A 45,875-nucleotide genomic window follows, 5' to 3' on the forward strand; every position below is an offset into this window, starting at 1 on the left:
CAACGATTTACCCGTGCTTTTCTAAAGACTAAACTTTTATCAAACTCACGTTAAAAATTGTTTTTGTTCCCTGTTTTTGCTGGGGGCATTGACAATCAGCACATTGCCAGCTTGCTCGTGTGCCAGAATGAAGTAATAGAGTTTTTCTTTTTCTATGTTGTGTAGGTAAGCGATAAAACGCTGCTCTAATTCTGCGGACTGTTCCGTTGCCGATTTTCTCTTGAAGACATTGGATCTTTTTAGATTTTTAACCCCTGTACTTTGATTAAAGTCCCGTTTGTAGTCCTGGAAAATATCGTATTTCAATAACTCCCTAAGGTTACTCAAGGTTGGTTGGGCAAAGAGTTTGATGTATTCTTCATAAAAGACTCCGATATGGTTACAATAGGCTTCTATCAGGTGGTGATCTTGATATTCTTCACTTTCGTGATCACCTTCAAAAAAATCATCTACTCGATTGTGGTAATGTTCGGAGACTTCGGGTCTTTGTGTTTTCCTTCTTAAAAAGAGGACCACCGTATTGGTGCCTGTCTTACCAAAGGTGCCACTCCCCAGTTCAGCAATACTCACTATATCGAAAAATTGCAACAGAATCTCACGGGTGCTGGTAAAAACCGCATCAGTGTTAGACAAAATACTGGATGGGACAATTATACCGACTATCCCGCCGGGAGCCATTAAGTAATAAAGCCGTTCTAAAAAGAAGCATTCAATGGTATCGGTATTGCTGTTTTCACCTGTGGCTTTGATGAGCTGATACTCTTTCTTATCTTCCTCGTTCAAGGTTTGTAAAAAACCTTCCACTGCAAACGGAGGATTCGCGATCAGGACATCGAAATTTTCCTGCTGAATTTCCGGGTGAGCGGCAAGAGCGTCTGCATCCAGTATCTTAATCTGTTCTTGACCGTGCATATATGCTGCAACCTTGGCAACCTTTGCCAAACGATCTTCCTTTTCAATACCGGTAATTTGGCTGTAGTAATCGCTGATGTCTCTATAATGTGTTTCAACCAAGGGCTTTATTTGATAGGCGTATTCATTCAGGAAATGCCCGGAACCGCAGGCGTAATCAATCGCCTTAATCGGCTCTGCGTTAGATTCAATTTTTTGGGCGAGTGGTAGGGAGGCGACAATAAATTTGCAAATCGGTAGAGGCGTGAAGAATTGACCCTCCGACTGTTTAATACCGTTGTCGAGAAAGAACTCAAACATATCCCCCAAAAACTGATTTTGGTTATCTGTCTTGAGTCGTAATTTTTCCCACATCTGCACAATCTCTGATAAGACTTTGGTGTTTCTTTTAAACAATTCCTCATTGTGGGTATCCAGAAGCGAGAAGGCGGAGTTGGTAAAAAACTTAAGTTCTCTAAAATAGCGTTGAATCTGTTGCTTGGTAGCGTTGCGTTTGTTTTTAACCGTCCAAAATGCGTTATCAATTTGCTCATTGCTGATATAGCTGATCTCTTCATTTAGGAATTTATGCATCCCTTTCCGATAGAGATCTTGCAGTCTATCAACAAAATCGAAGTAATTGTCGTAGGTTATACCTTTCCAATAAAATTTGAGATCGGTCGTATTGTCTTCTTCATCAACAAGTTTACAGAGAAACAGATTGACTAAAACCTCAAAGGCGTTTTCCCGTCTTGCGATATTGTGCTTCCTTAGGATTGTTCGGAATTCGTGATATTTTCCCTCTTTATCGGAAGCATCAATCGGTTTAGTATCCTCGGCAAGGGTGTACTTATTTTTTCCGATCTGGTAAGCCTGGATATTGTCCTCAAAAATACCATTTTCGGCATATTCTAAATGGTAGGTCTCACGCCATACGGCATAGCGATCTTCAATGTCGGTTGCTTCAGCAAACGACCTCGATGTTTCATCTTGTGATAAAATTCTCTCATTGTCCCTGTGAGCAATCACTTTGTGGTCAATACGGATCTTATTTTCTACAAAGTCAGAGGCATAAAGACACAGATATTGTGTTGATTGGATCTGTTGGGCATAACTCAATAACTGGTCACCATCTTGACGGGTTTTCTGCCATGCCCTTTCAAAATCATCACCCGCTGTTTTACATTCAATAATCAGCAAAGGATTCTTCTCTTGATCTCTAACCAATATATCCGCACGTCCACCACTCGCACCGCGTCCAACCCTCCATCTGGGTTCAAGTTCCAAATGTTCAGGCTTATAGCCCTTTTCCAGTAGCCGATGCACACACTCAAACACCACAAAATTCTCGTTCTGTGAGAAATTACAGGTTTGCCGTTCGTTGACTTTTAACCCTCTATTCTCGGGATAAATTATGCTTTGTTTGCTAAAGTCAACTTTTAAGTCGGCTTCACCGATGGATTTTTGGAAGGTATTCCTTTCCTCCCTGAAGCCTAAGGTTTTGAGTAAGTCTTTAAAGTTGGTTTCCGTTATCATAGTGATGTTTTCGTTGATTAGAGGTATTTTCAGGACTTATGCAATTTTGACGATATGACGCTCCGTTAGAGAGTAAACTCTAAAAAAACACAGGCGTTCTCATGGCACAACCTAACAGGTTATGCTACAAAAAAGCAACCTGCCTAAGTCCTAAAATAGTTACTCAAAGGGTTGCAATACCCCGTCTTTGACTATCAGTGCTTTCTGGTCATAAACGCCATCCCCGTTGGCATTAAAAGAGAACTTACCCAAAATTGTGTCGAAGTCTCTGATATCCGCCAAGGCATCTCGAATCGCAGTTGAATCCGTGGAGTGGGCATTCGTAATTGCCGCCGCCAAGATATAGACGGACGCATAAGAAACTGCGGCAAAGCCATTTGGCTCCTCGCCAAACATTTCGCTATAATTCTGAACGAAGGCGTGGTTTCCGGGAGTATCGTCTGTCGTGAGCCAACTTATGAAAGTGATCGCACCTTCGGCGGCGGGGCCCGCAGCTTCTATCTCAAGATCGGTTAACGAAGAAATAATAATAGGCACGGTGATACCGAGTCGGTGTGCCTGAATCAATATCCCCGGTTTTTCGGGTGGCAACGCCGAGACGAAGATAGCATCCGGGTTCAACGCCTTTATCCGAGTGAGCTGCGATAAGAAGTCAGTATCACCCGTTTGGAAGGTTTCCGGAGTGAACGCCTCAATACCATTTGCAGCGAATACTGCCCGTAATGTCCTGTCTTGATCCGTAGAGAAAAGATCGGCATCGTCGTAGAGCGTAGCGACCTGTTGATAGCCGAGTTTTGCCTGCGTCGCCTTGATGCCTGTAGCAATGGCGACCTGGGTCGTGCCCGGAAGACGGAAGACAAAGTCACCGATTTCGGTAAGGCCGCTTGCCCCTGCTGTTGGGCTAAGTGCTACGATCTCATTCTCTTGTGCTATCGGAAATGCTGCCTGAGTTGCGCTGGAAGTCGAGGGACCGAGAATAGCAGTCACCTTCTCCGTATGAATAAGTTTGTTGAATGCCTTAACCGCTCCTTCTGGGGTGCCCATGCCATCCTCGAAGATAAACTTGAGTCCGACCTTACTGACATCTGCTGTGTTAATTTCATCAATAGCAAGCGCAAAACCCCGCTTCATGAGTTGTCCGGTAGGAGCCACGTGTCCTGTCAAAGGTAAAACGATTCCGACAGAAATTTCTTGACGCTTATCTTGTGTATCGGGAGTGGTAGGTTGAACAATTGGGGACACCCGCTCACAGGCAGAAACGCCCACTATCAAGGTGGCAATTGCCACGATAAATACAAATGACTTCAATTTAATTTATTCCCTTCTTTTAACTGAAAATCGAAAACTGATTCCTATTATCAAACCCGCATAACGACGGGAAAGATGAGGGGTGTCCGTTGCATCTGTTTCGAGAAGAACCGGCGGAGCGAGCCCCGGATCTCGTCTTGGACTGCCTCTGTTTCCTCCTTCTGTTCATCGCTTAGGTTTTCAATGATGCTCTGGGTAATTTCTTTCACTTCCTCTATCAGTTCTTCAGACTTATCCATATAGACAAACCCTCGCGAGATGATTTCTATCTGTGTTCTAATTTTACCTTGCGGTTCGGTTAGGTGGGTTGAAATGTGAGAGTCGTTCTCCGTAGATCCGCCCTCCAACTGCTGCTCGCTCTCTTCCTGACTCTTAGCTGTTAGCTCCTGCTTGTCCTCACCCGCATCGCTGTGCAGCACAACTATCGGAACGACAATACCATCTTCGGAGAGTTGGATACGATCGCGTAGGACGATATCCTCAAGTTCAAATTCTGGCTTGCCATCGACAAAGACGCGTCCGGAGCGTCCCTCGCGTCCAAAAACCTCACACGTCTCTGGGGTCAGTAGAATGAGTTCGCCATCTTCAGCGACTTTAATGTTGTCGCTCGGTATACCCATAGACTCAGCGAGTTCAGCATGCCGCATTAGGTTTTGATATTCACCGTGCATCGGCATGAAAAACTTAGGCTGTAAAAGATTGAGCATTAACTTCAGATCCTCGCTTGAGCCATGACCTGATACATGAACGTCTGCATTGCGTTCATGGTATATCTTGGCACCGCGTCTGAGCAGATGATTGACGACGTTCCCGATAGCCTTTTCATTACCGGGGATGATCCTGGCAGACATGACGACCGTATCCCCTTGTTCCACTTTTAAAAACGGGTGGTTGTCAAGTGCCATCAATGATAGAGCAGATCGGTGTTCGCCTTGGCTGCCGGTGCTTAAAATCACGAGCTCGTGCGGTTTAAACATGGACGTATCGCGAGCGTCAATGAGATAATCCGGATTCACGTTGAGATAGCCCAGTTCAGTGGCGGTGCGGATATTGTTGAGCAAGGAGCGTCCAGTGACAGCCACAAGCCTCCGATGTATACCTGCCAAGTCGATGAATTGCTGGATGCGGTGCAGACTCGAAGAAAAGGTACAGAGAAACAACTTCTGCTCAGCCTTCTGAAAGATGTTGTCTATCGTTCCATAGATGCTCCGCTCAGAAGGGGTTTGCCCGGGTCGCTCTGCGTTCGTGCTATCGGAAGCGAGCAGCAGGACACCCTCTGCTCCGAGACGCGCCAGCGTCTGAATGTCGCTCAACCTACCATCGACAGGGGTCATGTCAAACTTGAAATCGCCTGTATGAACGATGACACCGACGGGTGTGCGTAGTGCAATTGCTACGGTATCTGGAATACTGTGTGTAACATGGATGAATTCGGCTGAAAAATCACCTAACTCGACTGTATCGCCAGGGGCAATCGTATTGAGTTGTGCCTTGCTGAGAACATTGTATTCACGTAATCTGCCGCTTGCAATCGCCAGGGTCAGCTGCGTGCCATAGACCGGCACATCTAACTGTCGTAGAACGTAAAATAAGGCACCGATATGATCTTCATGTCCGTGCGTGAGAAGGATCCCGCGAATCTTTTCCTGTCGTTCAACGAGATAGTGGATATCTGGTAATATCAGATCGACACCGGGCATGTCTGCATTCGGTAGCATGAAACCTGTGTCAACGACGATAATGTCATTTTCAGTCTCATACACCATCATGTTAAGCCCAAATTCGCCTAAACCTCCCAATGGAATGATTGAAACGTTTCCCTCGATCCTTTCAAATTCAAAATCTTCTGTCATATTTATGCTCTTTTAGGTGCTTCTTGTGAAAGGTTGGGTTCGCTTGCGGCTCAACCCAACCTACGTCCTATCTCTTTCGGTTTAAACAACAATGTTGATAAGGTTGCGGTTCGACACGACGATAACCTTCCGAATCGGTTTCCCTTCAATGAACCGTTGAATCCGTTCATCTGCGAGTGCAGCCGCCTCAATCTCTTTGTCGGTTGCATCGGCAGGAAGTTCAAGCCGGTTGCGAAGTTTTCCATTGACTTGCGCAATGATCGTCACCGTAGCAGTCGTGAGCACGCCTTCATCGTGTGTGGGCCACTGTGAATGCGCAATAAATCCGGTTTCACCGAGACGATGCCACAACTCCTGCGTAATATGCGGGGCATAAGGTGCTAGCAGATGCAGGAACACCTTCAATATCTCCGTAGGTAGTGTTTTCGTCTGTGTAGCAGCGTTAACGAAAATCATCATCTGGCTAATCGCCGTATTCATCTTGTCAATGGACTCCGTGTCTTCGGTTACCTGTTTGATGGTTTTATGGAGTTCCCGCCAGAGTTCCGGTTCCGTTGTGCCAGCAGCGTCGGTTAACTTATCGCTGAGTTCGCCGTTCTCCTCATCAATAACGAGTCTCCAGACACGTTGCAAAAACCGGTAAACCCCTTCAACACCGGCATCTTGCCACGGGGTGCTCGCTGTGACGGGTCCGATAAACAGGAGGTAGAGACGTATCGCATCCGCGCCGTAATTGTCAATGACATCATCCGAATTAATGACATTAAAACGAGATTTAGACATTTTCTCCACTTGCACATTGAGCGACACACCAGAAGTTTTCGCTACAGATTCTCCATTGTTCTGCTCAACTTCATACGGATAGTAATACTTGCCTGCATCGTCCTGATACGACTGCGCAAGAATCGTCCCTTGATTCACCAAACCTTGGAACGGTTCTTTCGTGGAGACCAATCCACAATCGTAAAGGACCTTATGCCAGAAACGTGCATAGAGTAGATGTAACACAGCGTGTTCTGCACCGCCCAAGTAAAGATCAACAGGCATCCAGTAGCGTTCAAGTTCAGTATCAAAAGGTACCTCAGCGTTGTGTGCATCGAGGAACCGTAGGTAATACCAGCAAGAACCTGCCCATTGCGGCATGATGTTCGTTTCACGTATCGCGGTTTGTCCGTCAAGGAGTGTCACATTCAACCATTCGGATCCCGCGCGAGCCAGTGGCGGTTTGCCATCCTCTGTCGGCTTATACGCATCAATAGGCGGAAGTTCTAAAGGCAGTTCCTCATCGGGCAGTTGCACAATGGTCCCGTCCTCAAGATGCGCGAGTGGAAACGGTTCACCCCAATAGCGTTGCCGTGAGAAGAGCCAATCTCGTAAACGGTATTGAACTTGGCGCGCCCCTCTATTCTCACTTTCAAGCCACGCAATCATCTTCTCTTTCGCCTCAGTAACCTGTACCCCGTTTAGGAAACCGGAATTGACGCAAACACCATCCCCCTCAAAAGCCTCCTCTTCAATCGGTTTTTCACCGCCCTTGATGACCTCGACGATGGGAATACCGAAAGTTGTGGCGAATTCATGGTCGCGTTCATCGTGTCCGGGAACAGCCATGATGGCACCCGTGCCATAAGTCATCAGAACGTAATCCGCAACCCAGATCGGAACAGGCGCGTTGTTACAAGGGTTGATCGCATAGGCACCCGTAAAGACCCCTGTCTTCTCCGTGGCGAGGTCTGTCCGTTGAAGATCGGATTTGTTAACCGCTTCCTTAACATAAGCGTTAACTGCTGAAGTGGCATCGGGGTGCGTGATCTCGGAGACGAGCGGATGTTCGGGGGCAAGGACACAGTAGGTCGCCCCAAAGAGCGTATCCGGGCGCGTCGTGAAAACAGTGAACGTGTGATCGCTGTCTTTAATGTCAAAGGTGATATCTGCCCCTTCTGACTTACCGATCCAGTGTCGTTGCATTTCCTTGAGACCCTCGGGCCAATCCAATAAGTCGAGGTCGTCCAACAACCGATCCGCGTAGGCAGTAATTCTGAGCATCCATTGTCGCATGAGGCGGCGCTCAACAGGATCTCCCGTCTCGACATATTTTCCATCTTTTACCTCTTCATTTGAGAGAACAGTGCCTAACGCCGGGCACCAATTGACGGGGACGTTGGCGAGATACGCCAACCCTTTTTCATAGAGACGGAGGAAAATCCATTGCGTCCATTTATAATATTCGGGGACAGAGGTGTCAATTTCGCGTGACCAGTCGTAAGAGAAACCGAACCTCTGCATCTGATGGCGAAAAGTGGCGGTATTGCGTTGTGTGATGTGTGCTGGATGTTCGTTTTCACGGACGGCTGTGCGTTCTGTCGGAAGTCCGAAGGCATCCCAGCCCATTGGGTGCATCACGTGATAGCCTTGCATTCGCCGGAAATTTGCAAACACATCGGTAGGTAGGTAGTTTTTTGAGTGTCCCACGTGAAGTCCAGCACCTGAGGTATAAGGGAACATGCCAAGCACATAGAACTTCGGTTTCTTTGACAATGTCTCAATATCGTTTGGAATTTTGAATGCTTCTTTTTCTCGCCACACGGCTTGCCAATAGGGTTCTATTTCCGCCGGGGCGTAAGGATGGTTCTCCATTTCGCGTTCGTCTCCTTTTTCATCCTGTTCATAGGGGCTTTATGACAATAAATTCTAACATATCCTCGCCGTATTGTCAAGCAGGCTTTTCTCAGACCCAGAACCCTTCAACAGAAAAAATTGTTTGACAACAGAGAACGCTCTTTGTTAAAATATGCTCAATTCAAATTTTGTAGAGGTGAAGTGCAACATGGCGGACCAAAACAACAACGAGAGTGCTGTCGAAGCCCAAGAACAAACACAGGCAACAAGCGGTGTAATCATCAACGCTGCGCAGATGCAGTCCCTCGATATTAGTGATCGGTTCACTCGGGCGAAAACGGCAACCGGTTGGCAAATTAAGTTGGAGGCATCAGCGCGCGTCACCATTAACTTCATAACCAGCATGCGAAAGTTTGAAATCACATTAATGCAGAACGATATTATTGAACGTGACGGGGACGATCTCATCCTGATCCGGAACCAGCCAGCGGATGCTTACCGTTCCCAAAGGGGTGTATCCTCTTCACCGCTCGCGCGCGGTAATGAACGCACATTAGCTTCTGAATCCACCGAAGGTAGGACAGTATAGTTCTTTTTTGTTATAAAGGTATAGGAGGTGGCAGCCCATTTTAGAACGCATCTATCAACTGCTCTCCAGCTTAAAAGGCGGAACGATGATTCCGACAGAAGTGGTACTCAGCCCACAAAGTTACGCGAAACTCGTTTCCGAACTCGCCAAAAAACTTGGGTCTCAAGGTATATCGCATTTGCAACTCGCACATCATCTCGCCTTGCCGGTCTCCATCCAACAAGAAAATACAGACTTGGTCGTCCTGAAGGAATTGACCCCTAACCCTTGTCCGATCTGCCACCGTCGGTTGACGTTCCTTCGAGAAACAATAGAACGTTTTGAGAATGATAATTCCGATATGATCCGCTGTCCGATGGGACACCGTTATCCGGGTGTGCTAAAGGTGTATTATCTGAACATTCTCCAACATGCTGAGAAGGATGAAACCGAAAAACCGGTAAAAATATGCCCAGTGTGTAGTGGTAAGAACATCCAGTACTTAGGACCGAAGGTGATGTTTTGTCTCGACTGCGATTGGGATAGCGGGCTGGAGGCACGGTATTAGGTATTTCTAATTTTCCTTGCGGATAAGTGCCGGGATTTGGAACATTGACGGTTTTTGCTTTGAGGTAGGCGCGCTTTGGAAGCGCGCCTAACGATGAATGCGTCTAATGGAAATGTCCAGCGTGCGGATCGGCTGCGGCTGCGGCTGCACCCGGTGGCTCTTCAATCTCTGTAATGAGCGTTTCCGTCGTCAACAGCAAGCCTGCGATACTGGAAGCGTTCTGCAGCGCGGATCGGACGACTTTTGTCGGGTCAACAACGCCTTCTTCAAGCATGTCCCCATACTCAGATGTTGCGGCATTGAAACCGTAATTCCCTTCACCTTCCTGTAGCTTGGCAACAACGACCGAACCTTCCATACCTGCATTCTCAGCGATAGCACGCACAGGCGATAGCAAACTGCGGCGGATGATATTGAGCCCTGTTTCTTGATCTCCGTCAAGCTTCACCCCACTCAGGGACGCTGCGGCTCGTAAAAGTGACGTGCCACCCCCAGGGACGATGCCTTCTTCAACTGCGGCACGCGTTGCGGCAAGGGCATCTTCAAATCGAGCCTTCTTCTCTTTCATCTCGACTTCCGTCGCAGCACCAACATTGACAACAGCAACGCCGCCTGCGAGTTTCGCAAGCCGTTCTTCCAACTTCTCTTGGTCATACTCAGAAGTCGTTTCTTCGATTTGCGTCCGAATCTGTGCGACTCTTCCTTCAACGGCTTCTTTGACACCACTACCGCCAACGATTGTGGTGTTATCCTTGTCAACGACGACGCGTCGAGCCGTTCCTAACATGCCCACAACAATATTTTCTAAACGGATACCCGTCTCTTCAGAGATAACTTGACCCCCCGTCAGGATAGCGATGTCTTCTAACATCTCTTTACGTCGATCACCAAAACCGGGGGCTTTAACGGCGGCAACTTGAAGATTCGCCCGGAGTTTATTCACCACCAATGTAGAGAGGGCTTCGCCTTCAACATCCTCAGCGATAATGAACAAGGGTCTGCCGAGTTGCATCGTCTTTTCCATAATCGGCACAAGATCCGCCACCGTGGAAATTTTCTCGGTATTGATGAGAATAAAAGGATTCTCAAATTCGACCACCTGTGCCTCCAAGTCGGTCACAAAATTGGGTGAGAGGAAACCGCGATCAAACTGCATACCTTCAACAATATCAACAGTCGTCTCTGACGTTTTGCCTTCCTCAATCGTGATCGCACCGTCGTTTCCAACCCTCTCAAGTGCTTCAGCGACGGTAGCACCGATATTACTGTCGTTTGCGGGATCATTGGCTGCGATTGAGGCTACCTGTAAAATCTCTGCGTGTGTATTCACAGCACGACTTTGTGCGGTAATTGCATCAACAGCAGCGACGACGGCTTTGTCTATACCGATCTTCAACTGCATCGGGTCGGCACCCGCAGTGACGTTCTTGAGCCCTTCATGAAGAATTTCCTGACCCAGCAGGGTAGCAGTGGTGGTTCCGTCGCCCGCGACATCGTTTGTTTTGGTTGCAATGGATTGGAGTAACTGGGCACCCATATTTTCATACGGGTCCGGGAGTTCAATTTCTTTTGCGACGGTGACACCATCGCATGTTACCAGCGGTGCCCCGAAAGATTTTTGAATGACAACATTTCTGCCACGGGGCCCAAGGGTAACCTTCACAGCATCGGCGAGTGTATCCGCGCCGCGCTTGAGTGCCACCCTCGCTTCTTCATCAAAGATAATTTGCTTTGCTGGCATTGAATTCCTCCTATATCAATTTTAGTGTTGTAATATTACACGATCAAAAGTGTTGCGATTACGAATCGCTGATATAATTATAGCATACACGAGGCATAAAGTCAATTTTATTATAGGAGCACACGCAGATATAAAAATAGGCGAGGTATCAGAAACCTCACCTACGCGTCAAGTGATTTTAACGTCCACGCGAATTTTTCAGGCTCCCCCACGTGATAGCCAATTTCTCCATTGGATCGACTGCAAGTGTCGCTTCGCCTAACGTAATCGCTGGAATCACAGGCACTGAACCTAATTCCAAAGAGATGGCATCTATGGTCTCAATCCAATCATCGGGTCGCGGGTTTTCCCATTTTGTGGTAACCAACCCTGCGTGTCCGCAAGGTCCACCTTCTTTCTTTACCCATCCCCAGACAGAGTTATCGTCTTGGAGCGCGGCATCGTCGTGGCACCAATCATCGGAGTTAAAACCAGAAATCATTTCAAGTTCCTCCTTCTTCCCTGTCCGATAGTGCATCACGAACTTGTAGCTTGGCACGCCGTTCTGTTCCCATCCGGTCGCGTGGAAGAAATAGACAAATTTTGCCTTGCCGCCAACGATAATGTCGTTCACCGCCTTGGGCCATATCGCGGCATTCGTGCCGAAGAGCACAATCGCACCGTCTATGATTTGGAACTCTACCTTTCCGTCGGGTCCCTCAAACTCATCAACCTCACCGATAGGCAAGCGAGAAAGGGTGCTATCTCCAGGTTGTTTCGTCCACCACTGGTGTTTAACGAGTTTTGAGTTGGCGAAGGGTTCCAGGTCAACATGGACCCATTCGTCTAATGCTGTAGCGATTCCTGTCGTAAAAAGACTGACAACACAAAGGAGTGCAATCAGTATGAACCACTTAACCAGTTTCATAAGAATTTCTCCTATGTTAATTTTGGGGGATAGTATAACAGGGTTACGAATTGATGTCCATACATTTTGGTAGGTTGGTAGGGCTATTCATACCATTTCTGAATGACTACTCCTCATTAACGCAACCTACGCGTAGGGGCGAGGTCCCCTCGCCCGTTATATGTTTCAAAATCTCTGAAATGCGGAGTTATTTTTTAGAGTTGGTATTAGTTTTCCATTCTTTAGGAGAATTTTTGAGGAACCAGGCCTGGTAGGTGCGGTTTCTAACCAGGGTTCCCACCCGTTACTGGGAAGGGACACCGGATCCTGAAAAAAGCGGGAAATCCGACAATTTCTTAAAACTGAATGCTACTGGTAGGTTGATAGGAAAGCGTTTACGGTGGGCACCCATCGGAATTAATGCCTGCGATGTTTGTTGTAGGTAAACTCAAGCACGGGGCGCAGTTCTGTTATGTCATCAGGGATATCGTAGAAAAAGGTCAATTTCTGGATCAAAATCAACAGCACCGATATAACCTTTATATGTAATCATAGCATAACCCCGACAAACAAGAAAAATTTTCTATTCTTTCCGCTTGGGCACCGCCGGTTCAACAAATAACGTCTTCTCACGCGTGTAATGCACATACCCAGCGACGTTTCCTTTGCGTTTCACGACATATCGCGCCCATGTATAATCGACTGGCACATTGCTGGCATGATGTGCCTTGCTGTAGTAAGCCGCAAGTTGGGCGGCTTGTAACAACGTCGGCATCGGAATGTCCTGACGATTCTCTGGATTGCGGATGATGACATGCGACCCGTGAATTTGCTTGGCGTGAAGCCACATATCGCGCGGCTTGGCAATCTGACGCAAGAGCAGGTCATTCGATTGGCTGTTCCGTCCGACATACATCTGGAAGCCGTTGACAGAGGTATACCTTCGGAAAGGACCGGCACCTACCTCCTGTTTCTGCTTACCCCGCTGTGGTGCCTTGAGATATCCGTTCGCGACGAACTCCGCACGTAGACGCTGCAGCGCATCTAAAGTATCAGCAGTTTCTAATTTGGAGGCGTAGAGTCGAAGTGTTTCCTGATCCGCCTCTATGTCGGAAATGAGTTGCTGGATACGTGAATGTCCCCGTTTCGCTTTTGTGTATTTCTTGAAATAGGTCTGTGCGTTATCGGACGGACTTTGCTCCGGATTCAGCGGAATCGACAGCATTTCGAGATCCTGACTGTAATAGTTCTGCAATTCTACCTGTTTCTGTCCGCGGGTGATCGCGTGCAGGTTCGCGAGCAGTAATTCCCCCTGAATGCGATACGTCTCCGCTTTCTCTGCGCGTCCCAGATCGGCGTGCAGCCCTGCTGCTTTTCGTAGAAGAAGTTTCTCCTGTTTCGTCAACGCTTGCGTGAGGGTCCGGTGTTCCGAGGCGATAGCCTCCTTCAGGGTGACTGCCGCGTAGTATGCTGCGAACGCATCGCTCATTGTGTCAAACGTTTGAGAGGCAGCACTCGGGAACTGATGCAGCCTCATAGCTGATGCTGCTATCGGACCCTCTTCATCCACGAGAAGTTGCGGTGAGGCATGCGCGGCATCAAAACAGTCGATAACCTGCTGATAGCCCTCCCAAAGCCCAGTTTCTGCTGCGCGAGCGACCACCTCTTTTGCGAGTGTCGGACTAAAACCGTCAATTTTGTTAAAGAGCTGCCGCCAACTGACTTCTTTCCGCCCCCCAAAAAGTTCAGTAAACGTTGCTTCATCGAGTGTCAGTGGGTCTACCTTCTCCTGCTGCGGTGGCAACGTATAGGTTTCACCCGGCAATATCTCTCGATGCCGACTCATTGTCTCGTCAATACGTTTGAGACTTTCCAAAATCCTGTCGTCGGTTGCGTCAATCAGGATAATATTGCTGTGCTTCCCCATAAATTCGGCGATAACGGCTTTAGGGGACGGCTGTATCGGTTCATCGGAAACGGGTTGAACGGTTATCTTGAGTATCCGATCCCAACCGAGTTGCTCAATCGCAGTAACAGTGCCGCGCCTGAGATGCGTTGTGAGAAAATCCGCCAGATAGGATTGTTTTTGTCCGGATGGCGGTTTCTGGATGAGGTGGGCGCGAGCATGCAACGAATGTGCGGATAACGTCAGCCAATGCGTCTGAGCACCGCGCCCGATTTTAAATGAAAAGGTGTGAGGATTCGCCTGTTCAATGTGTCGAATTGTGCCATTCAAAAGGGTTTCATGCAATTCCTGCGCGACCAGACGAAGTGCTAAACTATCATAAGACATCTTCAGTTCTTCTCGTTGCTGTTGACGGAACTTACGGGTTCGGTTGGTCTCCGTTTTGCGTCGGAGGAGGTTCCTCAAAAGGGACACCCTTCGCTGCCGCCTCAAGTCGTCGAGTGTTCCACTCGGCTACCTGTTGATAGGCTTCGGCTTTTCCTTGTTCTATGCCCTCGGCTTTTCCTTGTTCTATAAGTTTCGCGTCATGTTTATTCAACTCGCGTTTCATCAGATTCCAAAATAACATGAGTAAGGACCCTCCTACATCAATCGCAAATGTGACAAAAAATGCTGCTGGGATCACAGCACCTATATCGGCAACTATCAATCGAAGTCGTTCGGAGAAACCGCTGACCGAAACAGGTGGTGCCGTGAAGAGATAACCCACAACTACCACGATAAAGATGATAGCATTTGTCAATCCAATGTTCTGTGCGAAACTGAAGAGCGATGTATTTTTCGCTTGAGAAGACTGTGTATCCAAACGTCTATGACCTTGTGATACTCACAACGCCTAAAGGCGTGTGCTTCTTTGTCTGCTCTTGGCAGGCTTACTTGATATGAGTCCCGAAAATGGTGACCACTTATCAAGTCTACGCAAGTGTGGGTGAAACCGCACACCTGTGGGGGATACCACCACCCCGACTACAGGGTTAAAAAGGAAACCCTGATACGCTGTGAGAATGTTACTCGCACCTACAATGTCTCTATGCCCATGCCAACCGCATTTCGAACACTTATAGTTTCGTTTGGCAGGTTTCTTACGATGACCGCAACTTGGGCAGGTTTGAGAGGTGTAGGCTTCGTCTTGGGCATCAACAGAGATACCGAGTGCTTTGGCTTTGTAGGTAATCATATCTCTAATTTGAGAAAATGCCCACTGGTGTAACTTCTCATTGGCTTTTTTACCGTAGCTAATGGAGTGTCGGATATGCTTTATATCACCAATAACAATCGTTTCTATCTTTCGCTTATAGCAAGTAGAAACAAAGCGTGACGTGATTTTGTGTCGCATGTCACGCAACTGCGCATTGAGTTTCGCAAGCGATTTATCTTTGGCACACTTGAGTTTTTTCCAACGACGACTCCCTCGCTTGCACCTTGAGAGTTTGCGATTGATACTGCCTTTTGACTTCTCGCGATACCGAACTTTGCTACGATGTTCGCGTCCGTTATAGATTTCAGAATGCAGACCGTCAAAGGCAGTTATCGGGTGTATCTCACCCATGTCCACGGCAACAGCAGTCCCGTGTTTTACTTTTGTCTGTTTGGGTTGGGTTTGATAGGTTGCATGCAACTCATAGAGTTTTGTTGTTCGGTTATAGACGAGTGAGACTTCGGACGGAACGATCTTATGGAATTTCTTATCAATCTTGATGTAAACGGCTTCGCGTCCTTTACCCATAGAAAGTCGTAGTTTGCCGCGTTTGTAGGAGATGCCCGTAGCACGCCACGTGAAAGTGTGGAACTTACAAGTCCGCTTCGGAGGCTTGGCTTTGGGATTACAACCTTTATTGGAAAAGAAGGAACGCCTCGCACCGCAATAATCGTCTATGATTGCTTGCACAGAATGCGCATGGCATGGATACCGCTTGAACTTGAGATACTTCTTAAGTCCACCGTCTGATAACCAGAACCCTTTCTGGTCATGCGTTTTGAATGCAAGTGATACCGTTTTGGAATAGATACGTCCACCGAGACGGTTTATAGCGTCTAATTCCGCTGTCGGTTTCGCAGTTGCTACAATGTAAGTGCGGAAGTCTTTTTCAGGCTTAGACATTCTTCTGATCCTCAATATATCTTTTTACAACTTCTAACGTTACGCTGCCGACTGACGATATGAATTTGGAGCGCGTCCACAGTGTAGGTAATCGTGATTTTAGGTGTGGAAATTCCTCACGCAACATTTTCGAGGTGTATCCTTTGAGTAACCCAACTGTTCGTGTGACTGGCACTTTCGGATTATTCTCGATTATCAAATGCACGTGGTCTTGCATCATCTCGCTGGTACAGACGCTAAAATCTAACTCAGTTTGCTTGGCACAGATTAACGGGTGAAGACGTTCTTGGATGGATGCGTCTAAAACTTTACGCCGATACTTTGTACACCAAATCACATGATACTGGCAACTATAGACGAGGTTTGTATCAGAATACCAACTTTTTCGGGGTTCTTGATAAACATTATACTATATCCTTTATGTTAGTTTATCTGATAGAGTATAAGACATTTTTTAGATAAAGTCAAATCCTTTTTGACTTTAGCACGAAACACGTCGGACTGACCCAAAGCTAAAGCATTGGGATTGTTAAGTGTTTTCTTCAATAGCAGTTTTAAGTTATTTTAGCGTAAAATCATAACTTTTGCCAAAACATTTTAATGGTAACGCTTCAATTTGTGCATCACCGTGTGAAGGTTTTCCTGAATTTCCGAGGGAACCCGCGGATTGAAGGGCCCCCCTGTGCCAGCAACAATATCGTCGAAACCGCTTAAGATCATCGCTTCAACGACAGCAGAATAGTTATAGACCCGCTCGTTCATAAAACGGATCTCCTCAAGTGGTGCAATGTCGGCTTCAATGCGGGCGGAGGTCTCGTAATCCCCCCGACGTTGGGCATTGTTAATCTCATCAGAGGCACGCGCAAAGGCGACCGCGATACCAGAGGTATGTCCCTGCGTCCCGAGTTCTGCAGGACGGGTACATCTATCCCCGATGCCCCACATCACAATTCCGCTGTCCCCAACCCCTTCAACGAGCGGCACAACGTCCTCTTCACCTGTTCCAATCTTCACACCCACGAAATGGGGTGAATCGTTCAAGAGACGAATGACGGCTTCTAAGTCGCGTTTCTGACGGAAATAGTAGAGAAAGCGTGCGCCATAAGCAGTGCCATACTTCTCACCGAATTCCATGTACTGTTGGTAGATACCCTCTGGACTGGAGATTCCCGTCAGCGGCATGAGCAGATACACATCCGGGGATCTCTGAAGTTCAGATTGCGCTGCAATGAGTTGACCGGCTTGACCGATGGGATTCGGGACAATACCGGACATGAGAATACCGTTATCCCCTATTTGTCGTCCGGTTTGGTCGATGAGACGGAGCTGCTCGGTTTCGCTGATATGATGGATCAGACTCGTTCCAGCGATGGCAATGACCCGCTTGCGTCCTTCGTCAAGATAGTTGTTGCGCATCAAATAGTCAATATTTTTGGCGTGTCCGGTGTAATCGATTGTGTCCCCATCGAAAGGAACGATAGGAATCGCAGTAACCGAATTCAGAGCGTCTAAAAGATTCGATAGTTCTAACGGCATAGAGTTCTCCTTTATTCAGTTTTCAGTTTTCAGTTAAGAGGTTTTCGTCTAATACGCCTTACTTCTTAAAGTAGCAGCAAACCCTGAGCCTGCAACAATACGCAGAAATACCCAATCAAAAACACGCAGGCGGATATGAGGGATGCTCGTCAAAGTTCAAACGTCCGTTGTGCCTCCGCAAGGTAAAATTAAAACCTTTTCCGTAGGACGAGTACACCTATGGGTGCCCCTGCCGCTATGTCTGTTTGTAAATCTATTTCAAGGCCGTTGCGTCGTGTCTGTGTGAGTGTCCTTTGCAAGCGGTTATTGAAACGCTTCGTCGAAATCCGTGCCTCCACTGCACTGACAACGTGGTTTAAGATCGCCATGCCTAAAAAGAATTTCGCGCGTTCAAAGGTATTGTTAGCCTTTTCTCTCAAATTAAAAGCATCCGATCGGTAATCTGAAGTAATACCTCTCTTTTCAAGATCTCTATGTCTCTCGTTTTTTAGGTCTGGATCAAGATCCGCCCAATACCATTTGCCGGTACGCTTTTGGGTTTCCTCTGTATCATAGTCGTGGTTCCATGTTTCATACTGCGTAGCGTGCTCAAAATCCTCTATAGGATCCCAATCTTCAAAGGAGCCTGGACCAATAAACGTAACGTGTTGTCTGACAACATCGCGATATTCGTCTCGAATGTCTGCAGCATTGTTCCAGAGAATAAAATAGCTAGCGAGCAAAACCCCCTCTGCTGCCATATAGAAATAGCCACGCTTAGCACCTGTGTAGAGTTGTCCCATACCGGGAATAACAAGCGAATAAAGGAACGCCTCGTTTGGAGACTTCCGAGTCTGGAGCTCTTGGGTCGCCTCCATAACAACAGTGGATTGATCCTCAAGCGTCCGGTTTCCAAGTGCGGAATCAAGATAGAAAGCCGTAAACGGTTGTGCCTGTAGGCTCTCAGCGGCGAGACCCATATTGGACAACAGAGAAAATATTAATATAAGTATGATAATTTCGGGGTTAAATTTCATTTTTTAATTTTACCTTGCGGAAGCACAACGTGCGTCCTATTTATCACGTGCTTTTCTTAAACCTGAAGAAATCCACAGAAACCCTGCGCAGTTGTTGCAGGCTACCCCTTTGGGCTGACTTAAAACACAATGATTCCCGTTGCCTCAATCAGTCGTTGATTGTTCGGACCGAAACTGGGACCGTAACTCAAATCAAGGTTGAATAAGTATACCTTCACACCGATACCGCCGGTAAAATAATCCGTTAGATTCGGTAGATTGATGCCGGGTTCAATTTTATATCCGACCCGAATAGCAAGCAAGTTGCCGAGCCAATACTCTAAGCCGAGATTCTTTTGAAGGTGCCGCCATTCAAATGCTCGGATACCGACCCCTCGATCGGAAAGCAATTGTTCTTGTGTGAGTTTTTCCTCTCTTTCGGCGTTAAGTCGATCCAAATCAACGGTTAATTCGTGTGCATCTTCCGCCAATTTATCGATATAGGCTGTGACACCACTAACGAATCGAATATGATGATACTTCGCGCGATAAAGACTCATAGACGTGCCGATCCTCAAAAACCGAGGTAACGGATCTGCTTGGTTTTCATCAATAAAAGAGATGCCCGGTCCAACATTCTGAATCGCGACACCGAGTGTCGTAGGGATAGGTTCAAAAGGCAAAAGATATTGCATTCCCAAATCAACGGCATAAGAACTTCCATTCTCGCGTCCGAGGACCATCCGAATCATCTTACCGTTGATACCCGCCGATAAAGACTCTGTAATGCGGTCGGCATAAGAGAAGGTCAATGCGAAGTTCGTGCCGAGACTTTCTTCACGGAGAATATCAGGCGAATCCGTTGTCACGGCGATTGTGCCTTGTCCCTGGAGCTGGAGTGTCGCGCCGATAGTTCCGACATCCCCGAGGGGCATCGCGCCTGAGATGAAGGTATAGTATAATCCTTCTCCGGCTTCTCCGAAAGGTGCGCTGTAATCCGTATAAAACATTGAGGCTTGCGCCGCTTTCCTGCCAGAACGGAATTTACTTTCAGGCATATCTGCCAATCCACTTGGGTTCCAAAGCGATGTGGTTACATCACCTGACATCGCAGAAAACGCGTCGCCGAGTGCCCTTGCCCGCGCGCCACCGCCAAGGTTTAAAATTTGCGCGCCTGTCCGACCGGGTCCTGCGAGAACCACAATTGGGGAAAAGATGATAAGACATAAAAGCGGTATGAAGATTTTGCGTCTAAAAAAGTACACGAAGTTCCTCCATTTTTTGATTCAATAACAATGCTACTTAATATTATATAACAACACGAGCAATAACGCAAATCGCTTTAATTTGGTTTACATTCACTGCAGTGAAAAATATTGTCTTCCTTTTTGATATTGACAAAAAAATAGATACGTGCTAAAATCGGAAAATAGATTGACACCAAAAGGAGGTCTGAATACACAAACCAATGCGAATAATTGGGGCGCAACTTAGCCCATATCTGATACTATCAATCTCTCTCATCCTCTGTTTGTGGAACCCTACAATATTGCCTGCAGACACAGATGACGCACCACCCGAAATTCTTACGAACCGCGAGATTAAAGCAGTCCGCATTAAAATTCCTCCAAAAATCGATGGAAAATTGGACGATGCCTGCTGGCAACAGAGCGCGAAAACCGGTGAATTGCTTCAATTTGAACCGCAGCGCGGTGAACCCGCAACCCAGTCAACGACTATCTATCTCGCTTACGATGCCAATAATCTCTACGTCGCCTTTGAATGCTTTAAAACCGACATGGGCAATCTCGCAGCGAATCTGACGCGGCGCGATTCCTTCTTTTTCTCCGATGACCACGTCGAAGTTCTCATCGATACCTTCCTTGATGGCAGAAACTGTTATGCGTTCGCCTTAAACCCACTCGGCACACAAACCGATAGACGTCTGATTAACGAAGGCGCGAACAGACGCACAGGTCAGTCCAGGATCGGTACTGCTATCTCATGGGATTGTGACTGGCAAGGTCAAGCCGCAATAGGAACGGACAGATGGACCGCAGAATTCGCTATTCCGTTTGCTGAACTCCGATTTTCAAAAGGGACAGAAATAGCAACGTGGGGCATCAACTTCTGGCGAAACGACGAATCCCCCGCTGAAGAACAGACTTGGGCAGATTTGGGGGACCGTCAATACGCCGTCTCGGAATTTGGACAACTGACAGACCTCCCCATTGCTGGATTGGTTACCAAACGACCTACGAAGTTCAAACCCTACGGCACACTCAGACCACAACTCCTGCAACCCGCAGATGGTGAAACATCAACCGCTTTGAAACCAGACGCTGGTTTAGATATCCGGTATCCGATTGGGGATTTTACGCTTGATCTGACCCTCAATCCAGATTTTGCGCAAATCGAGGCGGATCCTGACCTGGTGAATCTCACCGACATCCCACTCCGTTTTCCTGAAAAACGCCCGTTTTTTCTCGAAGGAAACGAACTTTTTCAAATGCCCCTTGACCTGTTCTACAGCCGAAAAGTCGAAGCGCTGCTCGGTGGCGGAAAAGTCATCGGGAAATTTAGTAAGTACAACCTCGCCTTCGTGGGAGCCGTCGCGGGACCGGAAAACCCTGATCAAGAAATAGAAACGGGTGAACTGCCGCTTGCGAACTACAATTACTCTGTTTTTCGGTTGCAACGCGAGGTCGGTAAAACGTCATCTATAGGGTTTTTAGGTGTTAACAAACAACGCGGTGCCACCTATGATCGAGCAGGAGGACTTGATGCCCGCATTCAACTGCCTGCCGCGACAAGTCTGAACTTGGAATACGCAAGAGAATGGAAAGCCGGTGGACTGGACAGAGCAGAGAGGACCGAGGACGACCTTGTCTTCGTTCAACTCTCCCGACGGACGAATGTATTTTCACTCGATGCGATCTATGCAGATATTGGGGAATACTTTAACCCTGAAACAGGGTTCGTCCCCCGCGTGGATAGACGTGGCGTGGTTATCAGAAGTCGCTATAATAAACAGTACAAAGGGACCCTTGAAAGGCTTCGCGGTGAAATCGAATATGAACGGCTCACGAATCACGCTGGCGAACTGACAAATCACAGGGCGGGTTTTAGTGGACTCCTCGGCGTTAAAGACTTTTTTTTCCTCCTTGGACCTGAATGGTACAATCACATTGACGATGACGACAATCGATTATATGAGGACAGGACTGCCCGTTTCTTCGTCGGGTGGTTTCCACCGAAATATGTGCAAATCCGAAACACCGGTAACTTCGGTCTACGTAATGACAAAAACATTTTCTTTATCCGCCCCGAAATCACAATTCGTCCGACTGCCAAACTCAGTTTTGAGTTCATTCTGCAGCGACTCCATGAGAAACATCCCGATGGAACAGCGTGGGAACTTGCTGAATGGACGCGTCGCTTTGTCGTGAACTATCAGTTTGCGCAGCGTATGTACGCCAGAACCAGTGCGGAATTCACCTTAGAAAAAGAACGCCGCGTCTTCGCACTCTTCGCCTATGAGTATCGTCCCGAAAGTAATCTGTTTATCGTCTACAACGACAACCGTAATGTCGAAGGGGACACTGAGCGAATTGTGTTCATCAAAGTCTCGCACCTGTTGAAAACCGATCTTTTTTAATTTACCTTGCGGTTCGGTCAGGTAGATCTGAATTTTAGGGTGCCTTCCCGTATATCCGCCCTCCGCTACGCTTACGGGCTAACGGGTTAGGACGAAAGAATACCGCTTAACCGATAACTGAAACCTGAAAACCAATTTTATCTTGCGGAGGCACAACGTGCGTCCTATCTATCGCGTGTCTTTCTTAAACCCGCCTGTACCTTTGTTGGCGGTGCTTTCAGCACTGTTGTTGTTCCTCAGTTTCCCAAATTTAAATCTCTTTCCGTTGGCTTGGGTCGCGATGGTGCCATTTTTCATTGCCCTGACGCGCGCAACAGGCTGGAAATCCGCTTTTTGGATCGGCTACCTAACCGGTTTCCTGTTTTTCGCAGGACTGCTCCCTGCCATTCTTCTACTCTACCCGTATGCAAACATCTTTGCGACGCTGGTAGGGTACCTGCTATTAGTGGGATACACGGCACTCTATTTCGCTGTTTTCGCAGTGTTGATGCGTTTTGTGCCGAGGCGTTCCAGCATCCTATTTGCTCTGTCCGCCGCATGTATCTGGACAGCATTAGAATGGGTGCGGAGTTGGGTAATAACAGGGTTTCCCTGGGGAAGCATCGGGTATTCACAATGGAACAATCTGCCGGGGATACAAATAGCCTCGCTCGTTGGTGTACACGGTATCAGTTTCGTCATTGTGCTCTTCAATGCGAGTCTCGCTACTTTGCTTTGTAACCGTCATCAATGGCAACAAGAACTTCGTGCTGTCGTCCTGTCATTGATCCTGACGCTCCTGTGTTTCGGTTACGGGATCCTCCACCTCCAAAAGGCTGACCCCTTAGCGCAGCGTCCAAACGCGTCCCCTCGAACAAACGTTGAGACCTTAAAAGTTGCGCTCATCCCTGGCAATATCTCACAACTTCAGAAATGGGATCTCCGTCAGTTCCCAAAGATTCTGCAACGTTATATCGAGTTGACGCATAAAGCCAGCAGAGAAGGTCCTGAGTTAATTGTGTGGCCCGAAACTGCAACACGCAGTAGGGCATTGACAGGTGAGTGGCCCACCTATTACAGAAGATTCTCGCAGATGCTTCGGGATACAGGGATTCCACTGCTTCTCGGGACAGCGAACATAGGAGAAACAGACGAAACAATAGGTCAATTTTCCAAAAATCGTGAAAAAAGAGATACGCAAATATATAACCGCGTCCTGTCGATAGCCCCAGATGGAAAGATACACGGGGATTATGCGAAGATGCACCTTGTTCCGTTTGGTGAATACGTGCCGCTGACACACCTCCTGCCGGATTTTATCCCCAATTTTATCCAGTTTGAACCCTTCGCTCATGGAAAAACAGTAAACCTTTTAACCGTGTTTGACGTTAAAAATAAGACAAACACCCGGAAGATAGAGATCGGAGTTTCGATTTGCTTTGAATCGGTGTTCCCAGATGAATTTCGCAGACCTGTCAAAATGGGTGCCAGCGTGATGGGGATCTTCACGAACGATGCTTGGTTCAAAGGGACGGCTTTCCCCGAACTGCATCTCTCAATGGCACCTTTCCGCGCCATTGAGAACCGTATTGCCGTGTTCCGCTGCGCAAATGGTGGATTTACGTGCGTCGTAGACAAGTTCGGTAGGATAACGACACCTTTGATTACACCGGACACCGCTCAGGAAATTCTCATCGCATCCGTTCCACTTCTGTCTTCTACGGAACATAAACAAACACTCTATACCCGCTACGGCGATTGGTTTCCGATTCTTTGCGCGCTTATGTGCGTTGCGGGGTTCGGCAGTCGAGCCCTAATATGGGTGCGTCGTAGACATTCTTAGTGATTGATGAGGAACAATATGCTTGTAGATTTAAAAAATCAGGTTGAAGAGATGCAGACCCGTCTCGAAGAACTCAGAGGTTATCTTTGACCTGGCTGAAAAACGAAAAGAATTAGCAGAACTTGAAGAGGCGACAATTGCCCCTGATTTTTGGAGTAATACACAACGCGTTCAAAAAGTCAATCAACGCATCGCCATCCTCCGAGATGAGGTTGGGGCATACGAAAACCTCGCCCTCAAAATTGAAGATATCCAAACCCTGCTCGAACTCGCGACCGAAGAGAACGATGAGAGTTTACAAAAAGAGATTGTTGACGGATTGAACACCGTCACACAACATCTCGAACAGATGGAACTTCGCCTCATGCTAACGGGTGAGTTCGATGCAAACAATGCGATCCTCAGCATTCACTCCGGTGCCGGTGGGATTGACGCACAGGATTGGGCGGGGATGTTGATGCGGATGTATCTGCGTTGGTGCGACCAACGTGGCTATCAGACCGAAATCGTAGACCTCACTTCAGGAGATGAAGCCGGCATCAAAGGCGCGACAATCCTTGTTACCGGTGCTTCGGCTTACGGCTATCTTCAAGCTGAGGCAGGCGTGCATAGACTCGTTCGCTTGTCTCCCTACGATTTCAACAAGCGGCGACACACCTCCTTCGCTGCTATTGATGTAACCCCTGAAATTGACGATACCGTAGAAGTAGATATTCAATCCGAAGACTTGCGGATAGATTTCTATCGCGCAAGCGGAGCAGGTGGTCAACACGTCAACGTCACGGATTCAGCAGTTCGGATTACCCACAAACCCACTGGAATTATCGTGCAGTGCCAGAATGAACGTTCGCAGCATAAGAACCGAGAAATCGCTATGAAATTACTCCGTTCCCGCCTTCATGAGAAATATCGCGCCGAACGGGAAGCAGCACTCTCAAAACAGCGGAGCGAACGTTTAGACATTGACTTTGGAAGCCAAATCCGGTCTTACGTCCTGCATCCATACCAACGCGTCAAGGATTTGCGCACAAACATCGAAACGGGTAATGTTAACGCCGTGTTGGATGGTGCTTTGGACCCCTTCATCGAAAGTTACCTAAAAATGAAGGCGCAGCGGAAATAATACTGTTTTTTGGGTTGCTTTATGGACGAGACTAAGGTATAATTGTTAAAATATTCCTGAAGTATAGCACCAGTCTATCACAGAAAATAAAATAACAGAGGGGAAGAGTAGTGGAAGAAACAAAGGACCTCATTCAGCAACGTCGCGAGAAGTTAGACGAAATTCGCAACTTTGGTGTAGAGCCATACCCGCATAAATACGAACCTACACACACGACTTCCGCCATTCATAGAGACTTTGCTGACATTCAAGAAACACCCGATGAAACCCAGAAAATCCGAATCGCCGGTCGGATCATGACGAAGCGCGACCACGGAAAAAGTAGTTTCGCACATCTGCAAGACAGTGAAGGCAGAATTCAAATCTACGTTCGACGGGACAGTGTAGGCGCAGAACCGTATAAAATCTATCGACGCTTTGATACCGGTGATATTGTTGGTGCCGAAGGATCGGTCTTCCGGACACGCACCGGTGAACTCACCGTTCTTGTTGATGCTGTCCATCTCCTTTCCAAATCCGTTCGACCGCTCCCTGAAAAATGGCACGGTTTACAAGATAAACAGACACGCTACAGACAACGCTACGCAGACCTCATCATGAACCCAGAGGTAAAGGACGTTTTCCTTAAAAGGACCCGCATCGTTCAAGCGATCCGTGACATGCTCAATGCGCAAAACTTTGTTGAAGTCGAAACGCCCGTCCTTCAACCTATTTACGGTGGGGCAAACGCTCGCCCCTTCACAACGTATCACAATACATTGGAACAATCGCTCTATCTGCGGATCGCAAATGAACTTTACCTCAAGCGTCTCATCGTCGGAGGGTTTGATCGTGTTTATGAGTTCTCGCGCGACTTTCGAAACGAGGGAATGGACAGGGACCATAACCCCGAATTCACAATGCTGGAACTCTATCAAGCCTACGCAGACTACATCCAGATCATGGAACTCACTGAAACCCTAATCGCTGACACAGCGAAAACCCTTCACGGAACAACGAAAATTCAGTATCAGGAACATGAACTTGACCTCATACCCCCTTGGCGTAGATTGCGCATGGTCGATGCCGTTCGCGAATACAGCGGTATAGATCCGGGTCCACTTTCAGCCGATGAACTCTACAAAGCAGCAGTTGACGCGGGGGTTGACTTAGCGGGTGATGAGACGAAAGGCAAAATTATAGCCGAACTCTTTGACGCATTCGCAGAATCGAAACTGATCCAGCCGACATTTATAACAGATTATCCCATCGAGGTCTCACCGTTTGCCAAAAAGAAGCCCGATACTCCAGAGTTCGTCGAACGTTTTGAGGTTTTTATCTGCGGCATGGAATTCGCAAACGCCTTTAGTGAACTCAACGATCCGATCGACCAACGCCAACGTTTTCTTGAGCAGGCGAACAATTTGGAGGCTGGGGATGACGAAGCCTTCATGGTAGATGAAGATTATTTACGGGCCTTGGAATACGGGATGCCGCCGACAGGTGGACTCGGCATCGGTATCGACCGATTGACAATGTTGCTAACAAACCAATACTCCATCCGAGACGTAATCTTATTTCCGCAAATGCGTCCGGAACGCTAACCAGAAAGATATTTTTTGAAGATACACTTCAATGCCGTATACTAAAAAGTGAGTTCGTAGAGAAATGAGGACCGCACCACCCCTTCTTACGGAAAGGCTGCTACTTCGTTCACTGACCCTTGGAGATGCCACCGATGTGCAACGCCTGGCTGGTGATCGTGACATAGCCGCAACGTTAGCGACCCTGCCGCATCCCTATGAAAATGGTATGGCGGAGAAATGGATTCGTTCCTGTTACGAAAAGTTTCAAAAAGACGAAGCACTCAATTTCGCAATTACGCTGAGAACAGACAAAAACTTAATCGGTGGGATAGCACTGAGACTCGATCAAGAAAACGAGAGGGGTGAACTCGGTTATTGGATTGGGAAATCGTACTGGAACTGCGGGTATGCCACAGAAGCAGCAAAGGCTGTTGTGGCGTATGGTTTTAAAGTGTTGAAGTTGAATCGAATTTATGCTTACCACTTCACACGAAATCCCGCCTCTGGGCGAGTGTTGGAAAAAGTCGGAATGCGCTACGAAGGCTATCGCCGACAACATACAAAAAAATGGGGAAATTTTGAGGATTCAATGGGATACGGGATGCTAAAGGCGGACTTCGATGCTAAAGCTGTTAAAGAACCGTTGTGAGGTTATCAAAAGTTTCTTACCCATCGGAAAACTGCAAGGACAACGGACGCAGCAGCTCAGGAGAAATAGCTTAAAAAATGAGATTTGAATGGTTCATCGCCTCCCGCTATCTACGCTCACGGCGCAAACAGTCCTTTATTTCAATTATCAGTATTATTTCCATTGGAGGGGTGGCACTCGGGGTCGCAACAGTAATACTCGTAAGTGCGATATTAGATGGGGTTGAACAGGGACTCAAGGATAGATTCCTCGCAAATGAGGCGCACGTTGTCTTGCGGTTGCACGATACTAGTTTCTTTGGGGATTACCAAAAACGCATTTCCCAAATTGAGACAATCGATGAAGTCGTCGCGGTATCACCAGTCGTTTTGTCACAAAGTGCTGTTTTTCAGGAACGCAGCAATGCCATTCAAGACGTAATTTACATCAAAGGCATTGATCCTGTTCAGGAAGACCGAGTCACCGACTTCTCAAAATTCGTGGACGGCTCCACCGAGTTACAAAACTCGCCGTATATTGAGAGTGCCCGACTTATTAGAGATGAAACCATCACAGGTGGGATTGTGCTCGGAGGACGTTTAGCCGCTCGTCTCGGGGTCATTAAAGGTGACGTGCTACGCCTTATCGTGAACCTGGCAAAACATCCTGTAAACGAGTCGATGCTCATACCGGACTTGGCGAACTTCGTTGTGGTTGGATTCTATGAGTCTGAATTGGCGGTTTATGACAACAACTTCGGGTTTATTGATCTGGCAGCCGCTCAAAAGATGTATAACAAAAAGAATAGAGTAAACACGATCTTCGTTCGGTTAACCGATGCGGAATTAGCACCTCGGATCGCCAGACAGATTGAGGATAAGGTTCAGTTCTCGGTCTTAGAAGGAATGCCGGACGCCAGAACGTGGATGGAGATGCAGGCACCCCTTTTCTCAGCACTTCGGTTGGAGAAAATAGCAACTGTCATTATTGAAGCACTTATCATCTTGGTCGCATCCTTCAATATCGCAAGCACACTCATCATGACCGTCATGGAAAAGACGAAAGATGTTGGGACCCTGCGAACACTCGGTGCGTCACGCGGAAACGTTATGAGACTTTTTATGATACAAGGGAGTGTCATTGGGATGCTTGGAACGTTATTCGGCACGGTTTTGGGACTTGTTCTTTGCTGGCTTTTGAGTTATAACGCAGACCGTCCCTCTTACTGGTATGCCGTTGTACTCGTTGTCCCAATTTTCCTACAAGTACTAATTGCGCTGAGGCACCTAATACCACGCCGTAAGGGATGGATGTTCGCAATTAGTTTTTTATGGCTTGCGGCGATCGGGTTCGCGCTCTACTGTGCTGTCACACCCATTTCGCTGGCGGATCTCGGACTGAGTCAAGTCTATCAGATGAATCAACTACCGATACAGGTGAATTGGTTTTTCGTTGTTTTCATCAATATACTTTCATTTTTAATCTGTTGGCTTGCAACACTCTATCCGGCATGGCAAGCGGCAAACTTAAAACCGGTTGAAGCCTTACAACATGAATAGCAATGTAGAACCCCTTATCCGCATCGTAGATTTACACAAGTCCTACTATGATGGAGAATCAGAACTTCCGGTTCTTCAAGGCATCAACCTTGAAATATATATGTCAGAATTACTCGGGATCGTCGGAGCATCAGGTGTTGGGAAAAGCACGCTGCTTCACATCCTTGGAACACTTGACAGACCCACTACAGGAAACGTTCTATACGACGAACAAGACGTATTCACACGCTCCGATACAGAACTTGCTCGGTTTCGGAACAAAGAAATTGGGTTTGTATTTCAATTTCATCACTTATTACCGGAATTTACGGCACTTGAAAATGTCGCGTTGGCGGCATTAATTACATCATCACACAATAAAAGCGTATATAAAGAGGCTGAAGCATTACTCGATTATGTTGGACTCTCCGAAAGACTTTCACACTATCCGAGCCAATTGTCTGGTGGTGAAAGGCAACGCGTCGCAATCGCACGCGCATTGATCAATCAACCGAAGATTGTATTCGCTGATGAACCCACTGGCAACCTTGATCGGCGGAGTAGCGAAGCGGTCTTAGAACTGCTCTGGGATTTGAACGCTAAGTCTGGACAGACCTTTGTTATCGTAACACACAATCAAGAACTCGCTCAAAAAGTAGATCGAGTTATCCAACTCGTTGACGGAAAGGTTTTTTAGAAAATGTTGATTTATATCGACGGAGAATTTTTACCAAAAGCAGAAGCCAAGGTTTCGGTGTTCGATCACGGTTTGCTCTATGGTGACGGTGTTTTTGAAGGTATCCGTTCCTATAACGGCAGAGTCTTTAAACTCGATGAACACCTTGAGCGGCTTTACGATTCTGCCAAATCAATCATGTTACAGATCCCCATGCCCATTGAAACGATGAAGGAAACGGTTCTGGAAACACTCCGTCGAAACCACCTCAGTGAAGCCTATATTCGATTGGTTATAACTCGCGGCGTAGGAGATCTCGGACTCGACCCGGATAAATGTCCACAGCCGAGCATCATTATTATTGCAGATAAAATCGCCCTCTACCCACAAAAATTCTATGAAGAGGGGTTAGAAATTGTAACCGCCTCTGTCCGAAAGAATTATCCAGAAGCCATCAACCCGCGCATTAAGTCGTTGAACTATCTAAACAATATCTTAGCCAAAATCGAGGGCAAACAGTCCGGAGCAGTAGAGGTCCTGATGCTTAACGCAGACGGTTACGTTGCTGAATGTAGTGGCGACAATATTTTCTGGCTAAAGAATGAGGTACTTGTCACGCCGCCTGTTCACATGGGAATTTTGGAAGGTGTAACCCGGAATAGCGTTATCGATCTGGCACGCGACGCTGGCATGCGTGTCGAAGAGCGGGTTTTTACACGACATGATCTTTACATTGCAGATGAATGTTTTCTCACCGGCACAGCCGCCGAGGTCATACCTGTTGTGAAAATAGATCGACGCGTCATCGGGAACGGGCAACCCGGAAAAGTGACAGAAAAGCTCATTGCAGCATTTCGGCAGTTTGCGCATAGCTGCGGCACCCCAATCTATACCACTGACGTATGACAGTCGCATAAATCGTGCCGACACGCGCATGGAAACGCCTACAGCACATAGGAGGAGATTGATCATGAATGCACCCAAAAACGTTCTTATTCTCATAAGTCTATTCATCGGACTCGCAGCAATCACAGCGTTTGCAGAAGAAACGGAAAAACCCGTATTTGGTCCCCAAGCAGCCACTACCACCGAACAGCAGGTGGAAACTGAATCTGATACAGAAACAACAGATACAACCACTACGACCGAAGTAACTGGTGATTCGATGCTTCTCGTCAAGAAAGTCTCTTTTTCAGGCGTGAAAACCACTTCCGAAGATATGCTGCGCACCCTTATTCAGACACAGATTGGGCAGGAAATCTCTGAAGAACTCCTCACACAGGACCTGAAAAGCCTCTTTAAAGACACAGGCTTCTTCTCTGAACTCACAGTAGATGTAACACCCGTTGAAGAGGGTGGATTGGAAGTCACTTACAAGGTCGTCGAAAGTCCTAAAATTTCTGGAATTAACATTATTGGAAACGAAAATTTGAGTACCGGCAAACTTAAGGATGAAATTACACTCCGCCCCTCAGAAATTTATAGTGATCGGCGCCGGTGGGAAAGCGAACGCGCTTTACAGAAACTTTACCACGAAAAAGGATACTATCTTGTCGGCGTTCAAACCCACCTTGGCGATCGGGATGAAGAGGCGAATACTGTCCAAGTCACGTTTGAGATAAACGAAGGACCGAGAGTGCGAATTGAGGAAATCAACTTCATTGGAAGCACACAAGTCTCGGAGAATACACTCCGGAAAAAACTCAAAACCCGCACCGGTAAACACTTCGATCAGATGCTGTTTGAGGAAGAAGACTTATCCCTGAACCTCCGAAATTACTATCAGGACCGCGGCTTCGCACAAGTGAAGATCATCGGCTACGAAAAACGGTTCACAGAAGACAAAACCGGCTTAATGCTTGACATTACTGTTGATGAAGGTCCCGAATTCATTATTGGAACATATACCCTTGAGGTGGAAGCCGGTGCTAAGGAACTCTTTTCTGAAAAGAAGATACGTGGGATGCTCGACCCTGCGGAAGGCGAGGTTTTTAACCGCGCGGCTTTTGACGAATCCATCGCAAATTTACAGCAGGCTTATCTCGACAAAGGCTACCTCCTTTCAGAAGTGATGCCGACGCCTACGTTCAATGAAACGGAAGGCGTGGTTGACATTACCTTGAAGATCAACGAAGGAGATGTCATCGTTATTGACAAGGTCATCATTACTGGATTAGAAAAAACACAGGAACACGTCGTTAAACGTGAGTTGGATTTCTTGGACATCAAGGCTGATGAGTTATTAGATGTCAAAGCCCTGCGCAAAGCACGGCAACGTCTATTCCAGATGGGTTCCTTCATTCGTGCCGTTGACTTTGTCCCAAGTGATACCTCTGAAGAGAAACGAAAGGAGTTAAGAGTCAATATCGCGGAAACGCCACGAACAGGGATGTTAAGTCTCGGCGGTGGATACGGCAGCGAAGGCGGTATCTTCGGTGTTGCGGAGGTTGGACAGAACAACTTTCGCGGACGCGCGTATCGGGTGCATCTAAAAGGCGAGTTAGGCACAAGAGATCACCATACCGCTGAACTCAGTTTTGGAACCCCGTGGATTTTGGGTACCCCCACTCGGCTTAACGCCAGACTTTACGACAATCGACGCTTTCGTCGTTACTATGGAACGATCGGCGCTCTCTACAACCGTCGTAGTCTGGGAAGTAACTCCCCATACGGTCTATACGACCGGTACATTTGGGCGAGACGCGGGGCCTCACTCACCCTCGGCAGACCCATTGCCCACGACATTGATTTGTCCGTCCGTTTTCGGAATGAACACGTAGAATCACATAACCCCGATCGAGAGTTATACAATCGCTCCACACGGAGTATCCTGTTTTCCGTTGGACGAGATACCCGCGATTATCGAACTTCTCTGTTTGACCCAACAGCCGGTTCATTTAATACACTCTCCTATGAATACTCAGGCGGTATTCTTGGAGCGGACAACAAATTCCAGAAATATTATGCGGACTCGAGCTTGTTCTACAGTGGATGGTGGAACCACGTTATCGCCGTGCATGCTCGCGCAGGTCTCATGCGAAGTGAAAGCACCGATGCTTATTTCCTATTCTACGAAAGGTTCTTCCTCGGGGGTGTAGATAGTATCCGTGGCTACGATGATTGGGAAATCTATCCTGATCCAGATGAAACGGGCTTTATCAATCCTTACGGGGGTGATAAGGTATTCTTCGCAAACTTTGAGTATCGTGTTCCAATTTCTCAGCAGCTCACGGCAGCACTGTTTCTTGATATAGGACAGGTGTGGGATGAAAGCACTACAAACGTCTTCAGCGAAATCAATATGAAACGAGGTCTCGGTCTTGAGGCGCGGTTCACCATGCTTGGCATGTTAGTTCGGTTAGGTTGGGGGTATGGCTTGGATCGCATTAGCGGCGAACCTGCTGGCAAATTCCACTTCACGGTTGGTCCGGGATTTTAATTTTACCTTGCGGCGGAACACCGTGCGTCCTATCTATCACGTGCTTTTCTCAAACCTGAAGAAACGCCCAAGCAAAAACCCTGCACCGTTGTTGCAGGCTACGTCTTTGATTTAAACATTGGAAGGAATAATTTTATGAAACCATTTCGGTTGGGTGCTTACCCAGCACACTTAACACTCTTAATTATCGGTCTTACAGTTTTCTGCCTCAGTTCGGGCAGCATTGGACAGGAATCTTTCAAAATCGGTGTCGTAAACACACAAGAAGTTTTAGAAGGATCCCAAAAAGCGACGGATGCCACCGAACTGCTCCAAGCGGCAAGCGAACGCCTGAAAACGAAATTGCAGCAGTTAGAAGACGAGATCAGAACGCTACAAGAAAAGAAGGCGAAAACTGAACTCTTCGTCGAAAGAGCACAGACCGCGGATTTGGATAACGAAATTCGCCTCAAACAGCAGGAATACCAACGTGAGGTCCAAATCGGTCAGCAGGCATTGCTTGAAAAAGAGCAAGAGTTGATGGAGCCGATTTACAACAGCCTTCAAGAACTGATTATCAAAGTCGGTGAGTCCGAAGATTTCGACATCATCCTCGAAAAACGACTCATCACCCTTTATGTGAAAAAGGATTACGATTTGACACAACAGTTAATCGGCTTGATGAACGAAGGCTCCGAATAACGCGACACTGCCTAAACTCCAGTTGTGGGAGGGGGGTGTACCCCTGAATAACCATTCACATCAATGGGGAAAGGAACACGGTTAAATGTGTATGAAACTCAAGGAAATTTGTGAACGCTTGGATGGCGATCTTTCTGGGGACGGTGATATTGAAATTACAGGCGTTTCTGGAATCAAAGAGGCACTCCCAAGTCAGATTACCTTCGTTGCTAACCCGAAATACCTCGCTGCCATAGCGACAACACAAGCAGGCGCCATTATTATTGGTCGCGGTGTCAACGGTAACGGTAAGCCTACCATCTGTGTTGAGAATCCCTACTGGGCTTTCGTCAAAGTTATAGAAATGTTCGCGTGGGACAAAAACGAACGCGCACTTCCCGGGGTCCATGAAACCGCAATTTTAGGAAAAAACGTTAAACTCGGTGAGCGCGTTTCTATCCAAGCGTTTGCCTATATCGCAGACAACGTTGAAATTGGAGATGATACCGTTATTCAGCCGTTTGTTCACATTGGTGAAGGCACCAAAATCGGCTCCGATGGTCTAATTTATCCACATGTCAGTATTCGAGAAGAAATAATTATCGGCGACCGAGTGATCATCCACTGCGGCGCGGTGATTGGCAGCGACGGTTTCGGATTCGCGCCCGTTAGCAACCGACACCACAAAATCCCTCAAATCGGAACTGTAGTCATTGAAGACGATGTTGAAATTGGAGCGAATACTACCATTGATAGAGCAACCCTCTCCGAAACACTTATCAAACGCGGCACCAAATTGGATAATCTCGTCCAAATCGCACACAATGTTGTTATCGGAGAAGATTGTTGTCTCGCCGCGCAAGTGGGTATCGCTGGCAGCACGACGATCGGGGACCGCGTAAATATCGCTGGGCATGGCGGCGCAGCAGGACATCTGACACTCGGCGCAGACAGTGTCGTTTATGCCAAATCCGCAGTTACAAAGGACATGCCCGCTGGCAGTCATCTGTCTGGATTCCCCGCACGTCCTCACAAACAGGAACTCCGGATTCACGCGGCGACTCGGAAATTGCCAGAACTGCTCCCCGAATTCACGAAACTCCAAAAACGGGTTGCGGAACTGGAAGCGAAGCTTCAAGAACTGGAGGATAAATCGTAGGCAGATCACCGAAAACAGAGACTTCAATTTTTTTCGGTTTCTATGCGAACCTTCTTTTTCCACTGTATCTCCTCTCTTTCAAGCAACACTATAGTCGGTGTGCTGGCAGTATGGAACGCATCTCGGTATCCGTTATCCCTAACAGATTATCCTTCAATGCTCACGATCAGAAAAAATGAAGACATTGATCGCGTATGTTGAGTTGGCGCGTCCACTTAACGGAATCATCGCCTTCATCTCTGCATGGCTCGGTGGAATGTTTGCCAGCCAAGGTAACGTGGAACACCTCGTCGATATCCGACTGCTGTTGGTTTCCGTTGCTGCGCTTGTTGTGATCTCTGCCGGAAACGCCATTAACGATTACTGTGATTACGACATCGACCGAATCAATCGCCCACGGCGACCGCTCCCTTCTGGACGCATTCGGCGTTCCAATGCCCTAATTTTTGCAATCATCCTTACGGCAATCGGCATCTATCTGGGAACCCGTATCAACAGAAATTCGACAGCCATTGCTATCCTCGTGTCGGTCGCCCTTGCAAGTTATGCTTTTTGGTTGAAACGCACCCCTTTTGTCGGCAATTTAGTCGTCAGTGGATTAACGGGTTTAACCTTCATTGCTGGCGGTGTAGCGATAGATTCGGTGCAAGGCACACTCATTCCAGCAATCTTTGCCTTTTTGTTCACAACGGCGCGGGAAATCGTCAAAGACCTTGAGGATACGGAAGGGGACGAGAAAAATAACGCGAAAACGCTTGCGACCCTTAACCCACGGATCGCAGTCTGGGCAGCCATCGGTTTCATGGCATCTGTTATTTTGTTTAGCCCCCTCCCTTATGTATTCGGTTGGTATTCATGGCACTACTTGATTGTCGTTTTCATCGGTGTTGATGTGGTACTCATCGGTTTGGCAATTCGTCTGTGTCAAGATGCTTCCAAAGAGAGTTGTGCATCCATTCAACGTTGGATGAAATGGGATATATTCGTCGGACTCGGCGCGATCTATCTCGGAACGTTTTTATGATAAACTACGACAAGGTCATCGTTTTCTTAGAGAAGGAGAGCTCAGCGGCAGATGCCGTTTCCCGTTTTAAGCAAGCGTATCATACCTTCTGTAAAACGGATACATGGTCCCCCGCATATCAGGTATTTGTCACAGGTTGGCAGCGGCTTGACGGGGTTATGTTGTTAGAACCGGAGGACACGTTTGACAATGGCTACCGAGTTCATCTCACAACGACAACGGAACGAAGTTTGAGAGAACTCCTCCTCGCCTTTCCGAGACGCTATACAGGGCTGTTTCATATCAACGAAAAATGGATAGAAAACAGAATCCACGATGTTGTAGAAGGCGACGTAATTCAGACTGATACAGGTTCCTATTATCGGGGTATCAAACGCGGCAGCAGCACCAGTGCGGAACAACGAACCGTCACAAAACGGAAGGATACAGTCGTATCGCACATTCACAAATTGGCCTCTTTGCGGGGGAAACTTGAACACTCCGAATTTATTGTCGAAGGTCCTCTGATAGTAGAAAGAGCCGTCACAGATGGACTCCCAATTAAAACGATTCTCTATACGACCGGATTTGTGGCAACCCCCGAAGGGAAAGTTTTGCTCACGCGGGCAGCATCAGAAAACCTATCTGTTTATCAGGTCAATGATGGCATGATGGGTTCAATTACGACAACACGGCCCGTGCCATCCATAATCGCTTCGGTTCATCTCAGCTATCCGAACTTCCTTTCGGCATCCGGAAGTCTCAATTTTCACTGTAGTCCAAGATGTGTATTGCTCATCGCAGAGAATATTGGAAATCCTGACAATCTTGGAATGACGTTACGGACAGCCGACGCAGCGGGCGTATCCGGAGTCCTCTTGAGTGATAGCGGCGCGAGTCCTTTTCATAAAAACTGCATCCGTGCTTCCCGAGGGGCAGTCGGTCGCTTGCCTTTATTTTTTACACGAGACATCTGCGATGCGATTGATGCACTCCGTGTCTCAGGTTGGCAAGTGTTGGGAGCCACAGCGAGTGCCACAAACCAACTGCATGAAATGGAATTTATACGCCCCACGGCTATCGTCGTAGGTAACGAGAATACAGGGCTCTCTGCTGATGCCCGGGACTGCTGCCCCCAATTAGTTCGCATTCCCATGGCATCAGGGCAATCATCACTGAATGTAGGTGTCGCGGCAGGTATTCTGCTCTATGAACTCACGCGACACCACAGAATTTGACAAATCGACATAAATATGATAGAATTTTTAAGGTAACTGATGCGCTATAAGTCCCCACTATCAGAAAGGGCATAGCATTTAAACCGATATTTAGCATAGTCAAAGAAGGAAAATCGCATTTGAGATCGAATTGGGTTCTTAACTACTTTCACGAGGTATTGAAAAAGCACCATGCTGGTTATTTCGTTCTAATTGATCCGGAGCAGTGTGAAATTGGAAGATGCGTTAAACTTGCAAGCGAAATAGAGGCGGCGGGGGCAGACGCGATTTTGCTCGGTGGCAGTTTTTTAACGAGCGATTTGCACCACGTCGCGAAAGCCCTTAAGCAGGAAACAGAACTCCCACTGGTGTTATTTCCGGGCGATTCGATGCACCTCACTCCGCATGCCGATGCGATTCTGTATATCAGTCTCATAAGTGGACGCAATCCGAACTATCTCATTGGCGAACAGGTCAAAGCGGCACCGCGGATACAACGTTACGCGCTTACCCCCATTCCAACGGGCTATATGCTGATTGAAGGCGGCAACAAAACCGCAGTTGAATTTATGAGTGGCACAATGCCCATCCCACGCGATAAACCCGATATTGCGGGACCGCACGCATTGGCTGCCCAGTATCTCGGTATGCAAATGGTATATCTGGAGGCGGGGAGTGGTGCTGAACACTCCGTTCCAGAAGCGATGATCACAACAGTGAAAAATCAAATTAGCATCCCACTCATCGTCGGTGGAGGCATCCGCACACCAGAAATTGCTGCACAGAAGGTAGAAGCAGGGGCGGATTTCATCGTTACAGGGAACATTCTCGAAGAAAACGGATCCCTCGAACTGATGCGGGAATTTGCTAACGCCGTTCATGACTAAAATGGACGACTCAAACAAATGTGCTTTCCAAGCACACCTCAAGAAGGACAGAAGGACTTCATTATGGCTGAAGTGAAAGAAATACACATAGAAACAGAAAAAGAGACAGAAACGGAAGCATCTACTGATAGCACTTCCAGCACTGGTAAAGAAAAAACAATTGCCGAACGAATGCGAGAAATCGCGGAGACGGCACTTGATACAGTCAAATCGGAAGTAAAAAAGGAGATAGAAGAACGCATCGCGCCTGTAGAAAAAACAGCTGCCAACCTCACCTCCGAAGTCAAAGAAGAAGTTGAAGCGATCGTGCAAAGGGTGCGCGAGCAATACGAAGCAGAACGCGAAGACTTATTGCACACAGAAATCGAAAAAGAGGTAGAAACCGCTGTCCAACAGGTCCATGAGGAATATAAAGCGGAACGCGATCGTCTTCTACGCACAGCAGCAGAAGCTGAGAATACCAAAAAACGCCTGCAAGTGGATTATCAACGGCAACTCAAATTCGCCAATGAGGGAATTTTAGAAGGAATGATCCCGGTCCTGGACAGTCTGGAAGCCGCGATCAAAAGTACAGCAGAACAAGGCGAAACGAGCGATGCGTCGCACGCCTTCACGACCTTCAACGAAGGCGTGCAACTCGTTCATAAACAATTCTTAGATGCCCTCAGAATCCACGGACTAACCTCCATTGAAGCAGTTGGTGAAATGTTCGATCCAAATCAGCACGAGGCACTCTTGGTCACAGCATCGGACGATGTCCCAGAGGGAAAAATTATTGAAGAATTTCGGCGTGGCTACATGTTGCATACCCGTGTTCTACGCGCCTCTCAAGTTGTCGTCTCCCAGGGACCCGCCGAAGAAGACGCATCAGACGACGTGTCGGATGATACAGATGCTACTGATACTACCGAATAGCGACAGGAAGGACAATATATGACGCAAAAACGCGACTATTATGAGATTCTGAACGTCAATCGTGATGCCGATGCAGACGGAATAAAAAAGGCGTATCGCAAACTCGCCATACAATTCCATCCGGACAAAAATCCGGGCGATAAAGTCGCCGAAGATAAATTTAAGGAAGCCACAGAGGCGTATGAAGTCCTGCAAGACGCTGAGAAACGGGCCCGTTATGATAGGTTCGGGCACGCAGGACTGGAGGGCATGGGAACTGACTTCGGAGACCTTGGGATAAACCTTGACGACGTTTTCGGTGATGTTTTTGGCGACCTCTTTAGTGGATTCGGTAATCCGCGGCGTTCCCCCAAACACGGACGCAGTTTACAATACAACCTTGAGGTAACACTGGAAGACGTTATCCATGGCAAGGAAGTCACAATCCAAGTGCCACGAATTGAATCGTGCCCTACCTGTGAAGGCAGTGGTGCGAAAAAAGGCACACGGCCTACACGGTGTCCGCAATGTCACGGCAGGGGTCAAATCAGTCAATCACAAGGTTTTTTCACAATGTCCCGAACGTGTCCGAGATGCCGGGGAGAAGGCACCATTATTACAGAGCCTTGTCAGTCCTGCAACGGAAGAGGCGTTGTCCGGAACACGCGTGAGCTTAAGGTAAATATTGAAAAAGGCGTTGATACAGGCTTCAAGTACCAACTCCGCGGTGAAGGCGAAATCGGTATAAACGGGGCACCCCCGGGTGATTTGTTTGTTGTCATTAATGTCGAACCCCACGAACGTTTTCAACGGGATCGCAATGACCTGATTACATCCGCCAAAATCTCGTTTGTCCAAGCCACCCTCGGTGGGAACATTGAAGTTGATAGTATCGATGGAAAAGAGGAATTGCACATCCCGCCGGGTACACAGTGGGGTTCACACCTCCGTATTCCTAACAAGGGGGTGCCACATTACAGACGCTCCTATTCAGGGGATCTGGTCGTGAGAGTAGAGATCGAAACACCAAAGCATCTCAGCACGGAACAGCGAAGAAAGTTAGAAGAATTTGCGACACTGCGTGGAGAAGACCACCAGAGCGAACACGGCGGATTCTGGGATAAACTGCTCGGTAGACATGATGACGAAGACCCCGAATAGAATCTACCGGTCCGTAGGGGCTGGGGGATAAGGTAGAAACGTGGTAAATATGGACTGGGTAAGAATCACGGTAACGACCTCTCAAGAGGCATCAGAAGCCGTTGCGAACCTTCTCTTTGAATTAAAGGCAATCGGCGTTGAGTTCAAAGAGAAGAAGGCATCCACGGTAGACCTCATTGCCCATTACCCTTTAGATGACCGAGTTGATGCCCGGACGCAGAAATTGCGCGACTTCCTTACGGAGCTGCCAACATGGGGTATCCAACCACACCCAGCGACGATTGATCTAAAACATGTCAAATCCGAGAAATGGGAAGAGGCATGGAAAGCCGCCTTCCCACCACAACGTGTTGGCAACAGGATCGTCATTGCCCCGACATGGAGTGAGATCTCCGACAACAAAACGGAAATCTTGATTCAACTCGATCCGGGCATGGCATTCGGGACAGGTTACCATCCCACCACACGACTTTCCCTCGAATTATTGGAACGCACCGTCGATCCACATCATCACGTTGCTGACATCGGGACGGGTTCGGGTATCTTAACAATTGCTGCTATCAAGTTAGGGGCGGCACACGTTGACGCGATTGAAATTGATTCGACAGCTCTCCCCGTTGCAGCAGCCAATTTTCAGTCAAATCGTGTGGCATCGCAGGTGTGTTTATCTCAAGGCGATGGACTCAAAGGAAGCGCAAACAGATACCATCTCATCGTTGGTAACATCTTAACGAAGGCAATTCTCCCAATGATTCCGTTCTGCGCACAACGGCTCTATCCCGATGGAATCGTCATTTTTTCTGGGATTTTAGAGACTGAACTCGCGCACGTTAAGTCGGTTTTAGAAGCACATCAGTTTCAATGTCTTGACATCATCAGTGAAGCAGAAGATAAAGTTACGTGGATAGGAATCAAAGCCATCCTGAGTCCCGCCGATAGGTCGTAGCCCTGTTTCACTTACTATCTTGTGCTTGCGGGTCCTCGTTAGACAACCCGTGGCAGAGGTTGCACCGACCGAGATTGAGATGCGGCATCGTTGGTGATTTTTCATCGCCTCTTAAGTGACACTTCAGACACTCAACCGCTTCCTCTGAACCGCGATGCACCTCGATATTAGAACGGGCGGGTGCAGCATTAAAAAAAAGAATAACCATCACAATCGCAAAGATAAGACCAATAACGCTGACAATAACAAAAAGCGTTCTGGGACTGGCTTGTTCCGTTGGCATAGCGTTAAAATGAAACTCCTTACTTGAAAAACGGAAAGAGGGTGGGGATATTTTCTGGGGTGAGTGCGGAACCGTATTCGCATCCCTCAAATGCCTCAGCATACTTGATTTGCGCTCCCACTTCTTCACCATAGAGTGCTATTAGCAAATCTCGATGCTTTTCAGCAACATCTCGAAAACGATTTAGCAAGCGTTCAGCGAGCCAAGCACGCCGTTCCGAGGCACCCGTAGGGACGGTATCTAACGATCCACTGTTGTAAGGCAGCCACTCGTAAAACTGCGATACGTGACAGTGGAGCATATCAATCTTCTGTTCAACGACAGCATCAATACCAACAACGACATCGGGTGCGAACGGATAGGGTTTCATGAAACCATCGCTCAAATAAGCGATAACAGGGTTTTTCTCCAAATGCGGTGTGAGGGCACAGATGTTCGGCACAGTCACCATGTATGCCGCGTCTTGAACCAAGGTTGACGTATACCGATGGTCAGGGTGATAATCGTTGGGTCGGTGGGTTATAATTAAATCTGGCTGGAATTCACGAATCGTGCGAATAAGCTTATATCGGTTTTCTAACGTCGGCATGAGTTCGCCATCGTGATTGTCCAATAACGCATATTCAATACCGACGACTTCAGCGGCGGCTTGTGCTTCTCTATATCGCCGCTGCGCCAAAGGACCGCCACCCATTTCGTGATGCCCCGCATCGCCGTTCGTAACAGAGACAAATTGAACGCGATGCCCCCGTTGGACATATAAGGCAGCGATACCTCCCGCTTTAATATCACAATCATCGGGATGTGCACCGAAAACCAGAATATTGAGTGGCGTTGTTTGCGAATTTATATCAGAAATCTGTTCAGTTGGCATTTTTAGGTGTCCTTTGAAAAATCGAAACCGGGCATCGAAACCTTCATTTTTACTTTAGCATTACACAGAAATAGCGACGATAAAATCATGAAAAACTGGAAAGTTGAAGTTTACTATAAACCTGAAGTCCCCGATACCGTTGGACAAGGTATTCTTGAGGATATAACCGATCTTGGTATCAATGGCATCGATGCTGTGCGTACAGCTACAGTCTACTGGCTCGAAGGATCCCTCGAGGCAGAAACGATTGACCGAATCGGCACTGAACTCCTCGCTGATCCCATTACACAAGCTCACGCCTTTGGCGCTGAAAATGATACCGACACAGACTGGACCCTTGAAGTCCAATTCAAGCCCGGTGTTACGGACGCAGTCGGTGATAGCACCGTCAAAGGCATCACAGACTTAGGGATTGCGGGCATTACCGCCGTTCGCACGGGAAACAAATATTGGTTCACTGGGACGCTAAATGCGGAAGTGCTTGAGACGATCGCACAACGGCTGCTCATGAACGAGGTTATCCAAACATTCTCTTACCAAGCACCCAAATTGTGAAACGCACGTCCTAACTCGCATACACTCGGATCACCGTGCCTAAATGGAATCGAACCAAGGCAGCAGTCGCGGCTTGACGAAGTGCGAAACCGATTCCTGCTGTTGGGCTAACGCGTCTCGGTTTCCCCAATGTAACGTCCTGAAAGCCGTGCTTCCGAAGTAATTTCGGTAAGGAACGCGCGGAAAAATAGTAGAGATGATCGCGCGGGTGGACATAGGGCCACTCCGCTTTCTGAAGGCGACTCTGCAAACCTTCACCGTTCGGGACTTCAATGACAAGGGTCCCTGTCTGAGGCTTCAGAATCCGACGTAACTCGCTGAGGAGTGGATTTAACGCCGGGATATGCTCCAATACATGGTAGAGTGTAATTGCGTCGAAATAGGCAGTTGGAAAGTTCGCATCAAAGACCTCCCCACACTGCACATCTAATTGATGTATCTCTTGCGCGAAAGTAATACCGCTCTTGGAGGGATCAACACCGTGCGGTTCCCAACCTCCTTCGCGTGCAAGATGCAGAAACGTCCCAATACCGCATCCTACATCCAAAAGTCTCCCCTTATCCTGACGGTGTTTCTCTAACTCAGATAAACGCTCCGTCATCTGTAACCATTCCATGCTATCCGTATGGATGCGTGCTACTTTATCCGGCGGATAGTAGGTCTCAATATACCCGTCTTCAAGCGTCTCACAATTGATTCTGGGGTTGACATAACGCAAGAAACACCGCTTGCAGACGACCACCGATAAGGTGTCCTTACTAAACAGTTCTTCCGTTTCATCCCCTTCACAAATTGGACAGTTGATATGTTCGAGATTGTCTACTTCCATCATCCTGTAGGAGGGATTTGTAATCCCGATTAAAAATACGGAACTCCCTGAGCCTCCACATAAACTGCGTAGAGAGACTGGCTCCCCATCATAAACAATCTGTTTCTCTTGACCCCACCGAAGCAGAGGTTTGCACAAATTTCTGGGAGATGAATTTGCCCGATACGTGTTCCGTCTGGTGCGAAGACATGCACGCCATCGTATCCATCACCAACCCATCCCGCACTCGCCCACAGGTTTCCATCGACATCACACCGAATACCGTCAGCAATACCGGGCGATGTATCACAGAACACCTCTTGTTTGCCTAACCGCTCGCCATCTATGACATCATAGACGAAGAGATGCCGCGGGGTTCCCTCTTTATGCGTAACCCCCGTATCCACGAGATAGAGTTTTTCATAGTCGGGTGAAAAGCAGATACCGTTCGGTTTTTCAAGTTCATCCGTCGCGACGGTTGCTTCTCCCGTATCAGGATTGAGACGATACACGCAGGTCGGCAACTCAAATTCGGCTACATGTCCTTCATAGTTGAGCATAATACCGTATCCGGGATCGGTAAACCAGACATGCCCATCGGGATGGACAGCGACATCATTCGGTGCGTTGAGCGGTTTCCCGTCAAAGCTATCCATCAGCACGGTAATTGTCCCGTCGTATTCAGTGCGTGTGACGCGCCGTGCCCCGTGTTCGCAACTGATGAGCCTGCCCTGCCGATCGCGGGTGTGTCCGTTGGTATAGTTCGAGGGTTTGCGATAGACGCTCACGTCGCCAGTGGATTCTTCCCATTTCAGAATCCGGTTGTTCGGAATATCGCTCCAGAGCAGATACCCACCATCGCCGAACCAAGCAGGTCCCTCCGCCCAACGCGAGCCTGTCCATAACCGTTCAACGACAGAATTCCCGATTGTATATTTCCCGAAACGGGGGTCTAATGCCTCAATTGCGGGGTCCGGATAGCGGACAATTGAATCATCCCATTTTCTTTCTGTACTCATGCAAGTCTCCTTAAACAGCAAAACACTTTCGATTTCTGCAAATAGTATATCATAAGTAGAAGAGATGTCTATAGGAAAATGTTTGCGTCTTCGTCTCCAAAGTTGTGTATGAGGATGGGTTTGGTGTTAAGGAATTCCCATAAGAGATGCAGAGGAATACATTACCTTCCTTGAAGCACAATACCATCTCTGGCCGAGCGAAACAACATTACGGACACTGGAAACCTTGCGAAAGGAGAAAGCAGAAGGCGTACGAATCATTTTCAGGAGTGAAAAATGAAAAATATCTTCACCTTACCTCTACTCAGAATTTTGAGATTTTATTTCGTATGCAGCCTCGGTCTGTGTCTCTTTCTTGGCTGTGGAGATATAGAAGATAAGGAAACAGAAGCAACGGAGCCCTTCAATTCAATCGTAACACCCAACTTACCTGTTGACAGCCTCCAAGAAACGGAACCCATCTTATTACGCGTTAAATCCATCTATAAACAACTCACCTCTCGGGAAATGCATATTCCTCTCAACTGGGAGACGGAAAAAGACCCAGTCTTACGCGCTGCATACACCCGTTTCTTGCTCAGTAGAGGGAACATAGATATTCCTCCAAACTGGCACGAGACAACGGATCCTATCTTACATGCCGAATATGAACGTGCCCAACTCATTAGACAGTTCGGGGACATACCGCAGGTTCACATTCGGGCAGATTTCCATCTGCTAAGTCCCTTAGGCGTAAAAACGGTAACACGTGAGACATTCATCGCATATTTTGAGGCACAATATTTTCTCTTCCCGAACGAAGTCAATCGGCGTGCCCTTGAAGATGCCAAGAAGCCAGAACCAATTGGGGGACTTGAGCTGGATAAACTGAGAAAAGAGGACCCTGAAGCATGGGCTAAACGCTATCGCGCTCAACTTATTGCAGAGCTCGGGGATACGCCACAAGTTAAGGTCGTTGCGGATTTTATACGCAAATTGGAACTGGGGTTACCGAGAACCGATGCAGAATGCCACACTTTTCTTCAGGCATACAGCCAAACGAGAGGTTTAGCAGCAAAGCAAGAGTTTATATTTCCACTTGATGAAGAATACGCTTTTCTTGAAGCACAAGATCAATTGAAAATTAAAGTGAATGAATTAACACGGCTCAGACTCACACAATTCCGAAAGGCAAAAGCGGAGGGAATTCCATTCCATCTCATGGATCGGATTGATGATAATGCGTAATTCATTTTCGATCAAATTGATGAGGAATTATGTATCCTTTATAATTGGGTGACATTCTATTCCTTTCTCCTACCTGCGGGGCCTCCTGCATAATTAGCAACTCTTAGAGATACTAAAGTTTGGACAATTTTAAGAATTAAGGTGTTTGAAAGCAGAAAAGCAGGT

38 protein-coding genes are annotated in these 45,875 nt (G+C 47.6%); 21 read left to right on the forward strand and 17 right to left on the reverse strand.

Features of this window, described 5'->3' with window-relative positions:
- Positions 1-45: 45 nt before the first annotated feature.
- The 4 genes from F4X88_10570 to F4X88_10585 all read right to left on the reverse strand — a co-directional run bounded on the left by F4X88_10570 (position 46) and on the right by F4X88_10585 (position 8,225).
- Complete coding sequence (locus tag F4X88_10570) at positions 46-2,427, reverse strand: N-6 DNA methylase (GenBank protein ID MYA56729.1); 2,382 nt, start codon at positions 2,425-2,427, stop codon at positions 46-48.
- 159 nt (positions 2,428-2,586) lie between these two features.
- Positions 2,587-3,741, reverse strand: coding sequence for an ABC transporter substrate-binding protein (locus F4X88_10575; GenBank protein ID MYA56730.1), 1,155 nt, complete (start codon positions 3,739-3,741; stop codon positions 2,587-2,589).
- 44 nt (positions 3,742-3,785) lie between these two features.
- Positions 3,786-5,588 carry a ribonuclease J gene (locus tag F4X88_10580; GenBank protein ID MYA56731.1) on the reverse strand — a complete coding sequence of 601 codons (1,803 nt, stop codon included), beginning with the start codon at positions 5,586-5,588 and terminating at the stop codon, positions 3,786-3,788.
- An 81-nt stretch (positions 5,589-5,669) separates the two neighbouring features.
- Positions 5,670-8,225 (reverse strand): leucine--tRNA ligase, encoded by a 2,556-nt coding sequence (locus F4X88_10585; GenBank protein ID MYA56732.1) that lies wholly within the window; start codon positions 8,223-8,225, stop codon positions 5,670-5,672.
- Positions 8,226-8,415: 190 nt separating this feature from the next.
- Here F4X88_10585 and F4X88_10590 point away from each other — a divergent pair, with 190 nt between their 5' ends.
- Both F4X88_10590 and F4X88_10595 read left to right on the forward strand, forming a co-directional pair.
- Entirely contained in the window at positions 8,416-8,796 is a 381-nt protein-coding gene (locus F4X88_10590; GenBank protein MYA56733.1) for a hypothetical protein, read from the forward strand.
- 85 nt (positions 8,797-8,881) lie between these two features.
- The gene (locus F4X88_10595) at positions 8,882-9,343 is read left to right on the forward strand and encodes a hypothetical protein (protein ID MYA56734.1); all 462 of its coding nucleotides are present in this window, start codon (positions 8,882-8,884) and stop codon (positions 9,341-9,343) included.
- Between the two features lie 103 nt (positions 9,344-9,446).
- On the opposite strand, the gene groL is transcribed toward F4X88_10595, so the two are convergent.
- From groL to F4X88_10640, 9 genes are all read right to left on the reverse strand, one after another.
- Complete coding sequence (groL, locus tag F4X88_10600; GenBank protein MYA56735.1) at positions 9,447-11,084, reverse strand: chaperonin GroEL; 1,638 nt, start codon at positions 11,082-11,084, stop codon at positions 9,447-9,449.
- 178 nt (positions 11,085-11,262) lie between these two features.
- On the reverse strand, positions 11,263-11,991 hold the full coding sequence (locus F4X88_10605; GenBank protein ID MYA56736.1) for a hypothetical protein: 729 nt from the start codon (positions 11,989-11,991) through the stop codon (positions 11,263-11,265).
- Between the two features lie 562 nt (positions 11,992-12,553).
- A complete protein-coding gene (locus tag F4X88_10610; GenBank protein MYA56737.1) occupies positions 12,554-14,263 on the reverse strand; it encodes a fibronectin/fibrinogen-binding protein in 1,710 nt (569 codons plus the stop codon).
- 31 nt (positions 14,264-14,294) lie between these two features.
- Positions 14,295-14,741, reverse strand: coding sequence for a hypothetical protein (locus F4X88_10615; GenBank protein MYA56738.1), 447 nt, complete (start codon positions 14,739-14,741; stop codon positions 14,295-14,297).
- 30 nt (positions 14,742-14,771) lie between these two features.
- Entirely contained in the window at positions 14,772-16,037 is a 1,266-nt protein-coding gene (locus F4X88_10620; protein MYA56739.1) for an IS200/IS605 family element transposase accessory protein TnpB, read from the reverse strand.
- Positions 16,030-16,374, reverse strand: a complete 345-nt coding sequence (gene tnpA, locus F4X88_10625; protein MYA56740.1) for an IS200/IS605 family transposase — start codon at positions 16,372-16,374, stop codon at positions 16,030-16,032. Before tnpA ends, F4X88_10620 begins: the two co-directional genes overlap by 8 nt.
- Before the next feature lie 260 nt (positions 16,375-16,634).
- Positions 16,635-17,573: a hypothetical protein gene (locus F4X88_10630; protein MYA56741.1), complete on the reverse strand. Its 939-nt coding sequence runs from the start codon at positions 17,571-17,573 to the stop codon at positions 16,635-16,637.
- A 188-nt stretch (positions 17,574-17,761) separates the two neighbouring features.
- Positions 17,762-18,589: a hypothetical protein gene (locus tag F4X88_10635; GenBank protein ID MYA56742.1), complete on the reverse strand. Its 828-nt coding sequence runs from the start codon at positions 18,587-18,589 to the stop codon at positions 17,762-17,764.
- A gap of 119 nt (positions 18,590-18,708) precedes the next feature.
- A complete protein-coding gene (locus tag F4X88_10640) occupies positions 18,709-19,833 on the reverse strand; it encodes a PorV/PorQ family protein (protein MYA56743.1) in 1,125 nt (374 codons plus the stop codon).
- A gap of 203 nt (positions 19,834-20,036) precedes the next feature.
- Here F4X88_10640 and F4X88_10645 point away from each other — a divergent pair, with 203 nt between their 5' ends.
- The 17 genes from F4X88_10645 to prmA all read left to right on the forward strand — a co-directional run bounded on the left by F4X88_10645 (position 20,037) and on the right by prmA (position 40,944).
- Positions 20,037-22,226 (forward strand): carbohydrate binding family 9 domain-containing protein, encoded by a 2,190-nt coding sequence (locus tag F4X88_10645; protein MYA56744.1) that lies wholly within the window; start codon positions 20,037-20,039, stop codon positions 22,224-22,226.
- Positions 22,227-22,383: 157 nt separating this feature from the next.
- A complete protein-coding gene (gene lnt / locus F4X88_10650) occupies positions 22,384-24,048 on the forward strand; it encodes an apolipoprotein N-acyltransferase (GenBank protein MYA56745.1) in 1,665 nt (554 codons plus the stop codon).
- 18 nt (positions 24,049-24,066) lie between these two features.
- A protein-coding gene (prfB, locus tag F4X88_10655) for a peptide chain release factor 2 (protein ID MYA56746.1) occupies positions 24,067-25,171 on the forward strand; the annotation gives its coding sequence in 2 pieces (ribosomal slippage) (positions 24,067-24,126 and positions 24,128-25,171; 1,104 coding nt in all).
- 110 nt (positions 25,172-25,281) lie between these two features.
- Entirely contained in the window at positions 25,282-26,754 is a 1,473-nt protein-coding gene (gene lysS / locus F4X88_10660; GenBank protein ID MYA56747.1) for a lysine--tRNA ligase, read from the forward strand.
- A 64-nt stretch (positions 26,755-26,818) separates the two neighbouring features.
- Positions 26,819-27,385, forward strand: coding sequence for a GNAT family N-acetyltransferase (locus F4X88_10665; protein ID MYA56748.1), 567 nt, complete (start codon positions 26,819-26,821; stop codon positions 27,383-27,385).
- A gap of 77 nt (positions 27,386-27,462) precedes the next feature.
- Entirely contained in the window at positions 27,463-28,923 is a 1,461-nt protein-coding gene (locus tag F4X88_10670) for an ABC transporter permease (protein MYA56749.1), read from the forward strand.
- On the forward strand, positions 28,916-29,599 hold the full coding sequence (locus F4X88_10675; protein MYA56750.1) for an ABC transporter ATP-binding protein: 684 nt from the start codon (positions 28,916-28,918) through the stop codon (positions 29,597-29,599). Before F4X88_10670 ends, F4X88_10675 begins: the two co-directional genes overlap by 8 nt.
- A gap of 3 nt (positions 29,600-29,602) precedes the next feature.
- Positions 29,603-30,484 carry a branched-chain-amino-acid transaminase gene (gene ilvE, locus F4X88_10680; protein ID MYA56751.1) on the forward strand — a complete coding sequence of 294 codons (882 nt, stop codon included), beginning with the start codon at positions 29,603-29,605 and terminating at the stop codon, positions 30,482-30,484.
- Between the two features lie 28 nt (positions 30,485-30,512).
- On the forward strand, positions 30,513-33,017 hold the full coding sequence (gene bamA / locus F4X88_10685) for an outer membrane protein assembly factor BamA (protein MYA56752.1): 2,505 nt from the start codon (positions 30,513-30,515) through the stop codon (positions 33,015-33,017).
- A 135-nt stretch (positions 33,018-33,152) separates the two neighbouring features.
- On the forward strand, positions 33,153-33,698 hold the full coding sequence (locus F4X88_10690) for an OmpH family outer membrane protein (GenBank protein MYA56753.1): 546 nt from the start codon (positions 33,153-33,155) through the stop codon (positions 33,696-33,698).
- 85 nt (positions 33,699-33,783) lie between these two features.
- Positions 33,784-34,836 (forward strand): UDP-3-O-(3-hydroxymyristoyl)glucosamine N-acyltransferase, encoded by a 1,053-nt coding sequence (gene lpxD / locus F4X88_10695; protein MYA56754.1) that lies wholly within the window; start codon positions 33,784-33,786, stop codon positions 34,834-34,836.
- A gap of 175 nt (positions 34,837-35,011) precedes the next feature.
- The gene (locus F4X88_10700; GenBank protein MYA56755.1) at positions 35,012-35,860 is read left to right on the forward strand and encodes a hypothetical protein; all 849 of its coding nucleotides are present in this window, start codon (positions 35,012-35,014) and stop codon (positions 35,858-35,860) included.
- On the forward strand, positions 35,809-37,077 hold the full coding sequence (locus F4X88_10705) for an RNA methyltransferase (protein ID MYA56756.1): 1,269 nt from the start codon (positions 35,809-35,811) through the stop codon (positions 37,075-37,077). Before F4X88_10700 ends, F4X88_10705 begins: the two co-directional genes overlap by 52 nt.
- A 119-nt stretch (positions 37,078-37,196) precedes the next feature.
- Positions 37,197-37,943 carry a geranylgeranylglyceryl/heptaprenylglyceryl phosphate synthase gene (locus tag F4X88_10710; GenBank protein ID MYA56757.1) on the forward strand — a complete coding sequence of 249 codons (747 nt, stop codon included), beginning with the start codon at positions 37,197-37,199 and terminating at the stop codon, positions 37,941-37,943.
- A gap of 18 nt (positions 37,944-37,961) precedes the next feature.
- Entirely contained in the window at positions 37,962-38,858 is an 897-nt protein-coding gene (gene grpE, locus F4X88_10715) for a nucleotide exchange factor GrpE (GenBank protein ID MYA56758.1), read from the forward strand.
- Positions 38,859-38,876: 18 nt separating this feature from the next.
- A complete protein-coding gene (gene dnaJ / locus F4X88_10720) occupies positions 38,877-39,998 on the forward strand; it encodes a molecular chaperone DnaJ (GenBank protein MYA56759.1) in 1,122 nt (373 codons plus the stop codon).
- 49 nt (positions 39,999-40,047) lie between these two features.
- On the forward strand, positions 40,048-40,944 hold the full coding sequence (gene prmA, locus F4X88_10725) for a 50S ribosomal protein L11 methyltransferase (GenBank protein ID MYA56760.1): 897 nt from the start codon (positions 40,048-40,050) through the stop codon (positions 40,942-40,944).
- A 7-nt stretch (positions 40,945-40,951) separates the two neighbouring features.
- Here prmA and F4X88_10730 read toward each other — a convergent pair whose 3' ends face one another.
- Both F4X88_10730 and F4X88_10735 read right to left on the reverse strand, forming a co-directional pair.
- On the reverse strand, positions 40,952-41,227 hold the full coding sequence (locus F4X88_10730; GenBank protein ID MYA56761.1) for a hypothetical protein: 276 nt from the start codon (positions 41,225-41,227) through the stop codon (positions 40,952-40,954).
- Between the two features lie 19 nt (positions 41,228-41,246).
- Positions 41,247-42,077: a PIG-L family deacetylase gene (locus tag F4X88_10735; protein MYA56762.1), complete on the reverse strand. Its 831-nt coding sequence runs from the start codon at positions 42,075-42,077 to the stop codon at positions 41,247-41,249.
- 111 nt (positions 42,078-42,188) lie between these two features.
- Here F4X88_10735 and F4X88_10740 point away from each other — a divergent pair, with 111 nt between their 5' ends.
- The gene (locus F4X88_10740) at positions 42,189-42,656 is read left to right on the forward strand and encodes a hypothetical protein (protein MYA56763.1); all 468 of its coding nucleotides are present in this window, start codon (positions 42,189-42,191) and stop codon (positions 42,654-42,656) included.
- 10 nt (positions 42,657-42,666) lie between these two features.
- Here F4X88_10740 and F4X88_10745 read toward each other — a convergent pair whose 3' ends face one another.
- Positions 42,667-43,488: a class I SAM-dependent methyltransferase gene (locus F4X88_10745; protein MYA56764.1), complete on the reverse strand. Its 822-nt coding sequence runs from the start codon at positions 43,486-43,488 to the stop codon at positions 42,667-42,669.
- Between the two features lie 26 nt (positions 43,489-43,514).
- Positions 43,515-44,483: an SMP-30/gluconolactonase/LRE family protein gene (locus F4X88_10750; protein MYA56765.1), complete on the reverse strand. Its 969-nt coding sequence runs from the start codon at positions 44,481-44,483 to the stop codon at positions 43,515-43,517.
- Positions 44,484-44,759: 276 nt separating this feature from the next.
- On the opposite strand from F4X88_10750, the gene F4X88_10755 reads away from it, so the two are divergent.
- On the forward strand, positions 44,760-45,710 hold the full coding sequence (locus F4X88_10755) for a hypothetical protein (protein ID MYA56766.1): 951 nt from the start codon (positions 44,760-44,762) through the stop codon (positions 45,708-45,710).
- Positions 45,711-45,875: the final 165 nt, after the last annotated feature.

The sequence above is a fragment of the Candidatus Poribacteria bacterium genome, from assembly GCA_009839745.1.
Lineage (GTDB): Bacteria > Poribacteria > WGA-4E > WGA-4E > WGA-3G > WGA-3G.

Coding starts and splice junctions, on each gene's coding strand:
- F4X88_10730 (MYA56761.1), bottom strand. CDS start 41,227: ATGCCAACGGAACAAGCCAGTCCCAGAACGCTTTTTGTTATTGTCAGC.
- prmA (MYA56760.1), top strand. CDS start 40,048: ATGGACTGGGTAAGAATCACGGTAACGACCTCTCAAGAGGCATCAGAA.
- F4X88_10675 (MYA56750.1), top strand. CDS start 28,916: ATGAATAGCAATGTAGAACCCCTTATCCGCATCGTAGATTTACACAAG.
- F4X88_10690 (MYA56753.1), top strand. CDS start 33,153: ATGAAACCATTTCGGTTGGGTGCTTACCCAGCACACTTAACACTCTTA.
- F4X88_10635 (MYA56742.1), bottom strand. CDS start 18,589: ATGAAATTTAACCCCGAAATTATCATACTTATATTAATATTTTCTCTG.
- ilvE (MYA56751.1), top strand. CDS start 29,603: ATGTTGATTTATATCGACGGAGAATTTTTACCAAAAGCAGAAGCCAAG.
- F4X88_10740 (MYA56763.1), top strand. CDS start 42,189: ATGAAAAACTGGAAAGTTGAAGTTTACTATAAACCTGAAGTCCCCGAT.
- F4X88_10630 (MYA56741.1), bottom strand. CDS start 17,573: ATGCCGTTAGAACTATCGAATCTTTTAGACGCTCTGAATTCGGTTACT.
- F4X88_10580 (MYA56731.1), bottom strand. CDS start 5,588: ATGACAGAAGATTTTGAATTTGAAAGGATCGAGGGAAACGTTTCAATC.
- F4X88_10570 (MYA56729.1), bottom strand. CDS start 2,427: ATGATAACGGAAACCAACTTTAAAGACTTACTCAAAACCTTAGGCTTC.
- F4X88_10665 (MYA56748.1), top strand. CDS start 26,819: ATGAGGACCGCACCACCCCTTCTTACGGAAAGGCTGCTACTTCGTTCA.
- lpxD (MYA56754.1), top strand. CDS start 33,784: ATGTGTATGAAACTCAAGGAAATTTGTGAACGCTTGGATGGCGATCTT.
- F4X88_10745 (MYA56764.1), bottom strand. CDS start 43,488: ATGATGGAAGTAGACAATCTCGAACATATCAACTGTCCAATTTGTGAA.
- F4X88_10610 (MYA56737.1), bottom strand. CDS start 14,263: ATGTCTTATGATAGTTTAGCACTTCGTCTGGTCGCGCAGGAATTGCAT.
- F4X88_10705 (MYA56756.1), top strand. CDS start 35,809: ATGGGATATATTCGTCGGACTCGGCGCGATCTATCTCGGAACGTTTTT.
- bamA (MYA56752.1), top strand. CDS start 30,513: ATGGAAACGCCTACAGCACATAGGAGGAGATTGATCATGAATGCACCC.
- F4X88_10645 (MYA56744.1), top strand. CDS start 20,037: ATGCGAATAATTGGGGCGCAACTTAGCCCATATCTGATACTATCAATC.
- F4X88_10670 (MYA56749.1), top strand. CDS start 27,463: ATGAGATTTGAATGGTTCATCGCCTCCCGCTATCTACGCTCACGGCGC.
- F4X88_10590 (MYA56733.1), top strand. CDS start 8,416: ATGGCGGACCAAAACAACAACGAGAGTGCTGTCGAAGCCCAAGAACAA.
- F4X88_10750 (MYA56765.1), bottom strand. CDS start 44,483: ATGAGTACAGAAAGAAAATGGGATGATTCAATTGTCCGCTATCCGGAC.
- F4X88_10585 (MYA56732.1), bottom strand. CDS start 8,225: ATGGAGAACCATCCTTACGCCCCGGCGGAAATAGAACCCTATTGGCAA.
- groL (MYA56735.1), bottom strand. CDS start 11,084: ATGCCAGCAAAGCAAATTATCTTTGATGAAGAAGCGAGGGTGGCACTC.
- F4X88_10700 (MYA56755.1), top strand. CDS start 35,012: ATGAAGACATTGATCGCGTATGTTGAGTTGGCGCGTCCACTTAACGGA.
- grpE (MYA56758.1), top strand. CDS start 37,962: ATGTGCTTTCCAAGCACACCTCAAGAAGGACAGAAGGACTTCATTATG.
- F4X88_10755 (MYA56766.1), top strand. CDS start 44,760: ATGAAAAATATCTTCACCTTACCTCTACTCAGAATTTTGAGATTTTAT.
- F4X88_10595 (MYA56734.1), top strand. CDS start 8,882: ATGATTCCGACAGAAGTGGTACTCAGCCCACAAAGTTACGCGAAACTC.
- F4X88_10620 (MYA56739.1), bottom strand. CDS start 16,037: ATGTCTAAGCCTGAAAAAGACTTCCGCACTTACATTGTAGCAACTGCG.
- F4X88_10605 (MYA56736.1), bottom strand. CDS start 11,991: ATGAAACTGGTTAAGTGGTTCATACTGATTGCACTCCTTTGTGTTGTC.
- dnaJ (MYA56759.1), top strand. CDS start 38,877: ATGACGCAAAAACGCGACTATTATGAGATTCTGAACGTCAATCGTGAT.